Source organism: Pyramidobacter piscolens W5455 (assembly GCF_000177335.1).
GTDB classification, from domain to species: Bacteria; Synergistota; Synergistia; order Synergistales; family Dethiosulfovibrionaceae; genus Pyramidobacter; species Pyramidobacter piscolens.
This window is the reverse complement of record NZ_ADFP01000051.1, coordinates 1-56886: the sequence shown is the minus strand read 5'-3', so window position 1 is coordinate 56886 and position 56886 is coordinate 1. Positions and strand designations below refer to the sequence as shown.

54 protein-coding genes and 5 tRNA genes (1 of these 59 only partly in view) are annotated in these 56886 nt (G+C 60.7%); 55 read left to right on the top strand and 4 right to left on the bottom strand.

The features are described 5' to 3' along the window. Both rfbA and rfbB read left to right on the top strand, forming a co-directional pair. A protein-coding gene (gene rfbA, locus HMPREF7215_RS04630) for a glucose-1-phosphate thymidylyltransferase RfbA (RefSeq protein WP_009164509.1) crosses the window boundary here: on the top strand, positions 1-749 show its 3' portion. The gene continues 136 nt to the left of window position 1, outside the view; the window shows 749 of its 885 coding nt (coding positions 137-885); its start codon lies off the left edge, out of view; the stop codon is at positions 747-749. 42 nt (positions 750-791) lie between these two features. Beyond that, positions 792-1802 (top strand): dTDP-glucose 4,6-dehydratase, encoded by a 1011-nt coding sequence (rfbB, locus tag HMPREF7215_RS04625; RefSeq protein WP_009164508.1) that lies wholly within the window; start codon positions 792-794, stop codon positions 1800-1802. A 78-nt stretch (positions 1803-1880) separates the two neighbouring features. Here the strand turns inward: rfbB and HMPREF7215_RS04620 are convergent, their stop codons facing one another. Together HMPREF7215_RS04620 and HMPREF7215_RS04615 are read right to left on the bottom strand one after the other, a co-directional pair. Further along, positions 1881-2630: an ABC transporter ATP-binding protein gene (locus tag HMPREF7215_RS04620; protein ID WP_040550464.1), complete on the bottom strand. Its 750-nt coding sequence runs from the start codon at positions 2628-2630 to the stop codon at positions 1881-1883. Positions 2631-2642: 12 nt separating this feature from the next. After that, the gene (locus tag HMPREF7215_RS04615; protein ID WP_009164506.1) at positions 2643-3410 is read right to left on the bottom strand and encodes an ABC transporter permease; all 768 of its coding nucleotides are present in this window, start codon (positions 3408-3410) and stop codon (positions 2643-2645) included. Positions 3411-3830: 420 nt separating this feature from the next. On the opposite strand from HMPREF7215_RS04615, the gene HMPREF7215_RS04610 reads away from it, so the two are divergent. After that, positions 3831-4055, top strand: a complete 225-nt coding sequence (locus HMPREF7215_RS04610; RefSeq protein ID WP_009164504.1) for a DUF1659 domain-containing protein — start codon at positions 3831-3833, stop codon at positions 4053-4055. Between the two features lie 39 nt (positions 4056-4094). Next, positions 4095-4310, top strand: a complete 216-nt coding sequence (locus HMPREF7215_RS04605) for a DUF2922 domain-containing protein (RefSeq protein WP_009164503.1) — start codon at positions 4095-4097, stop codon at positions 4308-4310. Positions 4311-4526: 216 nt separating this feature from the next. On the opposite strand, the gene HMPREF7215_RS04600 is transcribed toward HMPREF7215_RS04605, so the two are convergent. After that, positions 4527-5282, bottom strand: coding sequence for a glycosyltransferase family 2 protein (locus HMPREF7215_RS04600; protein ID WP_009164502.1), 756 nt, complete (start codon positions 5280-5282; stop codon positions 4527-4529). A gap of 392 nt (positions 5283-5674) precedes the next feature. On the opposite strand from HMPREF7215_RS04600, the gene HMPREF7215_RS04595 reads away from it, so the two are divergent. The 40 genes from HMPREF7215_RS04595 to HMPREF7215_RS04400 all read left to right on the top strand — a co-directional run bounded on the left by HMPREF7215_RS04595 (position 5675) and on the right by HMPREF7215_RS04400 (position 44886). After that, complete coding sequence (locus HMPREF7215_RS04595; RefSeq protein ID WP_040550462.1) at positions 5675-6475, top strand: PulJ/GspJ family protein; 801 nt, start codon at positions 5675-5677, stop codon at positions 6473-6475. Then, complete coding sequence (locus tag HMPREF7215_RS13550) at positions 6457-7059, top strand: hypothetical protein (protein ID WP_009164500.1); 603 nt, start codon at positions 6457-6459, stop codon at positions 7057-7059. The genes HMPREF7215_RS04595 and HMPREF7215_RS13550 overlap by 19 nt, the downstream gene beginning before the upstream one ends. A gap of 5 nt (positions 7060-7064) precedes the next feature. Next, positions 7065-8663 carry a pilus assembly protein gene (locus HMPREF7215_RS04585; protein ID WP_198004556.1) on the top strand — a complete coding sequence of 533 codons (1599 nt, stop codon included), beginning with the start codon at positions 7065-7067 and terminating at the stop codon, positions 8661-8663. 13 nt (positions 8664-8676) lie between these two features. Continuing rightward, positions 8677-10191: a GspE/PulE family protein gene (locus tag HMPREF7215_RS04580; RefSeq protein ID WP_009164498.1), complete on the top strand. Its 1515-nt coding sequence runs from the start codon at positions 8677-8679 to the stop codon at positions 10189-10191. Between the two features lie 5 nt (positions 10192-10196). Next, positions 10197-11282 (top strand): type IV pilus twitching motility protein PilT, encoded by a 1086-nt coding sequence (locus tag HMPREF7215_RS04575; protein ID WP_009164497.1) that lies wholly within the window; start codon positions 10197-10199, stop codon positions 11280-11282. Continuing rightward, positions 11279-12502, top strand: a complete 1224-nt coding sequence (locus HMPREF7215_RS04570) for a type II secretion system F family protein (RefSeq protein WP_009164496.1) — start codon at positions 11279-11281, stop codon at positions 12500-12502. The genes HMPREF7215_RS04575 and HMPREF7215_RS04570 overlap by 4 nt, the downstream gene beginning before the upstream one ends. Before the next feature lie 11 nt (positions 12503-12513). Continuing rightward, the gene (locus HMPREF7215_RS04565) at positions 12514-12861 is read left to right on the top strand and encodes a type IV pilus modification PilV family protein (RefSeq protein WP_009164495.1); all 348 of its coding nucleotides are present in this window, start codon (positions 12514-12516) and stop codon (positions 12859-12861) included. Positions 12862-12867: 6 nt separating this feature from the next. Beyond that, complete coding sequence (gene pilM, locus HMPREF7215_RS04560) at positions 12868-13788, top strand: type IV pilus biogenesis protein PilM (RefSeq protein WP_009164494.1); 921 nt, start codon at positions 12868-12870, stop codon at positions 13786-13788. Further along, positions 13778-14311: a hypothetical protein gene (locus HMPREF7215_RS04555; RefSeq protein WP_009164493.1), complete on the top strand. Its 534-nt coding sequence runs from the start codon at positions 13778-13780 to the stop codon at positions 14309-14311. Before pilM ends, HMPREF7215_RS04555 begins: the two co-directional genes overlap by 11 nt. Next, entirely contained in the window at positions 14308-14829 is a 522-nt protein-coding gene (locus HMPREF7215_RS04550) for a hypothetical protein (protein ID WP_009164492.1), read from the top strand. The genes HMPREF7215_RS04555 and HMPREF7215_RS04550 overlap by 4 nt, the downstream gene beginning before the upstream one ends. Continuing rightward, complete coding sequence (locus HMPREF7215_RS04545; protein ID WP_009164491.1) at positions 14826-15293, top strand: hypothetical protein; 468 nt, start codon at positions 14826-14828, stop codon at positions 15291-15293. The genes HMPREF7215_RS04550 and HMPREF7215_RS04545 overlap by 4 nt, the downstream gene beginning before the upstream one ends. A gap of 9 nt (positions 15294-15302) precedes the next feature. Further along, positions 15303-17003 carry a secretin N-terminal domain-containing protein gene (locus HMPREF7215_RS04540; protein ID WP_009164490.1) on the top strand — a complete coding sequence of 567 codons (1701 nt, stop codon included), beginning with the start codon at positions 15303-15305 and terminating at the stop codon, positions 17001-17003. A gap of 425 nt (positions 17004-17428) precedes the next feature. Then, on the top strand, positions 17429-18721 hold the full coding sequence (locus tag HMPREF7215_RS04530) for a hypothetical protein (RefSeq protein WP_198004555.1): 1293 nt from the start codon (positions 17429-17431) through the stop codon (positions 18719-18721). 482 nt (positions 18722-19203) lie between these two features. Next, on the top strand, positions 19204-19779 hold the full coding sequence (gene efp / locus HMPREF7215_RS04525) for an elongation factor P (protein ID WP_009164486.1): 576 nt from the start codon (positions 19204-19206) through the stop codon (positions 19777-19779). A 119-nt stretch (positions 19780-19898) separates the two neighbouring features. Then, positions 19899-20324: a CD1247 N-terminal domain-containing protein gene (locus HMPREF7215_RS04520; RefSeq protein WP_009164485.1), complete on the top strand. Its 426-nt coding sequence runs from the start codon at positions 19899-19901 to the stop codon at positions 20322-20324. Then, positions 20311-20814 (top strand): Asp23/Gls24 family envelope stress response protein, encoded by a 504-nt coding sequence (locus tag HMPREF7215_RS04515; protein ID WP_009164484.1) that lies wholly within the window; start codon positions 20311-20313, stop codon positions 20812-20814. Before HMPREF7215_RS04520 ends, HMPREF7215_RS04515 begins: the two co-directional genes overlap by 14 nt. Before the next feature lie 116 nt (positions 20815-20930). Then, positions 20931-21374 (top strand): cytochrome D ubiquinol oxidase subunit I, encoded by a 444-nt coding sequence (locus HMPREF7215_RS13545; protein WP_198004554.1) that lies wholly within the window; start codon positions 20931-20933, stop codon positions 21372-21374. Beyond that, positions 21371-21892 (top strand): transcription antitermination factor NusB, encoded by a 522-nt coding sequence (gene nusB / locus HMPREF7215_RS13540; protein WP_050768870.1) that lies wholly within the window; start codon positions 21371-21373, stop codon positions 21890-21892. Before HMPREF7215_RS13545 ends, nusB begins: the two co-directional genes overlap by 4 nt. Beyond that, a complete protein-coding gene (xseA, locus tag HMPREF7215_RS04500; RefSeq protein WP_009164481.1) occupies positions 21889-23148 on the top strand; it encodes an exodeoxyribonuclease VII large subunit in 1260 nt (419 codons plus the stop codon). Before nusB ends, xseA begins: the two co-directional genes overlap by 4 nt. A gap of 13 nt (positions 23149-23161) precedes the next feature. Next, positions 23162-24412 (top strand): adenosylhomocysteinase, encoded by a 1251-nt coding sequence (locus HMPREF7215_RS04495; protein ID WP_009164480.1) that lies wholly within the window; start codon positions 23162-23164, stop codon positions 24410-24412. 1 nt (position 24413) lies between these two features. Continuing rightward, complete coding sequence (locus HMPREF7215_RS04490) at positions 24414-25700, top strand: amidohydrolase (protein WP_009164479.1); 1287 nt, start codon at positions 24414-24416, stop codon at positions 25698-25700. A gap of 65 nt (positions 25701-25765) precedes the next feature. Continuing rightward, positions 25766-28414 (top strand): alanine--tRNA ligase, encoded by a 2649-nt coding sequence (gene alaS, locus HMPREF7215_RS04485; RefSeq protein ID WP_009164478.1) that lies wholly within the window; start codon positions 25766-25768, stop codon positions 28412-28414. Positions 28415-28416: 2 nt separating this feature from the next. Further along, positions 28417-28839, top strand: coding sequence for a Holliday junction resolvase RuvX (gene ruvX, locus HMPREF7215_RS04480; RefSeq protein ID WP_009164477.1), 423 nt, complete (start codon positions 28417-28419; stop codon positions 28837-28839). After that, a complete protein-coding gene (gene mutS / locus HMPREF7215_RS04475) occupies positions 28840-31422 on the top strand; it encodes a DNA mismatch repair protein MutS (protein ID WP_009164476.1) in 2583 nt (860 codons plus the stop codon). It begins immediately after the preceding gene. Beyond that, on the top strand, positions 31422-33248 hold the full coding sequence (gene mutL, locus HMPREF7215_RS04470; protein ID WP_040550483.1) for a DNA mismatch repair endonuclease MutL: 1827 nt from the start codon (positions 31422-31424) through the stop codon (positions 33246-33248). The genes mutS and mutL overlap by 1 nt, the downstream gene beginning before the upstream one ends. Beyond that, positions 33245-34189, top strand: a complete 945-nt coding sequence (gene miaA, locus HMPREF7215_RS04465; protein WP_009164474.1) for a tRNA (adenosine(37)-N6)-dimethylallyltransferase MiaA — start codon at positions 33245-33247, stop codon at positions 34187-34189. The genes mutL and miaA overlap by 4 nt, the downstream gene beginning before the upstream one ends. Beyond that, on the top strand, positions 34186-35067 hold the full coding sequence (gene ispH, locus HMPREF7215_RS04460) for a 4-hydroxy-3-methylbut-2-enyl diphosphate reductase (protein WP_009164473.1): 882 nt from the start codon (positions 34186-34188) through the stop codon (positions 35065-35067). Before miaA ends, ispH begins: the two co-directional genes overlap by 4 nt. Continuing rightward, a complete protein-coding gene (locus HMPREF7215_RS04455) occupies positions 35060-36616 on the top strand; it encodes a S1 RNA-binding domain-containing protein (RefSeq protein ID WP_009164472.1) in 1557 nt (518 codons plus the stop codon). The genes ispH and HMPREF7215_RS04455 overlap by 8 nt, the downstream gene beginning before the upstream one ends. A 162-nt stretch (positions 36617-36778) precedes the next feature. Beyond that, complete coding sequence (def, locus tag HMPREF7215_RS04450) at positions 36779-37258, top strand: peptide deformylase (RefSeq protein ID WP_009164470.1); 480 nt, start codon at positions 36779-36781, stop codon at positions 37256-37258. Then, positions 37255-38187 carry a methionyl-tRNA formyltransferase gene (gene fmt, locus HMPREF7215_RS04445; RefSeq protein ID WP_009164469.1) on the top strand — a complete coding sequence of 311 codons (933 nt, stop codon included), beginning with the start codon at positions 37255-37257 and terminating at the stop codon, positions 38185-38187. Before def ends, fmt begins: the two co-directional genes overlap by 4 nt. Before the next feature lie 35 nt (positions 38188-38222). After that, on the top strand, positions 38223-38750 hold the full coding sequence (locus HMPREF7215_RS04440; RefSeq protein ID WP_009164468.1) for an NUDIX hydrolase: 528 nt from the start codon (positions 38223-38225) through the stop codon (positions 38748-38750). A gap of 74 nt (positions 38751-38824) precedes the next feature. After that, complete coding sequence (locus tag HMPREF7215_RS04435) at positions 38825-39718, top strand: tyrosine-type recombinase/integrase (protein ID WP_009164467.1); 894 nt, start codon at positions 38825-38827, stop codon at positions 39716-39718. A 32-nt stretch (positions 39719-39750) separates the two neighbouring features. After that, a complete protein-coding gene (locus tag HMPREF7215_RS04430) occupies positions 39751-40590 on the top strand; it encodes a purine-nucleoside phosphorylase (protein WP_009164466.1) in 840 nt (279 codons plus the stop codon). 14 nt (positions 40591-40604) lie between these two features. Beyond that, positions 40605-40991, top strand: coding sequence for a J domain-containing protein (locus HMPREF7215_RS04425; protein WP_009164465.1), 387 nt, complete (start codon positions 40605-40607; stop codon positions 40989-40991). A gap of 101 nt (positions 40992-41092) precedes the next feature. Then, positions 41093-41191, top strand: a tRNA-Sec gene (locus tag HMPREF7215_RS13120). A 320-nt stretch (positions 41192-41511) separates the two neighbouring features. Beyond that, positions 41512-42813, top strand: a complete 1302-nt coding sequence (locus tag HMPREF7215_RS12350) for a tyrosine-type recombinase/integrase (RefSeq protein WP_009164464.1) — start codon at positions 41512-41514, stop codon at positions 42811-42813. A gap of 253 nt (positions 42814-43066) precedes the next feature. Then, positions 43067-43450, top strand: a complete 384-nt coding sequence (locus tag HMPREF7215_RS04415; protein WP_040550456.1) for a type II toxin-antitoxin system RelE/ParE family toxin — start codon at positions 43067-43069, stop codon at positions 43448-43450. After that, positions 43437-43721 (top strand): helix-turn-helix domain-containing protein, encoded by a 285-nt coding sequence (locus HMPREF7215_RS04410; RefSeq protein WP_040550454.1) that lies wholly within the window; start codon positions 43437-43439, stop codon positions 43719-43721. The genes HMPREF7215_RS04415 and HMPREF7215_RS04410 overlap by 14 nt, the downstream gene beginning before the upstream one ends. A 602-nt stretch (positions 43722-44323) precedes the next feature. Next, positions 44324-44563 (top strand): AbrB/MazE/SpoVT family DNA-binding domain-containing protein, encoded by a 240-nt coding sequence (locus HMPREF7215_RS04405; protein ID WP_040550452.1) that lies wholly within the window; start codon positions 44324-44326, stop codon positions 44561-44563. After that, complete coding sequence (locus tag HMPREF7215_RS04400; protein ID WP_009164459.1) at positions 44557-44886, top strand: type II toxin-antitoxin system PemK/MazF family toxin; 330 nt, start codon at positions 44557-44559, stop codon at positions 44884-44886. Before HMPREF7215_RS04405 ends, HMPREF7215_RS04400 begins: the two co-directional genes overlap by 7 nt. 264 nt (positions 44887-45150) lie before the next feature. On the opposite strand, the gene HMPREF7215_RS04395 is transcribed toward HMPREF7215_RS04400, so the two are convergent. Beyond that, a complete protein-coding gene (locus HMPREF7215_RS04395) occupies positions 45151-46035 on the bottom strand; it encodes a LysR family transcriptional regulator (protein WP_009164458.1) in 885 nt (294 codons plus the stop codon). 145 nt (positions 46036-46180) lie between these two features. On the opposite strand from HMPREF7215_RS04395, the gene iorA reads away from it, so the two are divergent. The 11 genes from iorA (at position 46181) to HMPREF7215_RS04330 (ending at position 56294) form a co-directional block, all read left to right on the top strand. Then, positions 46181-47974, top strand: a complete 1794-nt coding sequence (gene iorA / locus HMPREF7215_RS04390) for an indolepyruvate ferredoxin oxidoreductase subunit alpha (RefSeq protein ID WP_198004553.1) — start codon at positions 46181-46183, stop codon at positions 47972-47974. Then, positions 47971-48564, top strand: coding sequence for an indolepyruvate oxidoreductase subunit beta (locus tag HMPREF7215_RS04385; protein ID WP_009164456.1), 594 nt, complete (start codon positions 47971-47973; stop codon positions 48562-48564). Before iorA ends, HMPREF7215_RS04385 begins: the two co-directional genes overlap by 4 nt. After that, entirely contained in the window at positions 48522-49898 is a 1377-nt protein-coding gene (locus HMPREF7215_RS04380; protein ID WP_198004552.1) for an acetyl-CoA hydrolase/transferase family protein, read from the top strand. Before HMPREF7215_RS04385 ends, HMPREF7215_RS04380 begins: the two co-directional genes overlap by 43 nt. Before the next feature lie 385 nt (positions 49899-50283). Next, on the top strand, positions 50284-51339 hold the full coding sequence (locus HMPREF7215_RS04375) for a 3'-5' exonuclease (RefSeq protein ID WP_009164454.1): 1056 nt from the start codon (positions 50284-50286) through the stop codon (positions 51337-51339). A gap of 109 nt (positions 51340-51448) precedes the next feature. Next, a tRNA-Ser gene (locus HMPREF7215_RS04370) sits at positions 51449-51538 on the top strand. Positions 51539-51556: 18 nt separating this feature from the next. Then, a tRNA-Arg gene (locus HMPREF7215_RS04365) sits at positions 51557-51633 on the top strand. Positions 51634-51673: 40 nt separating this feature from the next. Further along, positions 51674-51750, top strand: a tRNA-Arg gene (locus tag HMPREF7215_RS04360). 70 nt (positions 51751-51820) lie between these two features. Then, positions 51821-52321, top strand: coding sequence for a tRNA adenosine(34) deaminase TadA (gene tadA, locus HMPREF7215_RS04355; RefSeq protein ID WP_009164453.1), 501 nt, complete (start codon positions 51821-51823; stop codon positions 52319-52321). Positions 52322-52360: 39 nt separating this feature from the next. Further along, positions 52361-52450, top strand: a tRNA-Ser gene (locus tag HMPREF7215_RS04350). 1119 nt (positions 52451-53569) lie between these two features. Then, positions 53570-54730, top strand: a complete 1161-nt coding sequence (locus HMPREF7215_RS04335; protein WP_009164451.1) for a phage NrS-1 polymerase family protein — start codon at positions 53570-53572, stop codon at positions 54728-54730. After that, positions 54723-56294, top strand: coding sequence for a hypothetical protein (locus HMPREF7215_RS04330; protein ID WP_040550445.1), 1572 nt, complete (start codon positions 54723-54725; stop codon positions 56292-56294). The genes HMPREF7215_RS04335 and HMPREF7215_RS04330 overlap by 8 nt, the downstream gene beginning before the upstream one ends. The last annotated feature ends 592 nt before the right edge of the window (positions 56295-56886 follow it).

The following is a 56886-nucleotide window of genomic DNA, read 5'->3' as shown; positions in this document are numbered from 1 at the left end:
TTCGCGATATCCTGATCATCTCCACTCCCGTGGACCTGCCCAACTTCGAACGTCTTCTTGGCGACGGTTCGGCGTTCGGCATCTCGTTGTCCTACGCCGTCCAGCCTTCTCCCGACGGTCTTGCCCAAGCGTTCATCATCGGCGAAAAGTTTATCGGCGGACAGGGCTGCGCCATGATCCTGGGGGACAATATCTTCTATGGCAGCGGCTTGGGGCGGCTTTTGCGCACCGCCGCTTCCCGGACGGAAGGCGCCACGGTGTTCGGATATTATGTGGACGATCCCTGGCGTTTCGGCGTGGTGGAATTTGACGCGCAGGGGAAAGCGATCTCTCTGGAAGAAAAACCGCGGCACCCGAAGTCGAACTACTGCGTGACCGGGCTCTATTTTTACGACGCATCCGTCTGCGAGCTGGCGAAGCAGGTGAAGCCTTCGCCGCGCGGCGAGTTGGAAATCACCGATCTCAACCGGCTCTATCTTGAAAAAGACGCGCTTGAGGTCGTCACGCTCGGGCGTGGTTACGCCTGGCTGGACACGGGCACCGTGGAGGCTCTGTCGCAGGCTTCGGAATTCGTGCGCGTCGTCGAACGGTCGCAGGGCGTGCAGATCTCCGCCGTGGAGGAGATCGCTTATATCAACGGCTGGATCGCGCGCGAGAAGCTCCTTGAATCGGCAAAACTTTACGGCAAGTCGCCCTATGGGGCCCACCTGAAGGCTGTCGCCGAGGGGAAATTCATCTACGGGAAGTAAACTCTGGTCACTGACATCATACCGCACTCGGAGGCGCTTAAAATGAAGATCGTTGTCACCGGCGGCGCTGGTTTTATCGGCGCCAATTTCGTCTATTATCTGCTGCACAAATATCCCGGGGATCGGGTTGTCTGTTTCGACGCTCTGACTTACGCCGGCAACATGGAAACGTTGGCGAAAGCGGCCGGCGATCCGCGCTTTTCGTTTGTCAAGGGCGATATTGCCGACCGCGGGCAGGTTGAGGCGCTGTTCGAAAGATATCGGCCCGACGTTATCGTCAACTTTGCCGCCGAAAGCCACGTCGACCGCTCGATCCTTGACCCGGGGCTGTTTTTGCGCACGAACGTGCTCGGAACCGGAGTGCTGATGGATGCGTGCCGCAAGTATGGGATCGCCCGCTTTCATCAGGTTTCGACCGACGAGGTCTATGGCGATCTGCCGCTCGACCGTCCCGATCTGTTTTTTACGGAACGCACGCCTCTGCACGCGTCGAGCCCCTATTCGGCGTCCAAGGCGTCGTCCGATCTGCTTGTGCTTGCTTACTGCCGCACGTTTGGACTGCCGGTCACGATCTCGCGCTGTTCCAACAATTACGGCCCGTATCAGTTCCCCGAGAAATTGATCCCGCTGATGATCGCCAACGCGCTGGCGGACAAACCGCTGCCGGTGTACGGCAAAGGCGAGAACGTGCGCGACTGGCTGTACGTGGAAGATCACTGCGCGGCCATCGACCTGATCGTGCGCCGGGGGCGCGGGGGAGAGATTTACAACATCGGCGGACATAACGAACGGACGAATCTGCAGGTTGTGAAAACGATCCTCAAAGAACTTGACAAGCCGGAAAGCCTGATCCGCTTCGTGACCGACCGTCCGGGGCACGATCTGCGCTACGCGATCGATCCGGCCAAAATCCACGCGGAATTGGGCTGGCTGCCGGAAACGACGTTCGACGAGGGGATTCGCAGAACCGTACGGTGGTATCTGTCGCACAAGGAATGGTGGCGGCACATCATCAGCGGCGAATATCGGAATTACTATGCCAAGATGGTATGAGGAACGCTGAAAACGTTCAACGCAAACAAGGCGCTTCCCCGATAGGCATTTTCGGGGAAGCGCCTTGCTTATTGACAATTACAGCTGAAGCTTTTTGTCGAGAAAATCTTGGTAGCGTGCGCAGATGTCATTCACCTGTTCTCCAAACTCGATTTGTTTTCCCTTGTGCAGCCATAAAACTTTGTTGCACAGGACGCGGACCTGTTCGAGCGAATGGGACACCAGGAGGGTCGTGGCGCCGCCACGGATAATTTCCATCATTTTTTTTTCGCTACGTTTGCGGAAGGCGCCATCGCCGACGGAAAGGACTTCGTCAAGGATTAGGATGTCGGGATTGACGAGTGAGGCAATGGCGAAGGCCAGACGTGATTTCATGCCTGACGAAAGCTGCTTGAACGGACGATCATGAAATTCTGTCAATTCGGCGAAAGCAATGATTTCGTCGTATTTGTCGTTCATAAAGCCGCGGGTATAACCTAGCATGGCGCCGCGAAGGTAGGTGTTTTCACGCACGGTCAGTTCTTCGTCGAAACCGCTGGCAAGTTCCAATAACGCGGAGATATTGCCTTGACAGTATACAGTGCCTTCAGTGGGTTTCATAATGCCGGAAATGGCTTTGAGCAGGGTCGATTTGCCAGCGCCGTTTGTGCCGATAATGCCGAGCATGTCGCCTTTTTCAAGCGAGAAGGTGATGTGCCAGTCGGCCCAGAATTCCTGCACATGATAGTCCTTTTTGATTTTTCGGATCACGTAATCTTTCAGGCCGATCGCTTTGAAATCTCCGGTTTTGTAACGAATCGAAACGTCCTTTAATTCGATGACAGACATAGCGATCACCCACTATACGTAATAAAGGAATTCGGTGTTGTATTTTCGATACATCCAGCAGCCGAGAAGAAGGACGACGGCAACGTCGAACGCCATCAGCAGATGGAAAGCGAAGCTGGGGACGGCGGCTTCGATGACGATTTTTCTGAAATAGCGAATGAAAAGATAAACCGGATTGAGCAGAAACGCGTGTTGTGACGCAGGGCTGAAGCTGTCGATGCTGTAGAAGATGGCGGACATGTACATGAGTAGCTGGGAAAAAATCGACCACAGATATTGAATGTCGCGGAAAAAAACGTACAGTGCCGACAACACTAGCCCCATGCCGATATTGAACAGCATTAGCAGTGCGACGGGATAGAGGAGAAAGAGAAATTTCCACATGAAGGTAATGTGGTCGATCAGGCAAAAAATAAAGAAAACGATAAGGGTTAAGCCGAAATTAATCAGGGTCTGGCTGTTTTTTGAGAGGATGAATAGATATTTGGGAATGTTGACCTTGGTAAAAATTGCGGCATTGTCAAGAAGCGAGGTCATTCCCTGCGCTGTGGACTCGTTAAAGTAGGCGAAGACAAGGTTGCCACAGAATAGGTAAGTGGTATAGTGCGACATGGTGCGTCCAAAAAAATGCGTGAAAACAAGACGCATGACCAGCAAGGTCACGAGCGGCGAAAGAATGCTCCATCCCATTCCGAGGACGGTTCGTTTGTATTTTTTCTTGAAATCGCGCTTCACCAGTTCCTCGAAGAGAAAACGGTGTTTTCTGTATTTTTCAAGCATGAGGCGCTCCTTGTTTTGGCATGATATTTAACAGTTTTCGGAGTTTTAAGTGTTAATGGCACTGGCGATGTTCTCATAACTGTGGGCGACGGCGATTCCGTAGCCGCTTTTATAGCGACTTCATATGCCAGGTGCAAACGGTTCTCCTTGCGTGGCTCTTTAGGGGATCTTACTTAAATCGGCACGCGGCACGACGTGCTCATTATACGAAAGGTTCCGGAAAAATGCCAGTTTGCACCGGATCCTGTTTTGTCGGGGGCGTTGCCGCGCTGTCTGCCGTTTGGTTTGTTTCGCGGGCGCACTGTCGCGCGAAGCGGCGGAGTGCAGAAGAGGAAATTCTTTTCGGGGAAGGTAAACTGGTTGTATTTAAGATGATGAAAAAGCACTCTTGATGATGTGACGGGAAAGGAGGTGAGAACGATGGCTGCACAGATTGTTCTTGCGAACTGCAAACTGCGGATCAAAACCAAGGCCGGCACGCTGGAGAACGGCGCCGACAAGGTAAAGAGCATCTCCCTGACCGGGATCCGGGAAGGCGCCGAGGGGCAGTCGCTGCTCGACGTGGCGGGCGCGATCGGCACGGTGATCAGCAATCCGGTATTGGAAGTGCTGCGCGTTGACGAGAACGTGGTTTCCGCCGAATAAGGCGGTTTGTGACGGGAAAAACGAAAGGAGGTGACGGGAATGCCCAAGACCCTTGCGATGAAATTCGGCCTGGCCAGCGGCGGCAAGCGCACCATTTCGGTGTCCGATGTGAAGGACGATTTGAACGCGGAGACGGTGACCGGCTGCATGAACGCCATCGTCGGCGCCGGCACGGCGTTCGACGACGCGCTGACCGGCGCTCTCAAGGCGGAAGTGACCGAGCGCACCACCACGGTGCTGCTGGACAACGAATAAACCGAAAACAAGAGCGGCGCTCCGCGGGACGCCGCCATAAAAATAGAGGCGGCGGAGAGTCTTTCTTTCCGCGCGTGATGACAAACGCCCGAGGCGAACGTACACAATGCGTTCGCCTCGGGCGTTTTTTTATTTACTGCCGTGAGAGTCCGAAAAAAAGGGCGCCGGTCACGCTGGAGGCAAAAAGCTCGCTGGCTGTTCGGGGACGCCCTGAATTCAGATATATTTCAAGAATCCCCGGATCGCGTATCCGCACATGTACTCTATTGATCGGAGCGCGCTCAGTCCCAGATGTTGCCGATAAATTTCCCATACGCCTCTGGCGGCGCGGAGTTTGCTGTGGTTGCGGGAGCCGGGGAGGATCAGGGTATCGGTCAGCGATTCCTGGCAGGCAAAGCAGTCGCACTCTTGGAGGCACTGGAGCCAGCACAGGTAATCTTCGTGAATGGCGCGGGCGTCCATGGGGTACTTTCGCGCCAGTTCGCTGCGGAGCATGACGGTGGAGCAGCCGATGGAGTTCCATTTGATCAGGTCGCCGCGGGCGATCCGCGGGGGAACCCGCGACACTTTGCACAGCGTCCGCGCCGGGTAAGAAATCATGTTGTAGGCGCTGCACAGGAAGGAAGCGTCTTTTTGCTCCGCCAAGGCAAGCTGCCGTTCGAGCTTGTCGGGATGGAAGACGTCGTCGCTGTCGAGAAAAGCGATCCATGGGGTCCTGGCGGCACGGGCGCCGCGGTTGCGGGAGTCGGCGGCGCCGAGGTTGCGCCGGTTGCACAGGACTTCAAAACGGGGGTCGCGCGCTGCGTAGCCGTTGGCGATCTTTAATGTCGCATCGTTGCCTTCCGGCCCGTCGACGATGACGTACGCGCGCCAATCGGGGCAGGTTTGGGCGATCAGGCTGTCGAGGGCGAGCGAGATCGTCCTTTCCGCCTTCGAAGCTGGAATGATGATCGAGCAAAGCGCTGGATTCATGCTGAACTGTCCTTTGCGAACAAACCATGGGAATAATCCTTCATGGGAATGAAAATGACACAACGATCTGTGAGGTTCAATCATTATACGGGAAGTCCCGAGAAAATGCCACTTGCACTCGGGCTCTCATCGCTCCGCAGGCGCCCGATCCTGCGGAGCGATTTTTATTTTCTCGAATGGTCAAAAGAGTTTACTCGTTGTATTTTGTTCAACGAGGGGGAAAAAGTGTATTTTTCGTGTATTTTCGTAAAAAATATAAGCGCATCCACTTGATAAGAACGGTCTGCCTCTTATAGAATATGATTAATTTATTTAGTTTATCATTTCAAGTGAAGATATATTTATACTCCGGGAGGAACGGCGCGATGCGAAGCGGAAAACGAAGAAGAGGAATGACGCTTGTCGAGGTTCTGGCGGCGCTTCCTCTTTTTGTTTTGCTGAGCGGCGGCGCTCTTTTCGTCATGCAGAATGCCGTCGAGTCCTTCCACCGCAGCGAGGATTATCTCTCGGAACCCGGCTGGAGCAGCGCGGAACGCGTTTTCGCTTTTCTGGAAACCCCGGTGAAGCATTGCGGCGCCGGGCTGCCCGGGCGTTGGCAGGCGGATCTGTTTTCGCCGCCGTTGCCGTTGAACTCCATGCCGCCCTGGTCGCTCTGGCAGAAAAGCGTTTCCGTCGGCGACTCCGTTGGCGGATACAGTTTCCGTTCCACCGGCGCCGACTGGGGGAACACGCTCCGTCTCGTTTCCTGCGTGCCGACGGGAAGCATCTTGCTGAAAAGGCTTCAGGCGGAAGCGAACGTTTCGGTGAAAAGTCTGTTCTCCGGCGCCGTCAAGGAGGAGAACACGGCGGACGCCAGGCTGTCGGTCAGCTGGCTTCTGTTCCCGGGGACGGAGGTGCCAGTGCGGATCGTTCGCGAAGCGGCAGGCGAATCTCCGACGGTGACGGCGCGGGAATCCCTTGCCGTGCCGTGGGGAACTCCGGTCTGCCGGCTTTTGGCGATGACGGTCTTCGTCAAAAATGGAACGGTCTATGTCGATTATCACGACGGCAGTCATGAACAGCCGGTGTTTCGCGACGTGCAGGCGCTCGGGTTTCGCTTTGACGAAGACAGGCGTCTGCTCTGCGTCAAAGTGCAGTTCGCCGCCGGAGAAAGGATGCTGGAGGCCTCGCGGACATGGAAGCTCGGATTTTGAAGCGGCGGGGCAGCGCTCTGGCGGTCCTGCTGATCGTCGTCTCGGCCCTGATCGGAATGCTGACTCTGGAGTACGCGCGCTGGCGCGGGGTGCAGCGGGGCGCCGGCGATTCCATCCTGCAGCCGAAGCTCGACACGGCGGCGCGGGACGCGCTTGAACGCGCCACGATGTGGATTTTTCAGCGTAAACCGGGAAATCCGCGCGGAGGATACGGGGTGATGCCGATTTCGCCCGCGGTCGGCCCGGAACAACTGGAGATCGCCGTGCCGGCGGAAATCGGACGGTCCTCCACGGCTGACGCGGAGGTGGAAAGTCGCGTTCAATGGTGCCTTTTTACCGTTGCGCCCTCTTTGAATGCGAATGCAAGAGTTTCCGCGTATCCGCCCGCGGTGGGCGGTTTGTGGGCGGACGACGGGCCGCCGCCGGTTTTTCGCCAGTCGTACGCGCAGCTTCAGATGGGGCAGGCGGAACGCCCTCTTTTTCAAAAAGGCGCCTGGCGCGTTGTGGTCACGGCGCGTCCGCGTTCGGCGGCGGACGCGCTTCATGTCGTGACGCTCGAACGGGTTGTCCTGGTGGAACGATGATGTGGGTGGGATTTCTCGCAGTCCTGTTGTTGTTCTCGGCGGAAACTCTGCGGGCCGAAGTGCCGGCGCTGCCGATAAAGCGGCGGGAACTTTCCAGCTTCTCGCGGAATTCGGAATGGGAACTGACGGGGACGCCTTTGCCTTTCCGGGAGAACGGACGCCGCGGCGGTTACGTGCCGCTGCGGCGGGAACGCCCAAGCCCCCGCGGCGACGAGGGCAAGATACAAAAGCGTCTTTTCGGCGACGCGTCCGGAACCGAACGGCTCGTCTGGGAGTCGTCCGTCGAGTTTCCGCGCCGGGTACTCATCGCGCCGTGCGGGCGCGACGGGCCGGCGGCGGGGGAGTTGCGTCCGCTTGGCGGGTACGACCCCGCGGCGGGAAGTTACTTCGGCGTCGATGAAGCGCTCTGGGACGAATGGCGCGCGCGGCTTCGGGAGACGACGCCGGGCGCGCCGTTTCCGGCCGCCATGGTTGGCGCGGAAAACTCTCTGTACGTCCAGACCGACGACGGGCTGATATGCGCCTTCGACGCGGTGACGGGAAAAGAACGCTGGGCTTTTGCGCCGCCTCAGCTCTGCTGGAGAACGCGGGCGGAGGCCCTTGTGCGGGCGAAGTCCCTGACGGAGCTGCCCTGGCTGGCGGCCGGCGGTTTGACGGCGGAGCGGGTGACCGTTTCCTCGCGGGAACGGATTTTGCTGTGGGGCACTTTGGGGCTGGGGGCCCGCGCCCTTTTCTGCCTCGACGTGACCGATCCCCTCGCGCCTTCTTTTCTCTGGGGGCGCGAGGATCTGGAAAACGGCGCCTGTCTCTGCTGGGGCGGCGCCGAGGACGGCCGTTCGCCGCTCGGGTATGCCGCGGCGGCGCCGCTGGCGTTTCCCCTCGCCGGAAAATGGTCTCTGCTGGTGCCTTCCGGCGTCGGCGCGCGGGGGCGGCTGCTGAGCTACGACGCTTTGAGCGGGAAACTGACGGGACAGAGCGAGGGCGGCGGCAACGCGGAACTCTGCCTGCCGCCGCTGGGGCTGAACGATTCGTCCGCAAGTTTGCGGCGCGTGGCGCTCTGCGACAGCCGCGGCGGCGTGCAGATTTTTCTGCGCCGGACGGAAGGCTTTCGGTTTTCCGAACGCATCGATCTGGAAAAGATAACGCTCTTCGATAAGTTGAATTTCCGTTTCGCGCCGATCCCCTGCGTTTTGCCCCGCGGGCTGTGGCTGGCTTTCGTCGGCGAGAACGGCGCGGACACTCTGGTCGCGGCCGCGCCGGCGGGGCTGAAAGATCTGCGCTGGAGCGCGGCCCCCTGGCGCGGCGGCGGCTGGGGCTGGTGGCTGGAGCTCAAAGGTTTTCATGACGTCGTCAGCGCGCTTTTCTATGACGGGCTGCTCTACATCCTGGGGCGGGAAGAGGAGCGCCGCGTTTTGCAGGTCGTCGATCTGACGCCCGGCAAACTCGCGGCTGCGGAAACGCTCTCCGACAAGGCGGCCGGTCTGGCGGTCCGGGACGGCAAAGTCGTGGTGCTGGAAAACGGCGCGGACGGGCCGGCCTCCGTTCCCGTCTCGTCGGCTCTGCCGGCGCCGTCGTCGGGAATTTATTATACGCTCTACAGGTAAGGAGATGATGCCGATGACGCTCAGCGAGAGCGGCGCTCTGCCGCCGTCCCGCGTGGCGCTGGCGAGACTGCATCCTTCGCCGGAAGCGCTGCGGCTGATCTCGTTCGAAACGGCGGCGCGGCTTTGCGTCCTGCCGCTGACGATCGCTGCCGACGGACATCTGCGCGTCATGGCGGAGGAGCCGCGGCGTCTGCCCTGCGCCGACGAACTGCAGACGCTGACGCGCCGGCGGGTGGAACTGATCCCCTCGACCGTTCCCGATCTTGCGGCCGAGATCCGCCGCGCCTATCAATTCTCCGGACGCATCGCCCGCCTCTCCGCGGATTATCTGCACGACGAGAGGAACGACGAAGCGGCGCCGGAACGGCTGGACGACGCTTCGCCGGTTTCCCAGATCGTGGAGAGCATGATCGCTCAGGCGATCGGCGAACGTGCCTCCGACATCCACATCGAACCGGGCGAAAAAGAGTCGCGAGTCCGTTTTCGCATCGACGGCCGGCTTGTGGACGCGGTCCGTTTCCCGGCGGCGATCCACCGGGCCGTGACGGCGCGCGTCAAGATCATGGCGGGAATGGACATCGCCGAGAGCCGCCTTCCCCAGGACGGCCGCATTTTACGGGACGTCGACGGGCGCAAAGTCGATTTCCGCATTTCCACGCTTCCCTCCGTCCGCGGCGAGAAAACGGTCCTGCGCCTTCTCGACCGCGAGCGGGCGCTGCGCGGGCTCGAAGGGCTGGGATGCGAGGGCGCGGAGCTGGCGCGGATCAAGAATCTGCTGAAGATCCCCAACGGCATCATCCTCAACACCGGTCCCACCGGCAGCGGCAAGACCACGACGCTGTACGCCATGCTGGAGCGGCTGAACCTCGCCGAGTTCAACGCCGTGACCGTGGAGGATCCCGTGGAATACGACATTCCCGGCGTCACTCAGGTGCAGGTCAACGAGCGCAGCGGGCTGAGTTTCGCCGCGGCGCTGCGTTCCATCCTGCGCCAGGATCCTGACATCGTCATGCTGGGAGAGATCCGCGACGGCGAAACGGCGCTGCTCGCCGTCCGCGCCGCGCTGACCGGTCATGTCGTCCTCAGCACGCTGCACACCAACGACGCCGCCAGCGCGGCGCTGCGCCTGATCGACATGGGCGCGCCCGCCTTCCTCGTGGCTTCGGCGCTGCGCGGCGTGATGGCTCAGCGCCTGGTGCGCAAACTCTGCCCTCATTGCCGGCAGCCCTACGCTCTGCCCGAACGCGAATGCGAGCGCCTGGAACTTCCGCGCGGCAGCGTGTTTTACCGGCCTGTCGGCTGCCCGCGGTGCGACGGCCGGGGATATGCGGGACGGACGGCGATCTTTGAGGTCCTCGCCGTCGACGAAGAAATCTCCGCTCTGATCGCGCGCGAGGAAAGCGTCTCCGCGCTGCGCAAGGCGGCCGTCCGCAAAGGGATGAGGACGCTGGAACGTGGCGGCATCGCCAAAGCGCTGGCCGGCGTGACGAGTTACGAAGAAGTTTTCGGCGCCATCGACGTGAGGTGATTGCCATGCCGGAACCTGATCTGTGGGCTTTGTTTGACGAAGCGGCGGAACGCCGGGCCAGCGACGTTCATCTTTCCTGCGGCCGCGCGCCGTTGTTCCGCGTCGACGGCCGGCTCGAGGACGGCGGGCGCGCCGTGGTCGGCCGGGAATGGCTGCTGGCGTCCATCAGGCGGATGCTCTCCGCGGCGGAATGGGACGACTGGGAACTGAATAAAAGCGTCAGCGCCGCGCATGAATTCGGTGCTCCCTCCGCGCCGAGGCGATTCCGCCTCAGCTGTTTCCGGAGCATGGGGCAGCCCGCGGCGGCGATCCGGTTGATCCCCGCCCGAATCCCGGCGCCGGAACAGTGCGGTTTGCCGGCAGTTTTGAAAGGACTCTGCGCGAAAGGCCACGGCCTTTTGCTGTTCACCGGGCCGTCCGGGAGCGGCAAGAGCACGGCGCTGGCCTCTCTGGTTGACTGGCTCAACGAGACGTGCCGCATCCACATCGTGACGCTGGAAGATCCCATTGAGTTCGTGCACGAGGGCAAACGGGCGCTGCTTCACCAGCGTCAGATCGGTCGCGATTGCCCGAGCTTCGCGGCCGGCCTGCGGGATGCTTTGAGGCAGGACCCCGACGTGATCGGAATCGGGGAAATGCGCGACGGCGAGACGATTTCCGCCGCCATTACGGCCGCCGAAACCGGCCATCTGGTGCTGGCGACGCTGCACGCGCCGGACGCGCCTCAGGCCGTCGAACGCATCATCGACGCCTTTCCGGCGGCGCAGCAGGCGCAGGTCCGCGCGCAGACGGCGCTTTCGCTGGCGGGCGTATGCGCGATGCGGCTGGTTCCGCAGCGCGCGGGCGGCCGCTGTCTGGCCACGGAAATGCTCGTCGCCACGCCGGCGGTTCGAAGCGCGATCCGCGAGTCGCGCACGGCGCAGCTGAAGACGATACTGCAAACGTCGCGGCGCGACGGCATGTACACGATGGAGCAGTCTTTGCTGAAGCTCGTCGAGCAGAAACGCATCGCGCCGGAAGCCGCCCTTGCCGGCGCGTTTGACGGCGAAGAGATGAAGCGTCTTTTGGACGGGCGGTCGATGCCGTCATGAAATTTTCCTATCGGGCCCGGTCTTCCGCCGGAGAGCTGCGAACGGGCGTGGTCGAGTGCGCGGACGCGCGGGAAGCGGCGCGGCTTTTGCGCCGGCAGAGCCTGCTGCCGCTTGCGATCGAAGCCGGCGCTTCGGAAAAAGCGGCGCGGCCTGCGGCGTCGCTCTGGCGTAAACTGTGTTCCATCGGCACGGTCCCGCTGTTGCAGAAAGCGTTGTTTTTCCGGGAGCTGGCGCTCTTCACCGCGGCGGGAATTCCGCTGAGCGTTTCCCTGCAGCGGCTTGCGGAGACGAGCCGCTGCGTTCCGATGATCAAAAAGATCCGGCGGGTGTGCCGGGGAGTCAACGGCGGACAATCCATGAGCCGGGCGATGCGAGACGGCCGTTTTTGCGAGCCGGTCGACCGGATGATGCTCTCCGTCGGCGAAGAGACCGGGCGGCTTTCCGAATCGCTGACGCTTGTGGCGGAACGGTACGAGCGCCGCGAACGGCTGCGCTCCAAAATCCTTTCCGCGCTGGCCTATCCGGCGCTGGTGTTGTTTTTCTCTCTTGCGGTGCTTCTGGTCATGTTCGTTTTCGTTCTGCCGAAGTTCCACGGGATCTTCGCGCGCCTGAAAATTCCCATGCCGGCGCTGACCGCCAAACTTTTTTACGTGAGCGGACATCTTCCGCTGATCCTGTCTTTCCTGCTTGCCTGTGTGTCTGCCGCCGCCGGCGCGATCTGGGGACTGCGTCGGGTGCCCGGGGCGCGTCTGGCGATCGACCGTCTGCGGCTGAAGGTTCCCGTCGTCGGCGCGCTGCGGGCGAAGGCGGCGCTGGCACGCTCGCTGCGCAGTCTGGGGCTGCTGCTGAAATCCGGCGTGCCGCTGCTGCGTTCGCTCGAGCTCAGCGCGGAAACTTCCCACAACGCCGCGATGGCCCGGACGCTGATGGAGCTTCACGACGCTGCTTCCCGCGGAGTCGGTCTGGCGGCTCGGGCCCGGGAACTGGCTCTGCTGCAGCCGGTAACGGCGACGTTGATCGCGGCGGGGGAACAGACCGGGAAAATGGACGAAATGCTGCTGCGGGCCGCGGAATGGCATGAAAGGGCGCTCGACGAGGGAATCAAGCGGCTGACGTCAGTCCTCGAACCGCTGTTGATCATCGCAGTCGGGCTGGCGGCCGCGATCGTCGTCGCGGCGATCTTTCTGCCGATTTTGCAGGCGGTGCGGTCATTGTCATGACGAGGGGCGCGATGAAAAAGGGGTTTCTGCTGGTCGAGTGCCTGATCGCCGCGGCGCTCGCGGCTGTTTTTCTGCCGCTGCTGGCTTCCGCCTTTACGGAAAATCTGCACGCCGCCGTTGAGCTTCGCCGCCGTCAGGAAGCTTGGCGGGGGGCGCTCTCGTGCCTCGAGGAGGTGGAGGCGTGGGGGAAGGTGCCTTCGCAGGAGAAGCTGTTGGAGAATTTTTCCGGCGGCATCGCTTCGTTTGACGTTTCTGTCGACGTGTCGCCTTCGGCGGAAGGGACGGTCTGTACGGTCCTGGTGACTTGGGCGGAGCGGGGAGAAACGCGCGAAGCCAAACTATCCAGGCGGATTCGCTGAAGCGGTGTGCCCGGGGAAGGAGCGGGACGATGCTGTGGAAACGGAGAACTGAGCGCCGTTCAGGGGCGGCGCTGGCGCTGCGCGTGCTACGCCGAACTTTTGCGGGAAGGCGGACGGGCGCGGCTCGTCAACGCCGATAAAATTCCTCTTCCCGACGGGTTGGTCAGCCACGGGCGTCTGGCGAACGGAGCGGCTCTGGGCGCGTTTTTGCGCAAGAAACTGGCGTTCCGCTGGGGCAAGCTCCCTTTTGCCGTGGGAATCCCGTCGGCCGACTGCCTCTTTCGGCTGTTTTCCCTGCCGGCGGCCGATCTGGAAGAGGCGCGCGCTTCCATGACGTGGTGTTTTTCCGATTATTTCCCGTTCGACTTCGGCGAAGCGCTGTTCGATCTCTGCGAGGTCGCCGCCCCGCCGCGCGGCGGCCGGTTGAACCTTGTGGGAACGGCCTGTGCGAAGGCGCAGATTTTGCCGTTTCTCGAAAGTCTGCGCGCTCCGCGGGCCCGCGTCTTCGCCGCTGAACCGCAGATCGTCGCCTCGACGCGCGCTTTCGCTTCCGTCGTTGCCGAAGAGCGCTTCCTGCTGGCCGCGAAACGCGAAGATTCGTTGCACTGCGCGTTCGTGTGCGAAGGAAACGGTCTGGTCTTTCGCAGCGTCGCCCTCCCGGCCGAAGAATTTGCCTGGAGTTCGCAGATCTGTGCGGAAATAAACAGAACCTTGGAATACGTCGCTGAAAACTTCGGCGGGGCCGCGCCTCCGGTTTATATCGCAAAGGACGCGTCCGCGCCGGTTGCGCTTCCGCCCGGCGATCTGCGCGCGGTGGCGCGGGAAATCGATTTCGCCGGGCTTTGCCCGGCGGCTCTCGCGCCGCCGGCCGATTCCGGTTGGTACGACGTCGTCGGCTTGCTGCTGAGGTTCGCCCATGAAGACTGAGTTCAACCTGCTGCCCGCGTCTTACTTCGAGCCCGTCGAACCGGGATGGAAGCGTTTTCTGCGCGAATACGGGGCGTTCGTCGTGATGTTTTTGTGTTTTCTGCAGTTTTTCGTCTGCGCGCTGACGCTGTGGCCGCGCCTGCAGTTGCAGTACGCTGCGGTCCGGGACGCGGAGCGCGAAGCGGCGGCGGCCGCGGCGCGTCTGAGCGAAGCGTGCGGGGATCTTGAGGCGCATAACAGTCAGCTCAGGGCCATGATCGAGCAAGGGCAAAGCTCGACGCCGGCGCTGGAGATCCTGGCGGCGCTCTCCGGCGCTTTGCCGGAGACGGGGGAACTGGAAGCCGTCGCGGCGGATCGGGAGCTCTGCCGGATCGAGATTCTGCTCGCCGATCGCGAGGACGCGGAGCGCGTTCTCTCGAAGCTTGCGCGTCTGCCCTACGCGCCGCTGCGAATCACGGAGCGCCGGCTTCTGGGCGGGGGAAATCTGCTGCTGCATTTGGAAGGAACGAGGCGGGGACGGTGAAAAAACTTACGGTGACGGATCCCGTTTTTCGCGGGCTGGCGGCCGTCGCGCTGCTGCTCGCCGTGATGTGGGCGCAGCACTGGATCGTGTCCCGCATCGACGAGCTGAAGACGCGCACGGCGGAGCTGCGCCTGCGTGCCGAGCGCGGCGGAGCCCGCGCAGAAACGCTCACGGCTCTGATCGCCGCTTTGAAGGCGGAGCGGGACCGTTTCGATAAACTGCCGGTCGTTCCGGCGGCCGCGTCCGAAGATTTGAAGACGGCGCTGGAACAGTGCGCGCTGGCGGCGCAGGTCGACTGCGCCGTCTCCCTGCCGCCGGATGCCGATCCGGGGGGACGCGTACGCCTTGAAGTCGCTTTGCGGGCGCAGCGGCAGGGAATCCGCGCCTTTTTGAGCGAGTTGCTGGCACGCCGCGAGTTTTTTTGCATCGACCGCGTGGAGGCGCGCCGTACCGGCGAGCGGTCGTTCGGCGTGGATATGACGCTGTCGGCCTTTTTGCGGAAGGAGGCGACGCCGTGAGCGCGAATCTCGGCAAAATCAAGACGGCGGCCGTCGCTTTTTGCTGGGCCTGCGCGATCCTTTCGGTGATTTCCACCGCCTTCTGGCAGCGCCAGCTCTTTCGTCCCGTAAAAATCGCCGTCGCGGCGGCGGTCCCCGAAGAACCGATGCCGGTCGCGCGGAGCGCCGAACTGGAACGGATCCTGCAACGGCGGATCGACGTTCTGAAACGTGCGGCGGCGTGGGAAGAACCATGGGACGACGATGTTTCGCCGGACGGCATCTTGAATCGTCCCCTTTTGGCGCTGCGCGGCGTCGTCTTGTCCGGCGGCGGACAGTGGGCGGCGGTGGCCGTCGAAGGTTCCGCGCGGACGGTCCTGGTCGTCCCCGGGCAGTCGTTGAACGGCGTGGAGATCCTGACGATCGGGCAGACGGGCATGACGTGCCGGTGGCGCGGGCAAAAATTTTTCGTCCCGCTGGAATAGGAGGGGCGTATGAATCCGAAGAAGCATTGTGTGGCGCTTGCATTGTTCTCGTTTTCCCTTTTCCAGCCGGCGGAGCTGCCGGCCAGAACGCGCGCGGAACCTCGGCTTTGGGCGCTCCACGTGGAGCAGGCCGGGGATTCGCATATCGTGTTGTCCTTGGAAGGGCAAGCGTTGAAACGCCCCGAACTGGTTTACAGAAATGAAAATTCCCTGACGCTGGCGCTCGAAGGAGTGCGTTTCCCCGCGCTGAACTACGAGCGCGATCTCGATACGCCGCTGGTCCCGCATATCAGCGCGGAGGAATCCGACCGCGGCACGCTGGTCACGCTTTTCTGCGAAGAACCTTTGCAGCTCGGCGACGTCAGAGGGGCCGGCAGCGGCCATATGCGGATCCGCTTCACAAAAGGCGGGCGCGCCGAAAGCCGGGAACAGACGCCGCTCTGGCGCGAAGGTGAAAACGCCGGACGCATTTCGTCGCGAAAGATCTCCATGAACCTGAAAGACTGCGATCTTGCGGACGTCTTTCGCCTTCTCGGCGCGATGGCGGACGTGAATATCGTCGTCGACGCCTCGGTGCCGCAGAACGCGAGGATGACGCTGGCGTTCAGCGAAGCGCCTTTCGAAGAAGTGTTTCAGTTCGTGCTTCGTTCTCAGAATCTCGGTTTCAGCGTCGTTGGCCGGACCGTCGTCGTCGGCGCGAAAAATTCGCTGGGGCTTTTGACGGGGCGCCTGACGACCAAGAGCTATCACGTCGCCTATGCGGAAGCGCAGAAGACCGCGCCTCTGCTGAAGGAACTGGCCGAACTTCATTCGCCGGCCAACAGAGTGCTCGTCGACGAGCGCCAGAATCTGATCGTCGTCACGGGAACGGCCTTTCAGCAGGAGAAAGTGCGGCGAACGCTTCGCCTGCTCGACGCGCCGGGGCGGCAGGTGATGCTCAAGGCGCGCATCATCGAAGTGAACGACGACGCGAGCGATCAGCTCGAGACGGCTCTGAACGCCGTCTATGATTGGTGGTGGGGCAGCTATCAGAACGGCGCGCTCTCGGCGGGATTCGCTCAGAGCGGCCGCAAGCCCGGCACAGCCGAAGGAGCGCTGGGGAACCTGGACACTTCCGCCAATCTTCCCGGCGAGATCGGCAGCGGCATCGTCCAGCTGGCCGGCACGGCAACGCGGATGCTTGATTTCCGCCTTCGCACTCTGGTGGAACAGAAAAAGGCGCGCGTTCTGGCGGATCCTACGGTGACCGTGCTCGACGGCGAAAAAGCGACCGTGAAGCTCGTGGAAAAACTGAAATACGTGTCACGGCGCGACGACGCCCAGAATCCGACCTACGACGACGAAGAAGTCGGCCCCAAACTGGAAGTGACGCCCCGGATCGGACGCAGCGGCATGATCACCGTCAGCGTCTCTCTGGCGACGGGCGAGGTGATCCAGTGGATCCGCGGCGGTCAGGGCGAACAGATCCCGCAGACGAACTCGCGCACCGTCGAAACGAAGATCCGCGTGCGCGACGGCGAGCCGTTCGTGATCGGCGGCCTGTTCAAGGAAAGCCGCTCGCGCACGCGCGCGTCCGTGCCGATTCTGAGCAGCATCCCCCTGATCGGCGAGCTTTTCAAAGCCAAACTCGATAAAAAAACGCGCAGTCAGGTCGTGATGATCCTCATCCCCTATATTCTTGAAATCCCGGATCTTGCCGACGGCCGGTGAGAACGTCGCCTTGACCGGTCATTGAAAGAGCCGCTCGAAAGTTTCCGCGTTTTATTCCGCGTTCCGTTCGCTGGGATTGCAGATCTGCCGGCGTGGCCGGAGCGCGTGCGTCCGGCCTCGCGCATATAAAAGGCCCCCCGAACGCGCGACGACGCTGCGGGCGGAGTCCCGCGCCCTTTCACAGGCGGCTCTTTCCGCGGGCGAAAGTCTTTGTCTTTGCACTGTTTTTGAAAAGATTCAAAGCGTTTGCAAAAGCCTAAAGTGTCAGCAATTCTGTGAAAAATGGACCCGACGTATATTTTTTTATGTGCGAAACGTCGGTTTTTCTGTTATACTTTTCGATGCGGATATGTTTCGGAGACGCGACCGCGATCTTCCAAAAAGCGGCTCGCGAAAAACGACGAGAAACGAAAGGACGATGAAAAGTGAGAACTGGAAAAATATCAAGAGCCCTGACGTCGATACTTCTGATGTGCGCGCTGACATTCTCGGGCTTTCCCGCGACGGCCGTCGCGGCGGGCGAGGAGGCCGCGACGAAGAGAGCCGCCCCCGCCGCGAAAAAAGCGCCGGCGGCGAAGAAATCCGTGAAAAAGAAAGATGCCGCAAAAACGAAGAAAAAAGCGCCGAAGAAAAACACCATTCCAAAAAAATACGCCGCGCAAATCCTGAGAGAGCACGACGCGTACATCGAGGCGTTCGTCAACGCGGAAATGGGCGCCAGGTATTACTGCAAACGGATCTACGACGCCATCTACCGGGGCAAAAAGACGCCTTCGCAGGAAGAACTGGACGCCATGGCGTACGAGGTGACGCGGCTGAGAAAGGAACTGAGTTCCGTGGCGAAGAGATACGCCCTCAACATCCGCGTGGCGAAGAGGATGGCGGTATCCTTCATGAACGAAGAGGAGCGGACGTTGCTGGCCGAAGCGCTGAGCTTCCTGTTCGCGACCCCGGCCTATGCGGCGCCTTTCAACCTGTCCAGTCTCGACGGCATCGAGGCGGGACTCAACAGCATCGCGGACGGCACTCCGGATATCAATATGCCGGCCGCCGAGATCGACAGACTCCGTAAGGAACGGATCGAAAGGAAAAAGGCTCATATAGCGGCGATGGAGCGACAGCGGGAAGAAGAGGCTCGAAATCCCGAACGCCGAAGGGAACAGATAAAAGCTGAAATGAGAGCAGCCCAGAGCGAAGCAGACTTTCAGGGTACGCTTGGCTACGTCGCCAGGGGCGGCGAGATAGTTGCGGCCGGAACCGTTGTTGTCGCAGGCGCCGCTCTTTTCATACTCAGCCTTCCGGCTACAGTAGCAGCTATAGAGGCCGGAAGTACGGTTGCCGCGGTATCGACCTTTGTTGGCGGTTTTGTTGGGGGCGGGCTGAAGTCCGTTGATTCGACTTTAGGTTTTTTGGACGTCGTGAACGACACAGATCTCCATAAAGAGGATCGGAAAAACCTGAAGAAGATCACTGTAGCTTTGGATACAGTGAATGTTGCTGTCGGAGTGCTGACAGTTGAATCGGCAGGTGAGGTATTGGAGGTCACTCTCGACGCTACGGAGCTGTCGTCGGATTTCGAGGAGATACTTGACTCTTCCGAGGATCCCAAGGCCCCCGGGCGCAAAGGGGCAAAAGCCGTCAAGCGCGCCGCGGAATCCGCCAGCGACGCGAAACGGGAAAACAAGGACAACGGCGGCCACGACGGCTGCGGCCACTGACCGACCATCGGCGGCTCTCGCCGCGGCGTTGTGTGGCGGCGGCCGGGTATGAGCAATCTTCTGTGCTGAAATAATCGGCGTGGGCGCCGTGCGCAAAAAGTTCCTCCGGCCGGTTTCGGGGCGAAGCCGCGTGGGCGACGTCGCATCGCTCTTACCCTTCGGCGCTTCCGGCGCGGCGTGGTTCTTTTGGCGCCGACGGGATATGCCGCCATGCGGTACCGTTTTTGTTTTTTCGATAACGTCGCGCCTCCATGGGCGCTTCAAAGCGGGCCTGCGCGCTTCCACAGGCCCGCTTCCCTTTTGCGGACGGCCCGGGGCGTTCCGCGCGCTTCGGCCGCCGGAGCTTATGAGCGGCGTGATCACTGGACGACGACAACGTAAATTCCGGACCTTGCAAATGGAGTGAAAACACATTAGAATTAAACGTCATGGCTGTCTGCATTCGCGGCAGAGAAACAGATTCTCGGGAGGTTACGTGATACATGGCTGATATCGTCGATACGAGTAAGTTTTACCCTGGCATGAAACTGAAATGGCAGGGCGGTTTGTGGGAAGTGGTGGACTGCCAGCATCACATGAAAGGCCGCGGCGGCGCCGTGCTCAAGTGCAAACTGCGCAACCTCGACACGGGCAGCATTTCCGAAAACAGCTTCGTGTCCGGCAACGATAAATTCGAACGCATCGTCTTTGACGAGAAACCCGCTCAGTACAGCTACAAAGACGGCGACCACTACGTCTTCATGGACATGGAAAGCTACGAAGAAGTTTATCTGACCAAAGAGACTCTCGGCCCGGCGCTCAATTATCTGACGGACAATCTCGAGGTCAGTCTCGACATGTACGAGGGCAAAGTCATGGGGATCACGCTGCCCAACAGCGTGGTGCTGAAGATCGTCGACACTCAGCCCAACTTCAAGGGCGACACGGCCGCCGGCGGCGGCAAGCCAGCCACGATGGAGACGGGGCTGGTCATCACGGTGCCGATGTTCGTCATGAACGGCGAGAGCGTCGTCGTCGACACCCGCACCGGCGAATACGTCGAACGCGTCAAGAAGTAGCGATCGGAGTCTGTCTCATTGTTCCGCGCGGAACAGTGAAGCATAAATCGGGACGGCGTCCGTTTGCCTGCGCGGAGCGGGACGGGCACGGCCCTGTTTTCGAAAAGGAGAGATTCGCAATGAGCGCACGTGAAAAGATCGCCTATATCAAAGGACTTCTCGACGCCGGCAAGCCGGAAGACAAGCTCGCGCTTTCTCTCTTTGATGCCGTCGTCGAGGCGCTGGACGCTTTGGCGGACGAGAACGGCGAGCTGAAAAAGCAGCTGGAGGAGCAGCGGAGCGCGGCTGACGATCTCTATTCGATCTGCGGCGAGCTCGACGCCGACCTGTCCGACGTCGAATCGCGTTTGGGCATCGACGGGGAACTCGACGAAGACGAAGCGTCTCTTGAAGACGATTACACGGAAGTCGCCTGTCCGTCCTGCGGTCTGCATTTTTACTGCCAGACGTCCATGCTCTCTCCCGACGATCACTGCGTTGAGTGTCCCGACTGCGGGGAAAAGGTCAGCGTGGATTTAGAGGCGGAGGATCATGACGCCGATTGACGAGCTGGATCAGACTTCCGAGCCGCTCTACAAATCCGATTTCGATCTGGAACGCGCCGTGGAGGAAGCTCGCGAGGAGGATCCGAAATCGAACGATGGCTCGCTTCACATCTCCGAAGACGTCGTTCAGGAAATTGCCCGTCGGGCGCTGGCGCGGGTTTCGTCGGTGGTGCCGGCGAACGTCGGCATGTCGGTGCTGGGATTGGGACGGAAAAATCCCGAGGGCGTGCGCGTTTCGCTGGAAGAGGGGACGCAGTCGCAGATCTCCGTCGACGCGTACGTTCTCGTTCGCTACGGGCTTCGTATTCCCGACGTGGCCTGGGATTTGCAGGAATTCCTGAAAAAGGAGCTGGAGAGCTCGACCGGCTACGAAGTCAAAGCCGTGAACATTTTTGTTCAGGGCGTTTATTTCGGCGAGCAGGCCCCAAAGGAAGATCAAGGAACGGGAGAAACTGGAACAAAGGCAGCTGTGACTACTGCCGGAGAGTGAGACAAACAGCCGGCTCGTCTTCGGGCCGGCTGTCGTTGTAGAGAAAGGAGGCATGCGCGACGTATCAGGATTTTGGGCGTACGCCCTACGGTTTTATCAAAGTGGATACGCAGGCGGTGCTTTCTCTTGTTTCCCGCCATCTCCCTCAAGGGGTTCAGTGCAGCGCGGTCAGACTGCGGGGCCACGACCGTTTGTGCCTTGTCGTGATCAACGACAAGCGCGAGTTCTGGAGCCGCGAAGACGATATGCGCCGCGCCAAGGCCATCACCGAGGATCTGCGCGCCCTGGGGATGGAGCTGCCCAGATTGCAGTGGATCAGACAGAGCCGTTTTCTTGCCGAGTCTCCCTACCTGGAGCATTCTCTCTGCGGGCAGCCTGCGTTCTGGATCAATTGCGTCTGCGGCGTTTTTGCTTTTTTCGCCCTTTCTTGGTGGGCTGTGGCCGTTTATGCCGGTCTGGCGTTTTGTACATGGCTGCTTTCGTCGTGGCTTATTTCCGGCGGCGGCTGGGCCAAACTGCAGAATCTTTTGCCCTTTTTGAAAAGAGGTACCCAGTGGTGACGAATAAAGATAACACTCAGGAATCGCTTCATGCGGCGCGGGTGCGCCTTTTCCAAATTCTGTGCGCGCTGGATTCTCTGGGCGGAAAAAAGCTTGACCAGCTCGAGGTGGAAGCGTCTCTGGAAGAGCTTTTCGTCGAGCCGGAAGCCGTCGCGGAAAACGGCGCTGAAGCTGAAAGCGGAGAAACCGACGCCGACGAGGAAAGCGTGTTGACGCGGGTTCCCTTTGCGGACTATCGCCGATCCTGCGAGCACGCCTGTTTGGTGCGCCGCGCCCTTCCTGAGATCGACGCCTTGATCGAGACGTACTCGACCGAGTGGAAAACCGAACGCATGAGCTTGGTGGACCGCACGATCATCCGCCTAGCGCTGTACGAAGCCGTGATCGCGAAAAAAGTCCCGCCCGGCGTCGCTCTCAGCGAAGCCGTCCGGTTGGCCAAAGAGTACGGCAGCGACGATTCGTCCCGTTTCGTCAACGGCGTTCTCGCTCGCATCGTCAAAGCGCTCGCCCTGTCATGATCCGTCACGGTCCCGCTCGCGTCAAAAATGCCGCCGCGCCGCTGACGGTCGACGAAGTCGCTTTGAGAGTAAAAAATCTGCTCGATTACGACGAAACGCTCGCTCATCTCGTCGTCGAAGGCGAACTGACCGACTTCAAACGGCACGTTTCCGGTCACGTTTATTTCGTCCTGAAGGGACAGAACGCTTCGCTGCCCTGCGTGATGTTCCGCGGCGACGCGGCGGGCATGCTCCTCTGGCCGGCGGTTGGCGATCGCGTCGTCGTTTCGGGCAACGTCCGCCTTTATGAAGCGCGAGGCGCCGTGCAGATATACGCGCAGAAAATGTATCCTCTCGGGCTGGGCGCGGCCGCCAGAGCCAAAGAAGAGCTGCGTCTCAGGCTGGAAAAAGAAGGCCTGTTCGCTCCCGCTCGCAAGCGGCCCCTGCCGCGTTATCCGCGGCGCGTGGCCTGCGTCACCTCCGACACGGGAGCTGCCGTTCGGGACGTGATCAGGCAATTCCGTACCCGTTTTCCCGCCGCCGAGCTGATCGTCGTCCCGTGTCTCGTGCAGGGCGTCCGCGCCGCCGAAAGCGCGGCCTTGGCGCTGAGGCGGGCTTCGGCTCTGCCCGGCGTGGACGCGGCGCTTCTGGTGCGCGGCGGCGGCGCCAAAGAAGACCTCAATCCGTTTGACGACGAGGAGCTGGTGCGGGAAGTCGCCCGTTGTGCCGTGCCCGTCGTGTGCGGCGTGGGACACGAGGTCGACTGGTCGCTGTGCGATCTGGCCGCCGACCGGCGCGAACCGACGCCCACGGCCGCGGCGGCGTCGGTGTTCCCCGATCGCGCGGAGGAATTGGACGGTCTGGCGGAATGCGCCCGTCTTCTCCATATGCACGCGGCCCGCGCCCTGCGCGATGAGAAGCGGGAACTCGCCAACCGCGAAGAAAACATGAGGCGCTTTTGGGGGCGTTCGCTGGAAAACGCGGCGCAGCGCCTTGACGATCTCGATGAAAAAACGACGTATCGCGCCTGCGCCGAACTTCGGCTCATGAACGGCCGGCTCGACGAGTTCGAACGTTCGTTGGAGAATCTTTCGCCGGCAGCCCTTGCGCGCCGCGGCTACAGCCTGGTCATGAGCGGCGGCAGACCGCTGCTCTCCAGCGCCCAGGCGCGGTGCGGCGACGCCCTCTCCGTGCAGATGCTTGACGGCACTGTTGCAGGGCATGTGGAATCCGTGGAACCGCGCGGCTTGAACGTAAGAGATGCGCATATACAGTGAAGGAGAATTCATAATGGATTATAAAATCGCCGATCTTTCTCTCGCTCCGGGCGGCCGTGCCAAAATGGACTGGGCGTGGCGCTCCATGCCGGTGCTCAACGCCCTGAAAGCGCGTTATGCCGCTTTGCAGCCGCTGAAAGGCGTGAAACTTTCAGCCTGCCTCCACCTTGAAGCGAAGACCGCCTGCCTGTTGCGGACTTTCAAAGAGTTGGGCGCCGAAGTCCGCGCGGCCGGCAGCAATCCGCTCTCGACGCAGGACGATATCTGCGCCGCTCTCGTCGATACGGGCGTTTCCGTGTTCAGCCGTCACGCCATGAGCGGCGAAGAGTATCGCCGCTATCTGCGCGATACGCTGGCTTTTGGCCCTTCGGTCATCGTGGACGACGGCGCCGATCTGGTGGCGACGGTCCTTTCCGACATGAAGGAGTTGATCCCGGCCGTCAAGGGCGCTTCCGAGGAGACGACCTCCGGCGTCAAACGCCTGAAGGCCATGGAGCGGCAGGGGATTTTGCCTTTTGCGGTGATCTCCGTGAACGACGCCCACAGCAAATATCTTTTCGATAACCGCTACGGCACCGGGCAGTCCGTGTGGGACGGCTTCATGCGCACGACCAATATCCTCGTGGCGGGGAAAACGGTGGTCATCGCCGGTTACGGCTGGTGCGGCCGGGGCGCCGCCATGCGCGCCCGCGCCCTCGGCGCCCGCGTCATCGTCACCGAACTGGATCCGCACCGCGCGTTCGAAGCGGTCATGGACGGCAACGAGCTGATGACCATGGCCCAGGCGGCGCCGCTGGGCGACATTTTTCTCACCTTTACCGGCAACACGCACGTGATCCGGGCAGAGCATTTCCAGCTCATGAAAGACAACGCGATCATGGGCAACGCGGGGCACTTCGACGTCGAGATCAACAAACATGAACTGGCGGCGCTGGCCGTCAAGCACGAGCTGGCGCGGGCCAATATCGAGACGTTCACGCTGCCCGACGGGCGCCGCCTCAATCTGCTCGGCGAAGGGCGTCTCGTCAATCTGGCCTGCGGCGACGGGCACCCGATCGAGATCATGGATCTCAGCTTCGCGCTCCAGCTCGAATCCGCCCTCTACGTGAACGAACACGGCCGCGCGCTCGAGGCGGGACTGATGGATGTGCCCGAAGAAATCGACGCGGCGGTCATGGAGACGAAGCTCGCTTCCATGGGGCTGTCCCTCGAGCGTATGACCGACGAGCAGCGCGCCTACATGGCCGACTGGCGCGAAGACTAAAATGGCGATCCTGTTCCGCGACGTTTATCTTCTCGACGGCACGATGGAGCGCGCGCGGCGCGCCGATCTGCTCGTCGAGGGGGAACGCATAAAAAAAATCGCCGCCCCGGATTCATTGAGTGGTGAAAAATGCGAAGTGATGGACGGCAAGGGCGAAACGCTTTTGATGCCGGGATTTTTCAACGCTCATTGCCATGCGGCGATGACGCTGCTGCGCGGCCTCGGCGAGGAGCGCCCGCTGATGGAGTGGCTGGAACAGAAGATCTGGCCGCTGGAAGAGCATTTGACCGACGATGTGGTCTACGCCGGCGCCGTTCAGGCCATGTGCGAGATGGCCATGTGCGGCGTGACCGGCTTTACCGACATGTATTACCATATGGATCAGGTCGCCCGCGCCGTGAACGAGCTGGGCATGCGCTGTTCCGTTTCCGTCGGCGTCGTGCGCGATCCGGCCCGCTTCAGACAGACGCTTTACCGCGATTTTGCGGAGATGCGGGGGCCGCGGATCATCAACAGCATCGATCCGCACGCGCCGTACACCGTGCCGTTCGAGTTCGTCTGCGAATGCGCCGCCGAAGCGAAAAGAAAAAATCTGCCCTTGCAGACGCATTTCCTCGAGGCGGAATGGGAGCGCGGCTACCTCTCCGACACGCTGAAAATGACGCCGGTCGAGTATCTCGAAAAAACCGGGCTTGCGGCCGTGCCGCGCCTGGTCCTGGCGCACGGCGTGCAGTTCAGGGAAGACGAGCTCGACTATCTGGCCGCTCACGATAACATCACCGTGGCGCATTGTCCGGCTTCCAACCTCAAGCTGGGCAGCGGCGTGGCGCCAGTGCCGGAGATGTTGAAACGCGGCGTGCACGTGGCGCTTGGGACCGACGGCGCCGCCAGCAACAACCGTCTCGATCTGTGGGACGAGATGCGGCTCGCCTCATTGATCCACAAGGGCGTCGGCCGCGATCCGCTGGCCGTTTCCTCGCGGCAGTTGATCGACTGCGCGACCTATCAGGGCGCGCGGGCGTTCGGGTACGAAAAGGTGGGGCGGCTCGCCGAAGGCTGGGCTGCGGACCTGACGGCCGTCGATCTGACGGCGCTCCATTATCTTGGCGCCGACGAGGACAACATGTCCAGCTACGTCGTATACGCCGGCAGTTCCGGCGACGTCAGGCACGTTCTCTGCGGAGGCGGCTGGCTCGTCAAAGATCGGGTCTTTGCGCCGCGCGCCGAAAAAGAAATTCGCGCGGGCAGTTCGGCGCAGCGCGCCTGGCTGTTGGCGGCTCGCGCCTGAAGAATCCCCGGCAGCCCGCGCCGCCGTCATTATTTTCTCTTAAAAAAGTGCAGGAGGGAACATCCGTGCAGTATCGCAGCGGTAAGGAAATCCGTCAGTTGTTCGTAAGTTTCTGGGAATCCAAAGGATGTCATCATTACAAGAGTTTTTCGCTCGTTCCCGACGACCCCTCGCTTCTGTTCACCATCGCCGGCATGGTGCCCTTCAAAAAGTATTACCTCGGCCTCGAGGAACCGGAGTACGCCCGCGCCGTGACCTCGCAGAAGTGCGTGCGCACCAACGACATCGAGAACGTCGGCCGTACCGCACGGCATCACACGTTTTTCGAAATGCTGGGAAACTTCTCCTGGGGCGGATATTTCAAGCGCGAGTCGCTGACCTGGGGCTGGGAGTTCCTCACGCAGGTCCTGGGCCTCGATGGCAGCCGCATGTACGCGACGATCTACAAGGACGACCGGGAGGCCTTCGACATCTGGACCAAGGAGATCGGCATGCCCGAATCCCATCTCGTCCTCAACGGCGAAGACGAGAATTTCTGGTTCATGGGGCCTCAGGGACCGTGCGGTCCCGATTCCGAGATCCTCTACGATCAGGGAAAAGAGTTTTCCTGCGGCCCCGACTGCCATCCCGGCTGCGACTGCGACCGTTTTCTCGAGATCTGGAACCACGTTTTCACGCAGTACGACCGGCAGGCCGACGGCAGTTTCAAGCCGCTGCCCCGCAAGAACATCGATACCGGCATGGGGCTCGAGCGTCTTGCCTCGCTGATCCAGGGCGTGCGCAACGACTTCGAGACGGATCTCTTCGCGCCGCTCATGAAAAAAGCCGGCGACATCGCCGGCGTCAGATACGGTGAGAACGATCAGAGCGACCTGGCTCTGAAAGTCATTTCCGACCACGTCCGCGCCGTCTGCTTCATGATCGCGGACGGCATTCTGCCGGCCAACGACGGCCAGGGCTACGTGCTGCGCCGCCTGATCCGCCGCGCCGCCCGTTACGGACGCCTGATCGGCATCGACAGACCGTTCATCAACGACGTGATTCCCGCCGTGATCGAACTGATGGGCGATCCCTACGCCGAACTCGGGGAGAACCGTCTCACCATCGAGAAGATCGTCGAGATCGAGGAGAACGGCTTCGGCAAAACCATCCGCCAGGGCAGCGAGCTGCTCGACGCAGAGGTCAAGGCGGCGCTCGAAAGCGCCGGAAAAACTCTCGGCGGCGCCGTGGCCTTTCAGCTGTACGACACGTTCGGTTTCCCGCTGGAGCTGACCCGCGAGATCTGCGCCGAGCACGGCGTGTCGGTCGACGAAGAGGGATTCAAGACGGAGATGGCGCGGCAGCGCAAGCGCGCCCGCAGCTCCAGCAAGCAGATCGCCAACAACGTCATCAAGGGGAACGTGTTCAACGCGCTGGCCAACGAATTCGGCGCCACGGATTTCGTCGGTTACGAAAAGAGCGAATGCAATACCAAGATCCGCGCGCTCGTCAGGGACGGACGGAAAGTCGACGCTCTCGATGAAGGCGAGGAGGGCATGGTCCTGCTCGAAAGTTCGCCGTTCTATGCCGAGCGCGGCGGCCAGATCGGCGACACGGGGCTGATCAAGGCCGACGGCGTTCTCGCGGTCGTGAAGGACAGCACGCATCCCTTCGGCGAGCTGAACATGCAGACGGTCACCGTCACCAAGGGAGCGCTCCGCGTCGGCCAGGGCGTCCTCGCGCAGATCGATATGGACCGCCATCTTGCCATCGCCCGCAACCACACGGCCACGCACATCCTCCACGCCGTGCTCGGCAAAGTGCTGGGCGGGCACGTGCGCCAGAACGGCTCGCTCGTGTCCGACCGTTTCCTGCGCTTCGACTACACCCATTACGAAGCGCCACGCCGCGAACAGCTCGAGGAGATCGAGACGTTGACCAACGCCGCGATCCTGACCGACCGCCCCGTCACGACCGTCGTGACGGATCTCGAAGCGGCCAAAGCCAGCGGCGCCAAAGCGCTGTTCGAAGAGAAATACGGCCAGACCGTGCGCGTCGTCTCCGTCGGCGATTTTTCCAGCGAGCTGTGCGGCGGCACCCACGTTCCGTCCTCGGGCACGATCGGTTCTTTGAAGATCGTCGGCGAAGAGAGCATCGGCTCCGGGATCCGCCGCATCACGGCGGTGACCGGCATGACCACGGTGCGCCTGCTCCAGGAACTGAGCCGCACCGCCGACGAACTTTCCACCCGCCTGGCCGTCAAACGGCCGCTGCTGATCGAGAAGGTCAAGGGAATGGAAGAAGAGATCAAGGCGCTCAAACGCCAGATCGACGAGATGTCCCGCGCCGAACTCGCCGGCAGCATCGACGGACTGATCGCGAAGAAGACGCTGGCCGGCGGGGCTGTCAACCTTTATATCGGACGCGTGGACGGACAGGACATGGATCTGCTGCGCGAATCCGGCGACAAGTTCAAGGACGGCGATCCCAAGGCCGTGTTCGTGATTTTTTCCAAGGCGGCCGAAGACAAGGTGCAGATCCTCTGCATGCTCGGCGAAGAAGCGCAGAAGAAAAAGCTCCATGCCGGCAGGATCGTCAAGGAACTGGCCGCACTGGTCGGCGGAAGCGGCGGCGGACGTCCGAACATGGCTCAGGCCGGCGGTAGGGAGCCGGGCAAAATCGACGAGGCGATCGCCGCCGCCGTCGATATCGTTGCAAAATTTATCGGAGCTTGACGATGCCCCGAATTATCTGCCTCGACGTCGGAACCGTGAGAATCGGCGTGGCAGTCAGCGATCCCCTGGGCATGTTTGCTCAGGGGATTGCTGTCTGGAAAGCGGACGGCCCCTGGCTGGACGAACTGGAGCGCGCCTTCGAGCGTTACGACACGGGCTGTCTGCTCGTCGGGCTGCCGATCCGCGAAGACGGAACGATCGGCCCTTCGGCGCAGCACGTGCAGGACGTGGTGAAGGAGATTCAGCGGCGCTTTCCCATGGTCACCGTGAGATATTGGGACGAACGCTACAGCACCTGCACCGCTACGAGCTATCTGCTCGAAGGCAACGTGTCGCGCCGCAAACGAAAACAGTCCGTCGACAAGATCGCCGCCGCGGTGATTCTGCAAAGCTATATGGATACGAAAGGAGCTGACCGATTTTAGATGACGGAACCCAAAACGCCTGCCCAGCAGAGGCCCGCCAAGATGACGCCGATGCTGGAACAGTACTTTTATTGGAAAAACAAATACCCCGACTGCGTGCTTTTTTTCCGCATGGGGGATTTCTTTGAATGTTTCTTCGAGGACGCCAAGCTCGTGTCGCGCGAACTCGACATTGCCCTGACCGCGCGCGACGCGAACAAAAACATGCCGATGGCCGGCGTGCCGCATCATGCGGTGGACCAGTACGCCGCGCGCCTGATCGAAAAGGGCTACAAGATCGCCGTTTGCGAACAGATGACGCCGCCCGACGGACGCACGCTGGTGGACCGGGAAGTCGTCAAGATCCTGACGCCGGGGACTTTCATTCCCGAAGAAGGAACCGTCGACTCGTCGCTGGCCTCGCTGCTGCTGGGGCAGGATCGATGGACCGTCGGCTTTCTGACGCCGAGCGCCTCGACGGTGCAGGTGGGAACGTTTTCCCCGCAGGAGGCCTGGTCGGTGCTGCTGTCCTTTGCGCCGCGCGAGATTCTGATCCCGCGAGGACGGGGGTATCGGGAAAAGGTCGAAGCCAATCCGGGCTGGGCGTATTCCGAGATGTCGGCGGAGGACTTCGATCCCGAAATCGGGTTGGCGCGTCTGTGCCAGCTCTGGAACGTCAATTCCCTCGAGGGCTTCGGCCTGCGCCGCGGCGACCCGCGTATCGGCGCCGTCAGCGCGCTGGTGAGCTACGCGGAGGAGACCAGCTTCTCGAAAGCGGCTCACATCAGAAGCATTTCCCAGATCCTGCCGGAGGGTTTTATGCACCTCGACTGGCACACGCAGAACAATCTCGACCTCTGGGGCGGGGAGGCGTCGTTGTTCGAGTGCATGAACGAGTGCGCGACGCCGTTCGGCAAAAAACTGCTCCACGATTGGATCGCCCGTCCGCTCTGTTCGATCGAGAAAATCAACGAACGTCTTGATTCCGTTCAGGAACTGTACGCCCACGAAGACATTTCGCGTGCTCTGGCCGAACTGCTGGAAAAATGCCGCGACGTGGAGCGCGCCATCGCTCGCCTGCACATGAAAAGCGCCAATCCGCGCGACCTCGGCGCGATCCGCGACACGCTGGACGTACATCCGGAGATCGGCGCGGCCCTGGGCGAAATGTGCCGCTCGGCGGCTTTGCCGGCTCCCGGCGAACTGGCGGAGCTGCGCGCCCGGCTTGACCGGTTTTTGCTGCCGGAGCTGCCGCGCTCCCTGAGTTTGGGCGCCATCGCCGCCCCCGGGTGCGACGAAGAGCTCGACCAGTGGCGCTCTCTCGGCGACAGCGGCGACGCCTGGCTCGAAGATTTTGCGGAACGGGAGAAAAAGCGCCTCGGCATCGCCAAGCTGAAAGTCGGGTACAACAAAGTTTACGGATTCTACATCGAAATCTCCCGCGCCAAAGCGGAAAATACGGAAATCCCGCCGGAGTACGTCCGCAAACAGACGCTGGTCAACGCCGAGCGATATATTTCCCCCGAACTGAAAGAATACGAGGAGCGCCGGCTGCAGGCGGATTCAAAGATCGCGGAGATCGAACAGCGCATTTTCGACGAGCTGACTGCGGCCTGCCTCGAACGGACCGACGCCATTCAGCGGCTTGGTCATGCGCTGTCCAAACTGGACGTGCTGAACTCTTTCGCGCGCACGGCGCGGGAACGCGGCTACTGTCGTCCTGAGGTCGTCGAAGAGCGGGTTCTCGAGATCCGCGAGGGACGCCATCCGATGGTCGAACGGGCGCTGCGCGGTCAGCCCTGCATACCGAACGACCTGAAAATGGATCTGTCGCGGCGGACGGCCATCGTCACCGGGCCCAACATGGCGGGCAAATCGACGTATCTGCGCATGGCCGCGATTCTGCAGATCATGGCGCAGGCCGGCAGCTACGTGCCGGCGGCGTCTGCCCGCCTGCCGCTGACTGACCGGCTGTTCACCCGCATTGGCGCGCGCGACGAGCTGGCGCGCGGCAACAGCACGTTCATGGTCGAGATGATGGAGACCGCGAACATTCTCCACAACGTCACGGCCCGCAGCGAAGTCATCCTCGACGAGATCGGGCGCGGCACCTCGACGTACGACGGCATGAGCATTGCCTGGTCCGTGATCGAGTATCTGCACAATCTCTGCGGCGTCCAGCCGTTCGTGCTTTTCGCCACGCATTATCACGAGCTGACCGACCTCGAGAAGACCATGCCCGGCCTGTTCAACCTGAGCATGGGCGTAGAGGAGACCGAGGAAGGCGTGCGTTTTCTGCACAAGATACAGTCCGGTCCCGCCGATCGCTCCTACGGCATCGAGGTCGCCCGCATCGCCGGGCTGCCGCGGGTGGTGCTCCGGCGCGCCCATGAGATCCTCGAACGGCTCGAGGCCGAACCGTCGGAACCGCACAATGATGCGAATCGTTTTGCGCCGTCGGCGCAGGTGAGCATGTTCGATCTTTCCGGGGACGCTTTCATCGAAGAAGTGGCTTCGCTCGACCCCGATCGGATGACGCCGCGGGACGCGCTCGGCCGGATCTACCGGCTGGTCTCCCGGGCCAGAAAGCTGAGGTGTGAATGATGGGAATTCATCGACTGCCCGACGGGCTTTCGCGCAAAATCGCCGCCGGCGAGGTGATCGAACGGCCGCTTTCCGTCGTCAAGGAACTGATCGAGAACAGTCTCGACGCCGGAGCGACAGCCATCGACGTAGAACTGGAACAGGGCGGCAAGGTGCTGATCTCCGTCAAGGACAACGGCGGCGGCATCGTCCCGGAAGAGCTGCCCCTGGCCGTGGAAAAACACGCCACCAGCAAGATCAGCAGCGAGGCGGACCTTGAAGCGATCGCCACGCTGGGGTATCGCGGCGAAGCGCTGAGCAGCGTCTGCGCCGTCAGCCATTTCGAGATCTACAGCCGCCGTCCCGACTTGCCCGAAGGCGCCTCTCTGCATTACGAAAACGGCGCGCCCCGCGTCACGGCGGTGCCGCTGCGTCCCGGCACGACGGTGGTCGTCAAGGATCTTTTCTATAACCTGCCGGCGCGGCGCAAGTTCCTCAAAACGGCCGCGGCGGAGTTCCGCCGCATTTCGCGCCTGGTCCAGGACTACGCGTTCGCCTATCCCGCGGTCGCGTTCTCGTTGACTCACGACGGCAAGAACGTCTTCAAGAGCTCGGGCGACGGCGGCGTCGAGAAATTGCTGGCGCGGATGTGGGGCGACGAGCCCGAGATCCGCGCTTCCGCTTCCGAGACCGCGACGTCGTCCGTGCGGCTGTGGTGGCAGGACCTGGGGCCGCAGAGCCGTTTTCAGCTGATCTCGTTCGTGAACGGACGCCGCGTCAGCGACGCGGTGATCCGTTCGGCGATCCATGGCTTCCATTGGGCGACGCGCGGCAACTGGCTGGTCATGCTTGCGCTGCCGGCGGAAGACGTGGACGTCAACGTCCATCCGGCGAAGTCGGAGATCCTGTTCCGCCGCTCCGGCGAAGTTTACGATCTGGTCCGCAAAGCGGCGGAACGTCTTGCCAAAGGTTTTTCCGACGCGCCGATCCTCGGGCGCGTCGGTCGCATGCCGGATTCTTCGCCTTCGTTCGACGCGCCGGCAGAATCTTTTCCCGCCGGCGGGACGACGGCGCAGGGCGGTTCCGCGGCGTGGCGCCGCCCGCCCGAACGCGAGCCGCACCCGTTTTCGCGCTTGGAAGAGCCAGTGTTCCGCGCCGCCTCGCCGAACGCGTTTGCAGCGCGCGGTTCGCAGGAAGCGAGCGGCGAGCGCCTGCCTTTTTCTTCTTACCGTCAGACCGCTCCAGCCTCGTCGTCCGGCGAGACTTCCGCTGCGGAGAGCGCCGCGCCGGACGGGAAACTTTATCTCGCGCAGCTGCCTCAGGGCTATCTGGTCTTTTCCACGCCGGACGGCCTGCTGATCGTCGATCCCCACGCCGCCCACGAGCGCGTCAACTACGAGCGGATCCTGAAGGCCTGCGCCGATCCGCGCGGGCAGGAAAAGCTGATCATGCCCATTCCGCTGCCGCCGACTTTGAAAGACGACGCGATGGCGAACCGCGGAAAACTGGCCGAACTGAACTTCGCGATCGACGAAGACGGCTCTCTGTCGCGGCTGCCCGTGCACGCCAAAGTCGTGGGCGTTTCGCCCGTCGATCTGCTGCGCAGCGCGCTGAACGCGATCGGGGAGCGCCGGGAACATTCCGACTCGCTGGTCAACGTCTTCGCGACCAAGGCCTGCAAGGCTTCAGTCAAGCTGACGACGCGGCTGGAAGCGGCGGAAGCTTATCAACTGCTGGCCGAACTGGAGCGCTGCGACCAGCCCAACGCCTGTCCCCACGGGCGGCCGACCGTGCTGCGGCTGACCGGCGGCGCTTTGGACAGGCATTTCGGGAGATTGGGGCTGTGAGCGGCGCGAAAAAAATGCCCATCGTCGCGGTGATCGGGCCGACGGCCGTCGGCAAAACGGCCATGAGCCTCGATCTCGCCCGCGCGCTGAACGCCGAGGTGATCTCGGTGGACTCCCGGCAGGTCTATCGCTATATGGACGTGGGCACGGACAAAATCTCCCGGGAAGTGCGCCGGGAGATCCCGCATCATCTCATCGACGTGGCCGGTCCCGATCAGGTTTACACGGCGTCCGATTTTACCGCTCAGGCGGCGGACTGCGTCAAGCGGATCATGGCGCGGGGACGGACGCCGCTTTTCGTCGGCGGCACGCCGTTTTACTATCAGGCGCTTTTCAGCCGGCTGCTGTCCATCGACGTGCCCACGGACGAAAAACTGCGCGCCGAACTTTTTGCCCTCGAAGCGGACGAACTCTACGGCCGGCTGAAAACTTCCGATCCCGAAAGCGCCGCCAGACTTCATCCCAACGATAAATTCCGCGTCTCCCGGGCGCTGGAGATCTTTCTTCTTTCCGGACGTCCGGCTTCCGAATGGTACCGCGAACGCCCGTCGGAATCGCCTTATGACGTGCTCTATTTGGGCCTGTTCAAGCCGCGCGACATCCTCGTAAGCGGCATCGAACGGCGCGTGCGCCGGCAGTTCGCTTCGGGCTATCCCGAGGAAGTGAAATGGCTGCTCGACCACGGCTATTCCCCCGGTTTGCCGTCGATGCAGGGATTCGGTTACAAAGAACTGGCGCTGTTCCATCAGGGGCGGATGACTTTGGAAGAAGCGATCATGGGCGACGTCGTCGCCACGCGGCAGTTCGCCAAGAGGCAGATGACCTGGTTCAAAAAATTCGCGCCGGCCGTCTGGTGCGATCTGTCGCAGAAGACGCCGGCGGAAAACGAAAAATGGCTGATCGACCGGGCCAGAAAGCACCTTGACGAGGGCTCGCGATGAAAATTCTCGTCGCGGCGCCGACAGGGCTGTGCTTTGGCGTCAAACGGGCGATCGGTTTCGTGGAAAAAGCGCTGGCGCAAACGGCGCCTGTTTACGCGCTCGGCAGTCCGATCCACAATCCGCAGGAGGTCGAGCGTCTGCAAAAGATGGGGCTGCGCGTCGTCCAATCCGAGACGGAGATCCCCGCCGGCGCGACGGCGTTGATCCGTGCCCACGGGGCGGCCCCCGGCGTGCTGGAAAATCTGAGGAAAAGAAACGTCAGCGTCATCGACGGCACGTGCCCCTTCGTGCGCGCGGCACAGGGGCATGCGCGGGAATTGTCCGAGGCCGGCTATCACGTTCTGATCCTCGGGAACGAGAAACATCCCGAGACGGTCGGTATCCGAGGTTATGTCCGCGGACCTTCGACGGTGATTTCGACGATTCCGTCACTTTTTTCCTCGACAATATTCAAATCGTCTGTTAAAATCCATAAGTTGGGATTGGTGTCTCAAACAACACAGGAAGAAAGTCTCCTCGCTGAAGCGGCCAAGGCGGCCCTCGGCGTGGCCGACGAGCTCAGGATCTACAACACCATCTGCCGTGCCACGATTGAACGCCAAGAGGCCGTAAGACGATTGGCGTCTCAGGTTGAAGGCATGATCGTCATCGGCGGACATAACAGCGCCAATACCGGCAAGTTGTGTCGCATCGCGCGCGATTCGAGCTGCGACGCAGTGTGGATCGAGCACGCCGGTCAGCTCGACAGGAGGTGGGTGCTGGAGAAACGGGTGATTGGTATTGCGGCCGGGGCGAGCACGCCTGACTGGCTTATCGAACAACTACATAACGCGATTCATAACATCGCAGGACGTCAGGGGGATGTCAGGAATGAGTGAAGAAGTTAAGAACCAGGTTGAAGAAGAAAGCATGGATATGGCCTCTCTTATGGCCCAGTACGACGCGGCTTCGGAAGAAATTGCGCGCGGCAAGGTCATCGAGGGTACGGTGGTCGAGAAGACCGACGGCGGTTGGCTTGTTGACGTAGGATATAAGTGCGAAGGCTTCCTGCCCGAGCGCGAGTGGACTCATCACATCCTTGTCGACGACAAGCCCGCTCCCGAAATCGGCGACAAGATCGAAGTTCAGGTGACGAGCAAGCGCGACGGCGAAGAAGCGCAGCTTCTCGTCAGCCGCTGGCGCTGCGAGTTCGATCGCCGCTGGGCGGAACTCGAGTCCAAGGTGAAGGCGAACGACATCATCACCGTCAAGGGCATTCGCAAGGTCAAGGGCGGGCTGATGGTCAACTGCTTTAACCTCGAGGGCTTTATCCCGATTTCGCATCTTGCCGAAGAAGGCCGCGGCGTCAATCCCGGCCGCTTCGAAGGCGAAGAGTTCCAGGTCCGCCTGCTCGAGATGGACAAACGCAAGCGCCGTCTGGTGCTCTCCCGCAGAAGCCTGCTCGACGAGGACCTGTCCGCCAAGCGCGAGAAGTTCTACAGCGAGGTCAACGTGGGCGATGTGCTCGACGGCACGGTCAGCAGCGTGACCACCTTTGGCCTGTTCGTCAATGTCGGTCCCCTCGATGGGCTGGTGCATGTCAGCGAAGTTTCCTGGCAGCGCAGCTCCAAGTCCCGCGAAACGTATAAAAAAGGCGATGCCGTCAAAGTCAAAGTCATCGGCATCGACAAGGAGAACAACAAGATCAGCCTCAGCATCCGCCAGGCCCAGGGCAATCCCTGGGATACCGTGATGGAGCGCTGGCAGAAGGACCAGCAGACCAAGGGCGTCGTCACCAACGTCACCGATTTCGGCGCCTTTGTCGAAGTGGAACCCGGCATCGAGGGACTGATCCACATCGGCGACCTGAGCTGGAGCCGCATCAAGCATCCCCGCGAGGTGCTGCACAAGGGACAGGAAGTCGAGACCATCGTGCTCGAGATCGATCCCGAAAAGAAGCGCATGAGCCTGGGCTACAAGCAGCTGCACGATCCCTGGAAGGGCATCGAGGAACGCTACACGAAGGGACAGGACATCACCGTCAAGGTCGTGCGCCTGGCCGATTTCGGCGCGTTCGTCGAGATCGAGAAAGGCGTCGAGGGTCTGATCCACATCAGCCAGCTCAGCACGCACCGCGTCGAAAAGCCGGGCGACGTGCTCCAGGAAGGTCAGGAAGTGACCGCCCGCGTCCTCGAGGTGAACCCCGCCGAGCGCCGCATCCGCCTCAGCATCAGCGCCATCGAGGCCGGCGAGAAGGCCGCCGAGCGCGGCAAGAACTCCCCGGCTCAAGGAGAGAAAGCGCCTCGACATGAGGGTTTGGCCTCCAGAAGCGAAAGAAATTCCAAGCCCCGCCGCCGGCCCGAAGGCGAAAAGTTCTCCGGCTTCAGCGAAGACACCGGCGTGACGCTCGGCGACCTCTTCAGCGGCATCAACCTCGAAGAAAAGTAAGGATTTGTGAAGAAAGAGCCATCCCGCACGGGATGGCTCTTTTCGTACCGTTTTTATGGAAGCGCGTTGCGCAAAGTTTCTCGTCTGGGAAAAAACAGATGCAGAAAAAGCGCAAAACGGCTAGAATAGAAACAAAATATTGTGGGAGGAACATGTGATCCAATGCAGCTGAAAATCGTAGAATTTCCCGATCCTGTTTTGAGACGGGCGACTCGGCCCGTGACTGTTTTCGACGAGGCGCTGAAGACTTTTGTGGACGAGATGACGATCGTCATGAAAGACGACGACGGCGTCGGTATCGCCGCGCCGCAGGTCGGCGTGTCCAAGAAGGTGGCCGTGGTCTGCTTTGAGGGCGAACGCTACGTGCTGGTCAACCCCGTCATTGTGGAAGCGACGGGAACGCAGCGAGGCGAAGAGGGCTGCCTGAGCTTCCCCGGCATTTTCGGCGAGGTCGAGCGCGCCGAGCGTGTCGTGGTGGAGTGTCAGGACGAAACGGGCGCCAAGCGCCGGCACGAGGCGGAAGGTTTTGTCGCCCGCGCGTTCCAGCACGAGATCGAACATCTGGAAGGCAAGCTGCTGATCGATCATTTCTCGCCGATGAAGCGGGAACTGATCCGCAAGCGGCTGATGAAGAGGAAATGACGGCGAAGATCTGGTTTTTCGGGACGGGGGGCTTTGCGGCCCGCTGCCTGGAGGAAATTGCCTCGAAGCTCCGGCCGCAGCTCGTCGTGACCGCGCCGCCGAGCGTTGCCGGCCGCGGGTTGAAGACGCGAAGCATGCCTGTGGAGGAATCGGCGCTGAAGCTTGAACTGCCGCTTCGCCATGCGGCCGCGGTGAATCGCGACGAAGAGCTGATCCGGCTTTACGAAAGCGAGAAACCGGCGCTGATCCTGGTGATTGATTTTGGCCAGAAGATCGGCGAGCCGTGGCTGAGCGGGCCGCGTTGCGGCTGCATCAACATCCATCCTTCGCTGTTGCCGCGCTATCGCGGCGCGGCCCCCGTACAGCGGGCGCTGATGAACGGCGAGACGGAGGCGGGCGTGTCGCTGTTCCGGCTGGTGGAGAAGATGGACGCCGGTCCGGTGTGGCTGCAGGGACGCTGCGCGGTCGATCCCGAGGAGAACGCCGGCGGGTTGCTGGAACGCATGGCTGTCGCGGGGGCCCGCCTCTTTACGGAGAACGTCGCCTCGCTGCTGGACGGAACGGCCGCGCTGACGCCCCAGGACGAGGCGCTGGCGACGGTCGCCGCCAAGATCGGCAAGAGCGAAGCACGGCTCGATCTCGCGCTCGGCGCGCGAAAACTCCATGACTTGGTACGGGGCCTGTGCCCGGTGCCGGGCGCGTACGTGACGTTCCGCGGCAGGCGCGTGAAGATTCTCGAGACCCGCGTGGCGCGCCGTTCCGATGCCGAATCGGGAGAACTTTTCGCCGAAGACGGCCGGCTGTTTCTGGGCACGCCGCAGGGCGCCCTGGAACTGCTGACGGTCCAGCCGGAAGGGAAAAAGCCGATGGCGGCGGGCGACTGGGGCAAGGGGCTGCGCCTCGAAAAAGGCGAGACGCTCGACGCCTGACCGATCAGCGTGACTTTTTGACGGGAGGTCGTTCTATGGAACGCTGTCTTTCTTCCAAACGTCTTTACGAGGGCAAGATCCTCAACCTGCGCGTCGATCAGGTGGAAGTGTCGCGAAACGGCTGCCGCGCCACGCGCGAAGTGATCGAGCACCGCAGCGACGTGGCCGTCCTGGCGCGCGACGGCGAAGGGTGCTTTCTGCTCGTGCGCCAGTTCCGCTATCCCTTGAACGCGGAGATCATCGAAATCCCGGCCGGGGTGATGGAGCGTGGCGAAGAGCCGTTGCAGTCGGCGCAGCGGGAGCTGCGCGAGGAGACCGGCTACCGGGCCGCCAAATGGACGCCGATGCCGGCGATTTACTCGTCGCCGGGCTTTTCCGACGAAAAGCTGTTCGTCTTTCTGGCCGAGGAACTTGCCTGGGATCCTCTCCGTCCGGACGACGACGAGGACATTGCGCTGCTGCGCTTCGACGACGGGCAGGCCCGGGCGCTGCTCGACTCGACCGAGCCGCAGGACGCGAAAACGCTGATGGCGCTGGCGTGGTACTTCGCGCGAGCCAAGTAATTTTTCACAAAACATGATATGATAAAGACCGGCTCACGGGCCGGTCTTTATTTTTTGCATGGAGGCGAACGAGTATGCCCGCATCCTTCGAAACGTCGCGCGCCGCTTTTGAGGATTACATCCTGCTGGAGCGCGGGCACAGCAAAAATACGGCGGAGACGTATCGCCGCGGCCTGGAGCTCTGGCGCGGCTATTGCGAAGCGGCGGGACTGGACCCGCTCGACGTCGCTCAGGAAGCGCTTTCCACGTTTATTCACGCGCTGAAGGGCCAGGGGCGCGCCGGCTCGTCGATCCAGCTGATCGTGGCCGGCCTGAGGAGCTGGGTGAAGTTCCGCGTCCTCAACGGCGATCTGCCGATGAACACGTGGATCCCGGTGCTTCCCGCGAAAGCCAAGAAGCTCCCCAAGATCCTCACCGAGGGGGAGATCCAGCGCATCCTCAACGCCTGTGACGGACCCGGTTATTACGACTGCCGCGACCGCACGGCGCTGGAAACGTTGGCCAACTGCGGCGTCCGCGCCAGCGAACTGTGCGGGCTGAAAGTCGGCTCGCTGAATCTCGACGACAAGAATCTGATCGTCTTCGGCAAGGGGAGCAAAGAGCGGCAGATCCCCTTTGCCGAAGACCTGAAAAGGCAGTTTCAGATCTATCTGCAAAAGCGGCTGGAGTTCCTCGACGGCGACGAGACGGAGAAAATGCTGTTCCTCTCTTCGCGCCGGGAGCCTCTGAGCCGGGTCGACCTGTGGCGGATCGTGCAGAAGCGCGGCAAAATGGCCTCCGTGCCGGAAGAGCGGCTTTTTCCCCACGTGCTGCGGCATTCCATCGCCACGCATCTGCTGCGCCGCGGCATGGACCTGCGCACGTTGCAGGAGTTCTTGGGACACAGCTCCATCGCCACGACGGAGAAATATCTGCATTTCGATCTCGAACTGCGCGACGTGTACGACCGTGCCCATCCCCGGGCCTGACGGACGCCGGGCGCAAGAAAGGAAGAATCCCTATGGACATGAAAGAATACGCCCGTCAGGTGACGGAAGCGCTTGAAGCGATCGAAGCGAGAGTGAGCGGCGTGCCCCGGGCGGCGCTGATCCTCGGCTCCGGGCTGGGCATGCTGGCCGAAGCCGTGGAAGATCCCGTCGTCATTCCCTACGCGGAAATCCCGCACTGGAAGACCTCGACCGCGCCGGGGCACGCCGGGCGCCTCGTGTGCGGAACGCTGTCGGGCGTGCCGGTGGTGGTCATGCAGGGACGCCTGCACTGCTACGAAGGCTACACGCCGCAGGAGACGACCTTCCCGATCCGCGTCTTCGGCCAGTGGGGCGTCAAAACGCTGCTCGTGACCAACGCTTCCGGCGGCATCAATTACGAGTACGCCAACGGCGACGTCGCCCTGATCACCGACCATATCAACCTGACCGGCATGAATCCGCTGAGGGGCGCCAACAATCCCGAGTGGGGCGCGCGTTTCCCCGACATGAGCGAGCCGTACAGCCGCCGCCTCGTCGCCTTGCTGGAAGAATCCGCCCAATCGCTGGGACTGCTGACGCGCCGCGGCGTCTACATCGGCCTGGCCGGCCCCTCGTACGAGACGCCGGCCGAGATCCGCATGGCCCGCGCCATGGGCGCCGATCTCGTCGGCATGTCAACCGTGCATGAAGTGATCGTCGCCAACCACATGGGCATGGAAGTCTGCGGCGTCTCCTGCGTCGCCAACCTGGCGGCGGGCATGCGCCCCGTCAAGCTGTCGGAAGAAGAGGTGCTCTCCGAGATGGGACGCGCCGCCGCGCGCATTTCGGCGCTTGTGGGCAAATTCCTTGAGCTGCTGGGCAGGGCGGATTAAGCCGAAAGGGAAAAATGGGATTCCTGTTTAAAATCGTTCAGCGCCTCATCGTGCCGCTGCTCTTTCTGGCTTTGATGCGCTCTTTTTTCGCCGACCTGTTCCGCCGCATGGGAAATAGAGGCGGTCCGCGGCGCGACTGGCAGAGCGGCGGGGAAAACGGGCGCGGCTTTGCGGACCCCGCCGCGCCGGGCGGCGCGCCGCGTTCGCCCTACGAAATTTTCGGCCTGCCGCGCAGCGCCGGCGACGACGAGATCCGGGCGCGCTATCGGGAACTCATCTCCAAATACCATCCCGACAAGTTCGCCGGCCTGAACGATCCCGAGTTCACGCGCCTGGCGGCGAAGAAATTCGAACAGATCCAGGGCGCCTACGAGGAACTGAAACGCCAGCGCGGCATGTAAGGCGTCGATCCATTTGAAATCCGCCGCGCAAAAGCGCCCGGAGTGCTGTAAAAAAGCGGCTTGCCTAAAGGGAGAGAATAGAGTAAAATACTCCACGTTGCGGAGGCGGATGCAGTCCGGTGGCTGCCCCGGGCCTCAAACCCGCGTGAGGGGCGATTCTGATCGTCCTTGGTGTGTTCGATTCGCACACGCCTCCGCCATAACTAGAAAATCAAGGAATTAAAATGAATCGCGAAGCCTGTAAAATGCGGGCTTCGCGATTTTTTTGTTGTATAGGGTAAAAGCTAAATACATGTATAGTTTACACATTAATTGTACCTAGAATTGTACCTGTTATAAAAGTTATGATATAAAAACGCCCCAAAGCCGCAACCTTTTGCGCTGGAAGGTGTTGCTCTGAAAAGTGTGCCTAGAATTGTACCTGTTTTATCATTTTCGTAATAATTGGTTCGTGTTGAAAGTTGTTAAATATTGGGCGGCAATGGATTGAAATTGTTTGCACATGAAAGGGGGCTTCATCATGGCGTTGAACATAACGGCAATCGAGCGGTCGACAGGGAAAGACGCGCCGTATCTGCTGAACGACGGCGGCGGATTGTACTTGAAAGTATGTCCAAATGGGCGCAAAGTCTGGCTTTACCGCTACCGGGACGAAGGCGAAAGAGAACGCAAAGTCACGTTAGGCGAGTATCCGGCCCTGGACATGGCGGCAGCTCGCGAACGAAAAGAAGCGACGCGGGCCCGTATCCTACGCGGCGAAGCGCCGCAGGATACTGCGTTGCTGACCTTTGAGCAAGTGGCGCGGCGCTGGTACGAAAAGCAGAAAAAACGGGGACTTGCTCCTCGTTACCTTGAAACGATTCGCCAACGTCTGGAATGCTATCTCATTCCGCCCCTTGGGGCGCGCCCGCTGGAACAAATCCAGCGCGCCGAACTGGTGGCCGTCGTCGAAGGCGTAGCCAAACGCGGCATTGTCGAATCGTCTCACCGCGTCGGCGTTATCCTGTCGCAAATCTACCAGTACGCCGAAGACGCGGGCATCCTTCCCGGCGGCGGCGCGCTGGCGGCCGCGTCCCTGTCGCGGGTATTGCCGAAGACGAAGACGGAACATTTCGCGACCGTCTCCAAGCCCGAAGACGTGCGTCAGGTGATGGAGTGCATCCGGGATTACCGCGGCTTCGCCGTGTCGCGGTGCCTTGAATTTATCGCCCTGACCTTCGTCCGTTCCGGCGAAGCGAGGCGGGCGCGGTGGCGGGAAATCGACCTCGAAGCGCGCCTCTGGACAATCCCGGCCGAGCACATGAAGCGCCGTATCGCCCACAAAGTGCCGTTATCCCGTCAGGCTCTGGCTCTGCTGGAAGAGATGAAGCCCCTGAGCTGTTCCGGCCCTGAATCGCTGATATTCGTCAGCGGCCTCACCGGCCGGTCGTCGTCCAGCGGGATACTCACCGACATGTCATTGCTGCGCCCGTTTCGGGAAGCGTTGAAACGGAATCCGGAACGGGCCGCGGCGGGCTTGAAGCCGTTCCCGAAGATGACCGTTCACGGCCTGCGTTCGATGGCGTCAACGATACTGAACGAAGAGCGCCAAGGCGGCGAGCTGATAGAAATTCAGCTTTCCCACTTGGACGCCGACCGAATCCGGCTGATATACAACAACTCCGAACTGCTGGACGACCGCCGCGCCCTCATGCAGTTTTGGGCGGACTGGCTTGACAATTGCACGAGGAACGCGCCGGAGAGTTCCGCGCCGAAAAGCGCCGAACGGGTAATTGACTTTGCCGACGTGCTGAGAAACAGGCCTCTGACTGCGACGAAATGACTTTGTAAAAATTGTACCCAGAATTGTACCCAGCGCGAGCCGCCGAAAAAAATTGTACCCAGTGCGGCCTGTTTCAGCATGGAAATAAACGAATAAGGGGGTGTTTACTGAACACACCCCTTTTTCATCATCGTCGAGATAACGAACTGAATCTTGCTATAGAGAGCGTTCAAAGACTCATGATAACTTTTAAGCATTGACAAGTGATAACTTAAAAGTATAATGTGATGTGGAGACCAAGGGGGCTTTTACGTTGGAGCGCGTTTATAAATATGCTGTGCATTTCTACCGCGACCGAAAGGGGCGCGAGCCTATCCCCGAAATCCTGCGGGAGCTGAAAGGGAAATCGGACAAAGCCAGCCGCATCAGGCTTCATAAAGTCATCGACTTCATGAAAATTCTGGCGGAATACGGCACGCGCGCCGGGGAACCCTATATCAAGCATCTTGACGGGCCGATTTGGGAACTGCGCCCCCTGCGCGACCGAATTCTTTTTGCCGCGTGGGTTGACGGCGGTTTTGTGCTGCTTCATGCTTTCGTGAAGAAGACTCAGAAGACGCCGCGCCGTGAAATCGAGCAGGCTAAAAGGGAACTGGCGGACTTCGTCGAAAGGAGCGTTCACCATGAACAGGAATAGCGCTGTGGGCATGAGCCTTGAAGAACTGGAACGGGAACTGCTGACGCCGGAAGAGATTGCCGAAAGCAACGTCCGCGTGGCCATTATCGGCGAACTCATCAAGGCCCGTCAGGCGCGCGGCCTCACGCAAAGAAAGCTTGAAGAGTTGTCCGGCGTGAAGCAGCCCGTCATTGCCAGAATGGAAAAAGGCACGACCAATCCCCAGCTGGACACGGTGATAAAACTGCTGGCCCCCTTGGGGAAGACCTTGGCCGTCGTAGACCTGAAATGAACCGAACGAAAAGCGCGCCGCCCCGACGTCGGAAGACCGGGACGGCGCGCTTTTCGTTCGGCGGCCCCGCGGCATTCCGCGCCGGAAGCGCAGGCGTGCCCAGCAGCTTTTTCCCGTTCGGGGGCGGTGGTTGAAATAAAATCGTAAAAAATTCGCGTCAGGATGACATTCAACGCCCAAGCGATACTCGGGTGCCAAAAAACAAAGTTTAGGGGTACAGTGCGCGCCGTATATGGCAAATCGGCGATTTTGTGCGCCATGCTGAGAGTATGATTTTGTCGTCCGCCAGTTCTCATACTGTCTCAGAAAAACCCTTTTTTCCTGACACTTTCACAGAAAAACCCTTTTTATCTGACAAAAAACCCTGTGCCATTTACAGTCTAAGTAGAATATATAGAACTATATTCTCAGAAGGGGAAATGAGGATTAAGGGCAAAAACAAACGGTTTGATTTTCGAGCGTCAAATCAGCTTTGAACGTCGGGGAAAAATTCTGCTTTCGCGTCGGCGTTTTTTTCGGCGGTCGCTTTCGTGAAAAATCGCTTGCTTTGTTTTTCGTGGAAGGATATACTAAGTTTATACTCTGGAAAGGGGCGATGTCCAATGCCTGTGACCATCAGCCGGTGGGGAAACAGCCGCGGCGTCAGGATTCCCAAAACTGTTCTTGAACGCCTGAACTGGACGGACAGCGAGCTTGTCGAAATCACGGCCGAAAACGACAGCATCGTAATCCGCCGCGCCCGGCCGCGGCAGACCATTGCCGATTTGTTCGCCGGTTACGGCGGCGCGTACCGCTGCGAGGCCGTGGATTGGGGAAAGCCCGAAGGAAAAGAAGCATGGTAAGGCAAGGCGACATCGTTCTTGTCAACTTCACGCCGCAGTCGGGGCACGAACAGGCGGGCAAACGTCCGGCCGTGGTGGTCAGCAACGACGTGTTCAACGAGAAAACATCAATGACGATTGTCTGTCCCGTGACCAACGCCGACAACAAATTCCCGCTGCACGTGCCGCTCGACGGGCGGACGCGCACGACGGGCGTTATCCTCTGCGAGCATGTGAAAGCCCTCGACATCGAGGCGTGGGGGTATAAAGTCGTCGAGCGCGCGCTGTCCGACATTCTGGCGCGGGTCGTGCAGCTTGTCGGCATGGAAATTGAAATACTGTAAGCGCCGCGCGCATGTTCACGGCGTCGGAGCCGAAAGAAACGGGGCGGGGATATGGAACTGTTGGGCCTTCTGCTTTTGCTTTTCATTGAAATTGGGTGGCGGCTTGAAGTCCTGACATGGATAGCCGCCCTGCTGTTCGTGATTTATATGGCGTGGAAGTACGATCAACGCATTTGCGTGCACGACAAAGCGCCTGAGAGTTGGAATTCTCCAGCTTTCAGGCGCTTTGTCTATTCTTTGGGGGCGTCGGAAACGCTCCCGGGCTCATCGGCCCGCGCACAGCTTCTGCAGATATCTTCGCAGCGTCGAAACTTCCGGCCGGTCGGCGTTTTTCTTCAGGCAGATAAAATCCAGCGACGCGGTCGTCGACGGCGACAGAGGCACGGCCGCCACGCCGAAATAGCTGGCGAACGACTTGGGCCCGATGATCACGCCCTTGCCGCTTCTCAGCAGGTCCATGTTCGTCTTCATGCTGTCGGAGCGGTAGAGGCGGTTGAGCGCGAAGCCGTGCTCCTTGCACAGATAGCGCAGCGTGCGATCTTCCATCGTGTTTTCCAGGCTGGTGATGATGGCGTACCCCTGCAGTTCGGAAAAGCGGAATTCGTTTTTGTGCGCGCGAGGATCGTTTCGGGGGAGCAAAATGCACTGCGGCTCCTCGATCAGCGTCCAGCTCGCGAACTGCTCCGCGCCGTCGAGCAGCGACGGTGGCGGCAAACGGTCGAGCGCCAGGTCGAGGGCTCCCTCGCGCAGAGCGCTCAAAAAATCGTGTCCTGCTTCGGTGACGAACGATACTTCGATCTCGGGATGGCTGTCGAGAAACGCGACGATCTTTCTGAACAGTCGGTTGGAATACACGCGCGCCCCAAGGCCGATGCGCAGGACGCGCGCGCCCGCCGCCCCGCTGATGCGCGACTTGAAGTCCGCCCACGCGGCGGCGAGCGGCCGGGCCGCCTCGCAGAAGGCGCGGCCGCACTCCGTCAGCGTTACGCCGTGCGTGGTGCGCTCAAACAGCCTGTAGCCCAGCTCCGATTCCAGCGCCTTGATCTGAAGCGACAGCGCCGGCTGTGACATGAACAGTGCCCGCGACGCCGCCGAGAAGTTCAAGTGCTGCTCCATCGTCAGCGCGTACAGGACCTGCGTGATCGTCACCGCGATCCCCCCCTTTTATGCTGCGGTTATTTATTTCCCTTATAACGCCATTATAGAAAAGTATTTCCATATTTTCAAGTTTTTTTATAAAATACAAATAGAGTCGGAAATAATATATTCGCAAAAACAAAACGGGGGGATTCAAGTGACAAAACAGCTGATGTCGGGCAACGAGGCCGTCGCGCGCGGGGCATGGGAGGCCGGCGTGGCGTTCGCTTCGGCGTATCCGGGCACTCCGAGCACGGAGATCCTGGAGAACGTGGGAACGTACAAGGAGATCGTCGCGGAGTGGGCGCCCAACGAAAAAGTGGCCATGGAAGCGGCCATCGGCGCGTCGATGGGAGGCGTGCGCTCGATGGCGGCGATGAAGCACGTGGGACTGAACGTGGCCGCCGACCCGATCTTCACGTTCGCCTACATGGGCGTCTCGGGCGGCATGGTCTTCGTCACCGCCGACGATCCGGGCATGCACAGTTCGCAGAACGAGCAGGACAACCGCAACTACGCGCCGTTCATCAAGATCCCCATGCTGGAGCCGTCCGACTCGCAGGAGGCCAAGGACATGTTCCGCGACGCCTTCGACCTGAGCGAGCGGTTCGACACGCCGGTGATGTTCCGCATGACCACGCGCGTGTGCCACTCAAAATCGTTGGTCGAGCCGGGGGAACGGCATCCCTTCGCCGCCATCCCATATGTCAAGAACCGCGCCAAGTTCGACGACGTGCCGGCCGCGGCCAAGCGCAACCGTCTGAAGATGCCCGAGCGCGACCGCAGGCTGCTGGAGCTGTCCAACGACTGCGAGTACAACCGCGCCGAGTACAGCGGCAGCGGGAAAGTCGGCATCGTCACCAGCGGCGTCTCGTATCAGTACGCCAAAGAGGTGTTCGGCGACTCCGTGTCGTATCTCAAGCTGGGACTCACCAACCCGCTGCCCATCGACCTGATCCGCGAGTTTCGCGCCCGCGTCGAGACGATGTACGTGATCGAGGAGCTCGACCCGTACATGGAAAACCAGATCAAGGCGGCCGGTATCGACTGCATCGGCAAGGACAAGATCCCCGCCATCGACGAACTGAACCCCAACATTATCCGCAAGGCGCTGCTTGGCGAAGAAGCGCGCGGCGTACAGGGCGATCCCAAGCTCGTCGTTCCCCGTCCGCCCGCACTCTGCGCCGGCTGTCCGCACCGCGGCTTTTTTTACGAGGCGGCCAAGCGCAAGGACACCGTCATCGTCGGCGACATCGGCTGTTACGCCCTCAGCGGCAACGAGCCGCTCAACGCCAAAGATCTGGCCAACTGCATGGGCTCCGCGTTCTCCGTCGGCCACGGACTCAGCAAGGCGTTCGCCCTCAGCGGCCAGGACAAGATCGTCGTCGCCTGCATGGGCGATTCCACGTTCTTCCACACCGGCATCAACGCGCTGGAAGAAGTCATCTACAACGACTCGCACCTGATCTGCTGCGTCCTCGACAACCGCATCACCGGCATGACCGGGCATCAGGAGAATCCAGGCACCGGCTACACGCTCAAGGGCGAGCCGGCCACCATCATGGACATCGGGACGATCGTCCGCGCCCTCGGACTCGAGCGCGTGCGCACCGTCAACCCGCTCCGTCTCGACGAGATGAAGAAGGCCCTCGACTGGGCCTATACGGAAGTGCGCGAAGGCCCCGTCGTGCTCATCACGCGCTGGCCGTGCGTGCTCAAGCGCCTGTCCGCCGAGGATCGTCGCGAGTTCCGCATGACGCCGGCTCAGTGCACGATCGACCGAAAAAAGTGCATCGGCTGCAAGAAATGCCTGTCCACCGGCTGCCCCGCGCTCTCGTTCGACACGCGCGAGAGAAAGGCCGTCATCGACCCCATGCAGTGCGTCGGCTGCACCGTCTGCGCGCAGGTCTGCCCCCGGCAGGCCATCGTGAAAGGAGCGAAAAAGGCATGAAAAGGCTCGACACTCAAAGCGTCCTCCTCGTCGGCGTCGGCGGACAGGGGACCATCCTCGCCAGCAAAGTGCTCACCACCGGCCTCATCGACGCCGGCTACGACGTGAAGATGAGCGAAGTTCACGGCATGAGCCAGCGCGGCGGTTCCGTCACCACGCAGGTGCGCTACGGTCAAAAGGTTTGGTCGCCCCTCATCGGCCAGGGCGAAGCCGACGTGCTCGTTTCCTTCGAGACGATGGAGGCGATGCGCTGCCTGTCGTTCCTCAAGCCCAGCGGCAAAGTCATCGTCAACACGTATCGGATGCCCCCGTTGCCCGTCCTCAGCGGAGAGCGCGAGTATCCCGACGGCATCGTCGACGAGCTGAAAAAGCGTGCCGACACCCTCGCCATCGATGCCGTGAAGATCGCCTCCGACCTCGGCATGCCCCGCGGCATGAACGTCGTGCTGCTGGGCGCGCTGATCTCCGCCATCGGCGTGGACGGAGCCGACTGGACGCGGGCGCTTCGAGGCTGCGTCAAACCGGAATTCTTCGAGGATAACCTGCGTTGTCTCGAAGCCGGACTGGACCTCGCCGCCGCGAAAGCATGATGAACGTTTTCGACGAGTACCGGGCAAAACTGCGTACGCCGCAGCAGGCCGTGTCGATCGTCAAAAGCGGCGACTGGGTGGACTACACGACCAACGTCGGCTTCCCCGCGCTGTGCGACGCCGCCCTTGCCGACCGTCGCGAGGAACTGACGGATGTGAAGATCCGCGGCAACCTCATCTTCGGGCCGCTGCGAACCGTCGAGAGCGACCCTGCGCGCGAGCACTTCACCTACAACAGCTGGCACTGCTCCGGTTACGAGCGCAGGCTGTGCGACCGCGGACTGTGCAGCTACATCCCCATGGTCTTCCGCAACCTCGCCTGGTACTACCGTGAGTTTTTGACCGTCAACGTCGCCATGATGAGTGTTGCGCCGATGGACAAGCACGGATATTTCAACCTTTCGTGCGCCGCCGGCGTGGGACGCGCCATCCTTGAAAAGGCCGACGTCGTCATCCTTGAAGTGAACGAGTCGTTGCCCGTCGTCTATGGCGGCTTTGGTGAGAGCGTCCACATCAGCGAGGCCGACTTCGTTGTCGAAGGGGCGCACGGTGCCCTGCCCCAGCTCCCTGTCCCTGCGCCGACGCCCGAGGACGAGGCCATCGCCGCCCACATCGTCAAACACATCGGCGACGGCGCCACGCTCCAGCTTGGCATCGGCGGCATGCCGAACGCCGTCGGCTCGCTCATCGCAAAGTCCGATCTGAAAGACCTTGGCATGCACACCGAACTGTGCGGCGACGCCTACCTCGACCTGTACGAAGCCGGCAAGCTGACCAATCGCCGCAAAAGTTTTCAGCGCGGTAAAGGCGTGGCTGGCATCATCCTCGGCACGCAGAGGCTGTATGACTGGGTCGACCGCAATCCCGGCGTCGTCGTCGAGCCGCTTGAGTTCATCAACGATCCTGCCGTGATCGCCCGCAACGACCGGATGATCTCCATCAACAGCTGCGTTTCAGCCGACCTCTACGGCCAGGTGGGCGCCGAGTCCGCCGGCCTGCGCCACATCAGCGGCACCGGAGGACAGCTCGACTACCTCACGGGAGCCGCAATGTCGCGCGGGGGAGCGGCCTTCATCTGCATGACCTCGTCGTTCGTGACCCAAACCGGCGAGCGCAGATCGCGTATCGTGCCGCACTTCTGCGGCGACATCGTCACCGACCCCAGAAGCCAGGCTTACTTCATCGTCACCGAATACGGCGCCGTCAACCTGGCCGGAGCTTCCGCGTGGGAACGGGCCGAGCGTCTGATCTCGATCGCCCATCCCGACTTCCGCGACGAACTCGTCGCCGCCGCGCGGAAGCAAAACATCTGGCGAGCGAGCGCGAAACGATAGAAATTTTTTCAAAAAAGCAGAACAGCGTCTGCCGTGCTTGTCTTAATCGCACAGCAGACGCTGTTTTACTTTAGCCGCAGAATAAACGCTGGAGTATACATCAAAGTTCTTCCTTGCTCTATGACTTCTGCGCACTTTTCCTGATCTGGATTTTGTTTTTCATTCCTCAGCAGTACGTTTCTGACGACAGGGAAAGGGCGCTTCATCTTCCTTTCGTCAGTACAGCAAATACAAAACCGCCATTTGATCATCCTCGGTCATTTCCCTTTTAACAAGGTCCGGTATAAGATCGTTCTGAAGTTGGCTGCAATCTCGCATTCAACGGTTCACAGAACGGCGTTTCAGTTATAGAATAATAAATTGTGAGCGGGGAGGGGGAGCGAAAATGAACAGAGAAGCGGATATTTTTCTTCCGGCGGAGAAAGGTTACGTGGTGCTCGACGTCGAATCCCAGGGCTACGCCCGTTTTTGTCCGATCGAAATTTCCGCGGTCCGCTTCGCTCCTGACGGACAGTGCCTTGACGCGTACAGCTCTCTTGTGCGCCCGCGGGTGGCGAGGGTGTCTCGTTACGTCTCCGATCTGACCGGCATTACCACCGACATGGTGCGCCGTGCGCCGCTTCCCCGTGAAGTGATCGGTTCGCTTCGCGATTTCATCGGCGACAGCGTGATCGTCGGGCATGCGGTGGCGGAAAACGATCTTCCCATTATCGACCACTTTTGTCAGGAGCTTTATCACGCCCGGCTTGAAAACTTGTACGTAGATACTTTCTACTGGGCTCAAGCGCTCTTTCCGGCGCTGGGGACCGGACATTACAATTTGAAGGCGCTGGCGGAGCATTTTGTGATCGACGCGCAGACTTTTCATCGGGCCGAGGCCGACTGCCGCACGACCGCCCGGCTGTACCAGATCCTTCACGACGCGGCGCAGAGATTGCCCGACGCCGAAAGGATACAGGTGCTGCACGATTTCGCCCATAAGAACGATCCCAAGAAGCCGCCCCGGAAGAGCACAAAGGGGACGGCGAAAAAGACGTCCAGTCGCGTTGTCGATTACAACAGCCTTCCGGTTTTCGAGGCGGGCGACGAAAAAGCCGCGATAATCCACCTGTGGCACGCAAGGAAGCAAATCTGCGTCGAAGTGCGTTTCGCAGGCAGCGTTCCCGAGGCGGTCGACAAGTTTATGGACCGCCATCGCGAGTGCCTTTGGCAAGCGTATTTGTCGAATCTGCGCGTCGCCGACAACATTTCGCTGCCTGTGCTGGCGCAGCTGTGGAAGATCCTGCGCGCGCAGGGGTGCCGCCTGTACCGGAGGGCGGACGTCAGGTTCGAAGGGCTGGAAGGCCGCGAAGCGAAAAAGGAGAGCGCCGCCAAAAGTCGCTCCTGCCGCAGAAAACGGAAAACGGAGCCATCCGCGGCGGCTTGCGCCGGGTCGGATTGAGCCGTGGAAAAAAGGAGTTTCTTCAGTTTGCATTTTCCGGCACGAGGGCGATTTCCCGCTTGACAGGAGTGAGCCGCCGCGTTAGAATGTGACCTGTTCGATTGAGGACGGAGAGATGGCCGAGTGGCCGAAGGCGCACGCCTGCTAAGTGTGTAACCCGGTTTCGGGTTCGAGGGTTCAAATCCCTCTCTCTCCGCCATCTTAAAAATAACGATGCGCGCCATTAGCCCAGCTGGATAGAGCGTCTGGCTACGGACCAGAAGGTCGTGGGTTCGAATCCTGCATGGCGCGCCAGTTTTTCGTTTGGCTCCTCAGTCGTGCGGTGTTTTTTTGCGCGCCATTAGCTCAGCTGGATAGAGCGTCTGGCTACGGACCAGGAGGTCGTGGGTTCGAATCCTGCATGGCGCGCCATTTTGGAGAAGAGCCAGGGGAGCTTCGTGAGAAGCTCCCCTGTTTTGTATTTTGCGAACGGAGGCTTTTCATGCTCACAAGCGATCAAGAGTACATGAACCTTGCCCTCGAACTGGGGCTCCAGGCGGCGCGCGAAGGCGACATCCCCGTGGGCGCGCTCGTGGTCGATCCTTGCGGAGAGATCATCGGCAGGGGACGCAATCGGCGCCGGATTGAACATGACCCCACCGCGCACGCCGAAGTGGTCGCCTTGCGTGAGGCCGCCCGAAATCTGGGCGTTTGGAACCTGAACGGCTGTTCCCTCTACGTGACGCTTGAACCCTGCCCCATGTGCGCCGGGGCGCTCGTTCAAGCGCGCGTTTCGCGCCTCGTCTATGGCTGTACCGATCCGAAAGCCGGCGCCTGCGGCACCCTCTACGATTTAACGCGCGACACGCGTCTTTTTCATCGTCTGCAGGTCGTCCCCGGCGTAATGGAACAGGAATGCCGCGCGCTCCTTCAGGATTTTTTTCGGGAATGCCGGGAGAAAAATCGCTCGTTCGGTCGGCTCCTCGACGGCAGAAACAACTAGGCAAGCTCTTCGGGTTGTGCTATAATACCCTTCGTCTGCGGAGGGATGGCCGAGTGGTCGAAGGCAGCTGACTCGAAATCAGCCAGGGGTTCACGCCCCTCGGGGGTTCAAATCCTCTTCCCTCCGCCATGCAGTGATTTCAAAGCGTCGGAACGTTTCCATGTATGTTGTTCATGGACTGCGTTCCGGCGCTTTTTTGTATGAATCAGTTGCTGCTGGGAAGCCGAACGTGTATTTCAAGTTGTAAACATTCCTGTGTTGCGCCTTGAGTCTCTACATTTAATAAAAATTATATTTTTCTGACTATCCATTACTCACCTCCTTGATCCGTATGATTACTCATGTTACCACAAAAAGGAAGGTTTATGGAGTGCCTTATTTAGTGGAAAACTCTTGCGCAATTGCTCTATATATGGTATAAAAGTACGAAAGAGAGGTGAGTGAAAAATGTTGACAGTGGCAAAGTTCGAACGTATGCGGCGTGATATTTCGGTGAAGGCGGTCTCGGAGCAGACGGGCATTGACGCGGCACGGTACAGGAATTTTGAGAGGGGGGATAGGAGTCGCTACTTGACCAATGACGAATTGGTGGGCGTATCTGCGTGCATCGGTGTACCGCGTGCTATGATCGCCGACGACCGGGGCGCGCCGTTGATGATGGCGTGAGGACAAAAAAAAGACCGCTCAGGCACGGGCCTGATGGCGGTCAATTAGAAGGAAGGTTGTTTTTTATATGAATAATTATAGCGTAAAAAGGTTGAAAATGCAACTCCAAAATAACGTTGAGTTCAGGAGGGCTGTAAGCGCTCGCGTGAGCCGCGTCTTAGTCCTTCCCTCGCGGAGCGCCCCCGTGTTCAAAGACGTGGCGGGCCTTGACGCCGCGGCCGATCCGATGCCGTTCCTGCGGTCTGCTGTGAAGGCTGCGCGCGCACAGCTGCGGCGCTTTACGCCGGTTCGCGTGCGTGTGCGCAGAGAGGCTGTGCGTGCCCATGTCGAGCAGGGTGCAGACTCCGGCGACGACGGCGGCGGTTCAGACGATGGGGATGGAGGACAAGGGGAAGGAGACTGTCACAGACATAGCTTTAGGCGTCCAGCGCTTGCCAACTTTGGTCGGGGCTGTGCCGCCGTAGAGTTTGAGCAGGGAAAATCTATAGTATCACCTACAGTGCGAGCACAACTCCAGCTGCATAGCGGCGCGGGGTCTTGTGGTCGTTTTTTTGTACCCTTTTCCCGGCAGGAGGTGGCGGCATGAGCGCGCAGGGCATTGACTACGCGGCGGCTACCGACCAGCGCGGCCTCGTGCTGGCGATCCTCCAGAGCGGCAGAAGTCTGACGCGGGAAGAGGCGCTTCAAAACTTCCACATTTGGAACCTTCCCACTCGTGTTTGCGAGCTGCGGAAAGCAGGCTATAACATCCAAAGCGAAAGCATTGACTGCGGCGGCGTGCGCCCTGTGGCACGTTACTACCTGGGCGACCCCGTACCCTTCCTGCGGCCAAAGCTCGACGGTATTCCCGAAGAGCTGAAGGCCTTGCCGCAGTGGGTAGCGTGGAGCTGGGACATGACGAGAAAGAACGCCGAGGGCAAGCCGGGGAAGCGGCTGTTCTGCGTTCACGATCCGGAGCGGCATGCCTCTTCAACGGACGCCAGCACGTGGAGCAGTTTTGAGGCCGCGTGGGCGCTCTACGAGGCAGGGAAGGCGCATGGCGTCGCCTTCTGTATGACAGAGAACGACCCCTATGTGTTCATCGACATGGACGGCTGCTTGAACGACGGCGGGCGGGGCGTCATACCTGAGTGTCGGGCGCTCGTGAACGATACCGTGCGCGAGTTCTGTACCTACACGGAAAGGAGCGTCTCAGGCAAGGGGCTGCACATAGTGTTCAGGGTGGCGGACAAAGCGCCCTTCCTGAAAGGCCAGCGCTGGGGCGGCGTGGAGATGTACGGTTGCCATTTTATGACCGTCACGGGCCGGTCTTTCCGAAAGCCGCGGCCCGTAGCTGAGCGTCAGGGCATGGCCGAGGCCTTCAAGCGCTTCATCTTTGACGAGCTGCGACACGCAGCCGCCATGCCGACCGACGGGCACTGTGCACGCTCCGCCTTTGCTCAGACGCCGCACGACGACGACGAGGTACTGAAAGAGGCGCTGGAGCGCGACGTGGACGGCGGCAAACGCCCTCGTGGAGAGGCGAGGCGGCAGCTGTTCAGCGGCGACTGGCAGAGCGTGTACAGCTCACAGAGCGAGGCAGACTTGGCGCTCTGCGGCGTGCTGGCGTGCTATACCAGCGACGCCGGGCAGGTGGATCGCCTTTTCCGACGCTCAGGGCTGTACCGCGGCAAGTGGGAGCGCGAGGACTACCGGCGGCGCACGCTCCAGCTGGCCATGAGCGGGGAGCAGTCCAATGCCTAGCGCCGGCCCTTTCAGCGCCTACATGGCGCACAGTCGTGACAATACGGCACGGCCTGGAGCGGCATTCCGGGCTGACGCCGCGGCCAGCACGCTGAAGCGTCTTGTAGATGAGGACGGAGCGATCGTGTACCAGGATACCGCATCAGGCTTTGTGATCAGTATCCCTCACAGGGACGGCAATGGGCAGGTCGACCGGACGGAGTCGTGGCCGCTAGCGTCTGAGCATGTCACAGCCTACATGACGCACCTTTTCATGAGCGCTTCTGAGAACACCGAGGGCTACGTGCCCACGCTTACATGCCTCAACGACGCGCGCCGCGCCCTGTGGTCGGAGGCGACGATGACCGGGAGACAGGTCACGACAGCGCTTCGCGTGGCTGAAAGAGACGGCTTCATCTATATCGATATCGGCGACGACACGCGCGACGTGATAGAGATCGGCCCGGGGACGTGGAAGATCGTGCCCGGCGATACGCGGCTTGCCGACAAAGGTATCCTGTTCCGCCGCATCGACGGCCAGCGACCTTATCCGCGGCCCGTCAGGGACGACAAGAAGCCGGACGCCATGTTATTCCGACAGCTCGTTCCAAATGTTTCGGATGACGATTTCAAGCTGCTGTGCGGCTGGATGCTCCAGACGTTTTTGAGCGACCGCTGCGACCGCGTTGGCTTATCCATCACTGGCGGACAGGGCACGGGCAAGACGTTCCTCACGGAGATGCTTCAAGCACTCACCGACCCCGGCGAGCTGACGAGCAAGCCGCCGGAGCGGGAAGCTGACGTCGCCGCTGTGTGCGCTGACCGGCGCGTCTTCGTAGCGGACAACCTCACCAGCATAAAATCAGAACTGTCAGACACGTTTTGCCGTATCGCTACGGGGGCGACGGTGTCCATGCGCAAGCTGTACACGAACGTGGGGACGGTCAGCATCCGACTTCATAGCAGCCTGATCTTCAACGGCATCGCGCTCCAGCTGCGGCGTTCTGACTTAGCAGAGCGAGTTATCCAGATCGAGCTGCGACCGTTCGAGGGCGGCCAGAGACGCACACGCAGCGAGATGCAGGCGGCCTTTGACACACTGGCTCCGGCTCTCATGCGCGTGATATGCGACGCCCTGAGCGCTGTGCTGAGATATAGAGACGAGGTAAGCGGCGTAGATCACCGCATGGGCGACGCGGTAAAGGCCGTAACGGCGGCTGAGCGGGCCGGTGTGTTCCCGTGGGAAGAGGGCACGTTCCAGCGCCTTTTGATCGCTTCGCAGAAAGAGGCGCGGCTGGACGTGACGGCCGACGATCCGGTGATGAAGGCCATTCTGGCTGTTGCCCGTTTTGACGGCGAGGGGACGGCGGAAGACATTTTCAGGAAGATGTTGGAGTTTTCCACACCACAGGAGCAGCGCAGTTTGCCGGATAGTCCGCGCAGTATGGGGATGGCCGTTCAAAGACATGAGCTGGACTTGCTGAGCTATGGCTACAAGCTGGAAAGACGGAAAACGATGACGAAGCGGCTCTATATTTTTGTACCGACGGATGGGGGGATAATGACGAACACAGTCAATGACTGAGTTATGGCGACTATGGCGACCTGAATTTTAGGTTGCCATAGCGTAATGCCTTGCAAACACTGGACTATGGCGACCATGGCGACTATGGCGACCTCTTTACTCTCTCTCTGTACGCGTAGGAAAAAATAAGAATCTTAGAATATGTGTATATATAGAGAGAGAACGGCGGTTTAGGTCGCCATAGTCGCCATAGAATGCCATCAAGCTAGCTATTCCAACGGTTTAGGCTATGGCAACCTGGCCTTTTAGGTCGCCATAAGGTCGCCATGGTCGCCATAGGTCGCCATGGAAAACAAGTTTTGGTTTGATTATTGGCATATGTTCAACATTTGTTCAATGAATGTTCAACTCTGTTCAATTGAACAAAGATTGAATATCAAACGTCATTGCATGTAATGACATTTGATTATCAAGTATTCAGCAGGCCATGTGTGCAAGTGTAAGTGTTACGCGAACGTTACGCACATGTTACGCGAACGTTACGCAACATTTATTTGAATATTTACATACATGGGAGGTGAGACTATGGGAAGCAAGCCGAAGGGCGTTAAACTGGCGCGTCCTAAAGCAGGTATGCCGCAAAAGCTGACGG

Coding starts and splice junctions, on each gene's coding strand:
- HMPREF7215_RS04540 (WP_009164490.1), top strand. CDS start 15,303: ATGAATCCGAAGAAGCATTGTGTGGCGCTTGCATTGTTCTCGTTTTCC.
- HMPREF7215_RS04400 (WP_009164459.1), top strand. CDS start 44,557: ATGGTAAGGCAAGGCGACATCGTTCTTGTCAACTTCACGCCGCAGTCG.
- HMPREF7215_RS04435 (WP_009164467.1), top strand. CDS start 38,825: ATGCCCGCATCCTTCGAAACGTCGCGCGCCGCTTTTGAGGATTACATC.
- HMPREF7215_RS04600 (WP_009164502.1), bottom strand. CDS start 5,282: ATGAATCCAGCGCTTTGCTCGATCATCATTCCAGCTTCGAAGGCGGAA.
- mutS (WP_009164476.1), top strand. CDS start 28,840: ATGACGGAACCCAAAACGCCTGCCCAGCAGAGGCCCGCCAAGATGACG.
- HMPREF7215_RS04565 (WP_009164495.1), top strand. CDS start 12,514: ATGAAAAAGGGGTTTCTGCTGGTCGAGTGCCTGATCGCCGCGGCGCTC.
- fmt (WP_009164469.1), top strand. CDS start 37,255: ATGACGGCGAAGATCTGGTTTTTCGGGACGGGGGGCTTTGCGGCCCGC.
- HMPREF7215_RS04495 (WP_009164480.1), top strand. CDS start 23,162: ATGGATTATAAAATCGCCGATCTTTCTCTCGCTCCGGGCGGCCGTGCC.
- HMPREF7215_RS04410 (WP_040550454.1), top strand. CDS start 43,437: ATGAACAGGAATAGCGCTGTGGGCATGAGCCTTGAAGAACTGGAACGG.
- HMPREF7215_RS04330 (WP_040550445.1), top strand. CDS start 54,723: ATGCCTAGCGCCGGCCCTTTCAGCGCCTACATGGCGCACAGTCGTGAC.
- def (WP_009164470.1), top strand. CDS start 36,779: ATGCAGCTGAAAATCGTAGAATTTCCCGATCCTGTTTTGAGACGGGCG.
- HMPREF7215_RS04490 (WP_009164479.1), top strand. CDS start 24,414: ATGGCGATCCTGTTCCGCGACGTTTATCTTCTCGACGGCACGATGGAG.
- HMPREF7215_RS13550 (WP_009164500.1), top strand. CDS start 6,457: ATGGAAGCTCGGATTTTGAAGCGGCGGGGCAGCGCTCTGGCGGTCCTG.
- tadA (WP_009164453.1), top strand. CDS start 51,821: ATGCTCACAAGCGATCAAGAGTACATGAACCTTGCCCTCGAACTGGGG.
- ispH (WP_009164473.1), top strand. CDS start 34,186: ATGAAAATTCTCGTCGCGGCGCCGACAGGGCTGTGCTTTGGCGTCAAA.
- HMPREF7215_RS04555 (WP_009164493.1), top strand. CDS start 13,778: ATGAAGACTGAGTTCAACCTGCTGCCCGCGTCTTACTTCGAGCCCGTC.
- HMPREF7215_RS04455 (WP_009164472.1), top strand. CDS start 35,060: ATGAGTGAAGAAGTTAAGAACCAGGTTGAAGAAGAAAGCATGGATATG.
- HMPREF7215_RS04605 (WP_009164503.1), top strand. CDS start 4,095: ATGCCCAAGACCCTTGCGATGAAATTCGGCCTGGCCAGCGGCGGCAAG.
- HMPREF7215_RS04405 (WP_040550452.1), top strand. CDS start 44,324: ATGCCTGTGACCATCAGCCGGTGGGGAAACAGCCGCGGCGTCAGGATT.
- HMPREF7215_RS04515 (WP_009164484.1), top strand. CDS start 20,311: ATGACGCCGATTGACGAGCTGGATCAGACTTCCGAGCCGCTCTACAAA.
- HMPREF7215_RS04575 (WP_009164497.1), top strand. CDS start 10,197: ATGCCGGAACCTGATCTGTGGGCTTTGTTTGACGAAGCGGCGGAACGC.
- HMPREF7215_RS04520 (WP_009164485.1), top strand. CDS start 19,899: ATGAGCGCACGTGAAAAGATCGCCTATATCAAAGGACTTCTCGACGCC.
- HMPREF7215_RS04610 (WP_009164504.1), top strand. CDS start 3,831: ATGGCTGCACAGATTGTTCTTGCGAACTGCAAACTGCGGATCAAAACC.
- HMPREF7215_RS04615 (WP_009164506.1), bottom strand. CDS start 3,410: ATGCTTGAAAAATACAGAAAACACCGTTTTCTCTTCGAGGAACTGGTG.
- HMPREF7215_RS04570 (WP_009164496.1), top strand. CDS start 11,279: ATGAAATTTTCCTATCGGGCCCGGTCTTCCGCCGGAGAGCTGCGAACG.
- rfbB (WP_009164508.1), top strand. CDS start 792: ATGAAGATCGTTGTCACCGGCGGCGCTGGTTTTATCGGCGCCAATTTC.
- HMPREF7215_RS04595 (WP_040550462.1), top strand. CDS start 5,675: ATGACGCTTGTCGAGGTTCTGGCGGCGCTTCCTCTTTTTGTTTTGCTG.
- efp (WP_009164486.1), top strand. CDS start 19,204: ATGGCTGATATCGTCGATACGAGTAAGTTTTACCCTGGCATGAAACTG.
- HMPREF7215_RS04335 (WP_009164451.1), top strand. CDS start 53,570: ATGAGCGCGCAGGGCATTGACTACGCGGCGGCTACCGACCAGCGCGGC.
- HMPREF7215_RS04385 (WP_009164456.1), top strand. CDS start 47,971: ATGAAAAGGCTCGACACTCAAAGCGTCCTCCTCGTCGGCGTCGGCGGA.
- HMPREF7215_RS12350 (WP_009164464.1), top strand. CDS start 41,512: ATGGCGTTGAACATAACGGCAATCGAGCGGTCGACAGGGAAAGACGCG.
- HMPREF7215_RS04430 (WP_009164466.1), top strand. CDS start 39,751: ATGGACATGAAAGAATACGCCCGTCAGGTGACGGAAGCGCTTGAAGCG.
- HMPREF7215_RS04425 (WP_009164465.1), top strand. CDS start 40,605: ATGGGATTCCTGTTTAAAATCGTTCAGCGCCTCATCGTGCCGCTGCTC.
- ruvX (WP_009164477.1), top strand. CDS start 28,417: ATGCCCCGAATTATCTGCCTCGACGTCGGAACCGTGAGAATCGGCGTG.
- xseA (WP_009164481.1), top strand. CDS start 21,889: ATGATCCGTCACGGTCCCGCTCGCGTCAAAAATGCCGCCGCGCCGCTG.
- mutL (WP_040550483.1), top strand. CDS start 31,422: ATGGGAATTCATCGACTGCCCGACGGGCTTTCGCGCAAAATCGCCGCC.
- HMPREF7215_RS04580 (WP_009164498.1), top strand. CDS start 8,677: ATGACGCTCAGCGAGAGCGGCGCTCTGCCGCCGTCCCGCGTGGCGCTG.
- HMPREF7215_RS04620 (WP_040550464.1), bottom strand. CDS start 2,630: ATGTCTGTCATCGAATTAAAGGACGTTTCGATTCGTTACAAAACCGGA.
- HMPREF7215_RS04440 (WP_009164468.1), top strand. CDS start 38,223: ATGGAACGCTGTCTTTCTTCCAAACGTCTTTACGAGGGCAAGATCCTC.
- HMPREF7215_RS04375 (WP_009164454.1), top strand. CDS start 50,284: ATGAACAGAGAAGCGGATATTTTTCTTCCGGCGGAGAAAGGTTACGTG.